53 protein-coding genes (1 of these 53 running past the window's edge) are annotated in these 56,696 nt (G+C 62.3%); 25 read left to right on the top strand and 28 right to left on the bottom strand.

Annotation, left to right across the window (positions count from 1 at the left end):
* The 5 genes from mce to AC0C6X_RS10160 form a co-directional block, all read left to right on the top strand.
* On the top strand, nt 1-193 hold the end of the coding sequence (gene mce / locus AC0C6X_RS10180) for a methylmalonyl-CoA epimerase (protein WP_173516189.1). Its footprint begins 212 nt before the window's first position; 193 of the gene's 405 nt are visible here — the last part of the coding sequence; its start codon lies beyond the left edge, outside the window; the stop codon is at nt 191-193.
* A 127-nt stretch (nt 194-320) separates the two neighbouring features.
* The gene (locus AC0C6X_RS10175; RefSeq protein ID WP_247957756.1) at nt 321-590 is read left to right on the top strand and encodes a DUF1467 family protein; all 270 of its coding nucleotides are present in this window, start codon (nt 321-323) and stop codon (nt 588-590) included.
* A 752-nt stretch (nt 591-1,342) separates the two neighbouring features.
* Nucleotides 1,343-2,671, top strand: coding sequence for a proline--tRNA ligase (proS, locus tag AC0C6X_RS10170; RefSeq protein WP_173516191.1), 1,329 nt, complete (start codon nt 1,343-1,345; stop codon nt 2,669-2,671).
* Nucleotides 2,672-2,690: 19 nt separating this feature from the next.
* Nucleotides 2,691-4,001: a lipoprotein-releasing ABC transporter permease subunit gene (locus AC0C6X_RS10165; protein ID WP_173516192.1), complete on the top strand. Its 1,311-nt coding sequence runs from the start codon at nt 2,691-2,693 to the stop codon at nt 3,999-4,001.
* Between the two features lie 16 nt (nt 4,002-4,017).
* A complete protein-coding gene (locus tag AC0C6X_RS10160) occupies nt 4,018-4,704 on the top strand; it encodes an ABC transporter ATP-binding protein (RefSeq protein ID WP_247957755.1) in 687 nt (228 codons plus the stop codon).
* A gap of 143 nt (nt 4,705-4,847) precedes the next feature.
* Here the strand turns inward: AC0C6X_RS10160 and AC0C6X_RS10155 are convergent, their stop codons facing one another.
* Together AC0C6X_RS10155 and AC0C6X_RS10150 are read right to left on the bottom strand one after the other, a co-directional pair.
* On the bottom strand, nt 4,848-5,315 hold the full coding sequence (locus tag AC0C6X_RS10155; RefSeq protein ID WP_173516194.1) for a DUF5680 domain-containing protein: 468 nt from the start codon (nt 5,313-5,315) through the stop codon (nt 4,848-4,850).
* Between the two features lie 80 nt (nt 5,316-5,395).
* Entirely contained in the window at nt 5,396-5,968 is a 573-nt protein-coding gene (locus AC0C6X_RS10150) for an FG-GAP repeat protein (RefSeq protein ID WP_173516195.1), read from the bottom strand.
* Nucleotides 5,969-6,383: 415 nt separating this feature from the next.
* Here AC0C6X_RS10150 and dnaE point away from each other — a divergent pair, with 415 nt between their 5' ends.
* Nucleotides 6,384-9,881 (top strand): DNA polymerase III subunit alpha, encoded by a 3,498-nt coding sequence (gene dnaE / locus AC0C6X_RS10145; RefSeq protein WP_472952935.1) that lies wholly within the window; start codon nt 6,384-6,386, stop codon nt 9,879-9,881.
* A gap of 98 nt (nt 9,882-9,979) precedes the next feature.
* Here dnaE and AC0C6X_RS10140 read toward each other — a convergent pair whose 3' ends face one another.
* Both AC0C6X_RS10140 and AC0C6X_RS10135 read right to left on the bottom strand, forming a co-directional pair.
* Nucleotides 9,980-11,212 carry a L,D-transpeptidase family protein gene (locus AC0C6X_RS10140; RefSeq protein WP_472952934.1) on the bottom strand — a complete coding sequence of 411 codons (1,233 nt, stop codon included), beginning with the start codon at nt 11,210-11,212 and terminating at the stop codon, nt 9,980-9,982.
* A 113-nt stretch (nt 11,213-11,325) separates the two neighbouring features.
* Nucleotides 11,326-12,618 (bottom strand): DNA polymerase IV, encoded by a 1,293-nt coding sequence (locus AC0C6X_RS10135; RefSeq protein ID WP_173516198.1) that lies wholly within the window; start codon nt 12,616-12,618, stop codon nt 11,326-11,328.
* Nucleotides 12,619-12,684: 66 nt separating this feature from the next.
* On the opposite strand from AC0C6X_RS10135, the gene AC0C6X_RS10130 reads away from it, so the two are divergent.
* Nucleotides 12,685-13,269 (top strand): GNAT family N-acetyltransferase, encoded by a 585-nt coding sequence (locus AC0C6X_RS10130; RefSeq protein WP_173516199.1) that lies wholly within the window; start codon nt 12,685-12,687, stop codon nt 13,267-13,269.
* A gap of 17 nt (nt 13,270-13,286) precedes the next feature.
* On the opposite strand, the gene AC0C6X_RS10125 is transcribed toward AC0C6X_RS10130, so the two are convergent.
* Together AC0C6X_RS10125 and AC0C6X_RS10120 are read right to left on the bottom strand one after the other, a co-directional pair.
* A complete protein-coding gene (locus AC0C6X_RS10125) occupies nt 13,287-13,853 on the bottom strand; it encodes a hypothetical protein (RefSeq protein ID WP_247957752.1) in 567 nt (188 codons plus the stop codon).
* Between the two features lie 77 nt (nt 13,854-13,930).
* Entirely contained in the window at nt 13,931-14,200 is a 270-nt protein-coding gene (locus AC0C6X_RS10120; RefSeq protein WP_173516201.1) for a DUF3572 domain-containing protein, read from the bottom strand.
* A gap of 156 nt (nt 14,201-14,356) precedes the next feature.
* On the opposite strand from AC0C6X_RS10120, the gene AC0C6X_RS10115 reads away from it, so the two are divergent.
* On the top strand, nt 14,357-14,728 hold the full coding sequence (locus AC0C6X_RS10115; RefSeq protein ID WP_003537642.1) for a response regulator: 372 nt from the start codon (nt 14,357-14,359) through the stop codon (nt 14,726-14,728).
* 17 nt (nt 14,729-14,745) lie between these two features.
* Complete coding sequence (locus AC0C6X_RS10110) at nt 14,746-16,113, top strand: PleD family two-component system response regulator (protein ID WP_173516202.1); 1,368 nt, start codon at nt 14,746-14,748, stop codon at nt 16,111-16,113.
* A gap of 582 nt (nt 16,114-16,695) precedes the next feature.
* Here the strand turns inward: AC0C6X_RS10110 and rpmG are convergent.
* The 10 genes from rpmG to AC0C6X_RS10060 all read right to left on the bottom strand — a co-directional run bounded on the left by rpmG (nt 16,696) and on the right by AC0C6X_RS10060 (nt 28,624).
* On the bottom strand, nt 16,696-16,863 hold the full coding sequence (gene rpmG, locus AC0C6X_RS10105; protein ID WP_034795357.1) for a 50S ribosomal protein L33: 168 nt from the start codon (nt 16,861-16,863) through the stop codon (nt 16,696-16,698).
* Nucleotides 16,864-16,956: 93 nt separating this feature from the next.
* The gene (locus tag AC0C6X_RS10100; RefSeq protein ID WP_173516203.1) at nt 16,957-18,141 is read right to left on the bottom strand and encodes an MFS transporter; all 1,185 of its coding nucleotides are present in this window, start codon (nt 18,139-18,141) and stop codon (nt 16,957-16,959) included.
* Between the two features lie 13 nt (nt 18,142-18,154).
* Nucleotides 18,155-18,856, bottom strand: a complete 702-nt coding sequence (locus tag AC0C6X_RS10095; protein WP_472952929.1) for an NUDIX hydrolase — start codon at nt 18,854-18,856, stop codon at nt 18,155-18,157.
* A complete protein-coding gene (locus AC0C6X_RS10090) occupies nt 18,853-19,308 on the bottom strand; it encodes a DUF983 domain-containing protein (RefSeq protein ID WP_472952927.1) in 456 nt (151 codons plus the stop codon). The genes AC0C6X_RS10095 and AC0C6X_RS10090 overlap by 4 nt, the downstream gene beginning before the upstream one ends.
* 25 nt (nt 19,309-19,333) lie before the next feature.
* Nucleotides 19,334-21,706, bottom strand: coding sequence for a ribonuclease R (rnr, locus tag AC0C6X_RS10085; protein ID WP_472952925.1), 2,373 nt, complete (start codon nt 21,704-21,706; stop codon nt 19,334-19,336).
* A gap of 2 nt (nt 21,707-21,708) precedes the next feature.
* Nucleotides 21,709-24,375: a type I DNA topoisomerase gene (topA, locus tag AC0C6X_RS10080; RefSeq protein WP_173516207.1), complete on the bottom strand. Its 2,667-nt coding sequence runs from the start codon at nt 24,373-24,375 to the stop codon at nt 21,709-21,711.
* 229 nt (nt 24,376-24,604) lie between these two features.
* Nucleotides 24,605-25,753, bottom strand: a complete 1,149-nt coding sequence (gene dprA / locus AC0C6X_RS10075; RefSeq protein ID WP_247957749.1) for a DNA-processing protein DprA — start codon at nt 25,751-25,753, stop codon at nt 24,605-24,607.
* Complete coding sequence (plsY, locus tag AC0C6X_RS10070; protein ID WP_247957748.1) at nt 25,753-26,364, bottom strand: glycerol-3-phosphate 1-O-acyltransferase PlsY; 612 nt, start codon at nt 26,362-26,364, stop codon at nt 25,753-25,755. The genes dprA and plsY overlap by 1 nt, the downstream gene beginning before the upstream one ends.
* Nucleotides 26,365-26,393: 29 nt before the next feature.
* Complete coding sequence (locus AC0C6X_RS10065; protein WP_472952922.1) at nt 26,394-27,686, bottom strand: dihydroorotase; 1,293 nt, start codon at nt 27,684-27,686, stop codon at nt 26,394-26,396.
* Nucleotides 27,683-28,624, bottom strand: coding sequence for an aspartate carbamoyltransferase catalytic subunit (locus AC0C6X_RS10060; protein WP_173516210.1), 942 nt, complete (start codon nt 28,622-28,624; stop codon nt 27,683-27,685). Before AC0C6X_RS10060 ends, AC0C6X_RS10065 begins: the two co-directional genes overlap by 4 nt.
* Nucleotides 28,625-28,781: 157 nt before the next feature.
* Between AC0C6X_RS10060 and AC0C6X_RS10055 the strand changes: the two genes are divergently transcribed.
* Nucleotides 28,782-30,434: an acyl-CoA dehydrogenase family protein gene (locus tag AC0C6X_RS10055; RefSeq protein ID WP_472952919.1), complete on the top strand. Its 1,653-nt coding sequence runs from the start codon at nt 28,782-28,784 to the stop codon at nt 30,432-30,434.
* A gap of 73 nt (nt 30,435-30,507) precedes the next feature.
* Here AC0C6X_RS10055 and AC0C6X_RS10050 read toward each other — a convergent pair whose 3' ends face one another.
* Entirely contained in the window at nt 30,508-31,443 is a 936-nt protein-coding gene (locus tag AC0C6X_RS10050) for an AEC family transporter (protein ID WP_173516212.1), read from the bottom strand.
* A gap of 222 nt (nt 31,444-31,665) precedes the next feature.
* Between AC0C6X_RS10050 and AC0C6X_RS10045 the strand changes: the two genes are divergently transcribed.
* Nucleotides 31,666-31,821: a hypothetical protein gene (locus AC0C6X_RS10045; protein WP_173514878.1), complete on the top strand. Its 156-nt coding sequence runs from the start codon at nt 31,666-31,668 to the stop codon at nt 31,819-31,821.
* Nucleotides 31,818-32,159: a DUF6105 family protein gene (locus tag AC0C6X_RS10040; RefSeq protein WP_173516213.1), complete on the top strand. Its 342-nt coding sequence runs from the start codon at nt 31,818-31,820 to the stop codon at nt 32,157-32,159. The genes AC0C6X_RS10045 and AC0C6X_RS10040 overlap by 4 nt, the downstream gene beginning before the upstream one ends.
* Here the strand turns inward: AC0C6X_RS10040 and ruvX are convergent.
* Nucleotides 32,105-32,590 carry a Holliday junction resolvase RuvX gene (ruvX, locus tag AC0C6X_RS10035; protein ID WP_173516214.1) on the bottom strand — a complete coding sequence of 162 codons (486 nt, stop codon included), beginning with the start codon at nt 32,588-32,590 and terminating at the stop codon, nt 32,105-32,107. The two genes, AC0C6X_RS10040 and ruvX, sit on opposite strands and share 55 nt — an antisense overlap.
* Before the next feature lie 81 nt (nt 32,591-32,671).
* Here ruvX and AC0C6X_RS10030 point away from each other — a divergent pair, with 81 nt between their 5' ends.
* The 4 genes from AC0C6X_RS10030 to AC0C6X_RS10015 all read left to right on the top strand — a co-directional run bounded on the left by AC0C6X_RS10030 (nt 32,672) and on the right by AC0C6X_RS10015 (nt 35,869).
* On the top strand, nt 32,672-33,376 hold the full coding sequence (locus AC0C6X_RS10030; protein ID WP_472952916.1) for a metal-dependent hydrolase: 705 nt from the start codon (nt 32,672-32,674) through the stop codon (nt 33,374-33,376).
* A gap of 109 nt (nt 33,377-33,485) precedes the next feature.
* Nucleotides 33,486-33,773 (top strand): Asp-tRNA(Asn)/Glu-tRNA(Gln) amidotransferase subunit GatC, encoded by a 288-nt coding sequence (gatC, locus tag AC0C6X_RS10025; protein ID WP_173516216.1) that lies wholly within the window; start codon nt 33,486-33,488, stop codon nt 33,771-33,773.
* A gap of 48 nt (nt 33,774-33,821) precedes the next feature.
* Nucleotides 33,822-35,303, top strand: a complete 1,482-nt coding sequence (gene gatA / locus AC0C6X_RS10020; RefSeq protein WP_472952914.1) for an Asp-tRNA(Asn)/Glu-tRNA(Gln) amidotransferase subunit GatA — start codon at nt 33,822-33,824, stop codon at nt 35,301-35,303.
* A gap of 122 nt (nt 35,304-35,425) precedes the next feature.
* On the top strand, nt 35,426-35,869 hold the full coding sequence (locus AC0C6X_RS10015; RefSeq protein WP_247957742.1) for a GNAT family N-acetyltransferase: 444 nt from the start codon (nt 35,426-35,428) through the stop codon (nt 35,867-35,869).
* 80 nt (nt 35,870-35,949) lie between these two features.
* Here the strand turns inward: AC0C6X_RS10015 and AC0C6X_RS10010 are convergent, their stop codons facing one another.
* Complete coding sequence (locus AC0C6X_RS10010) at nt 35,950-36,204, bottom strand: YjhX family toxin (RefSeq protein ID WP_173516218.1); 255 nt, start codon at nt 36,202-36,204, stop codon at nt 35,950-35,952.
* A 177-nt stretch (nt 36,205-36,381) separates the two neighbouring features.
* Entirely contained in the window at nt 36,382-36,690 is a 309-nt protein-coding gene (locus AC0C6X_RS10005) for a DUF1294 domain-containing protein (RefSeq protein ID WP_472952913.1), read from the bottom strand.
* Nucleotides 36,691-36,849: 159 nt separating this feature from the next.
* On the opposite strand from AC0C6X_RS10005, the gene gatB reads away from it, so the two are divergent.
* The 5 genes from gatB (at nt 36,850) to AC0C6X_RS09980 (ending at nt 40,635) form a co-directional block, all read left to right on the top strand.
* Nucleotides 36,850-38,352 (top strand): Asp-tRNA(Asn)/Glu-tRNA(Gln) amidotransferase subunit GatB, encoded by a 1,503-nt coding sequence (gene gatB, locus AC0C6X_RS10000; protein ID WP_173516220.1) that lies wholly within the window; start codon nt 36,850-36,852, stop codon nt 38,350-38,352.
* Between the two features lie 3 nt (nt 38,353-38,355).
* Nucleotides 38,356-38,856 (top strand): GNAT family N-acetyltransferase, encoded by a 501-nt coding sequence (locus tag AC0C6X_RS09995; protein WP_173516221.1) that lies wholly within the window; start codon nt 38,356-38,358, stop codon nt 38,854-38,856.
* 226 nt (nt 38,857-39,082) lie between these two features.
* Complete coding sequence (locus tag AC0C6X_RS09990) at nt 39,083-39,553, top strand: GNAT family N-acetyltransferase (protein WP_173516222.1); 471 nt, start codon at nt 39,083-39,085, stop codon at nt 39,551-39,553.
* 108 nt (nt 39,554-39,661) lie between these two features.
* Nucleotides 39,662-40,057 (top strand): NADH:ubiquinone oxidoreductase subunit NDUFA12, encoded by a 396-nt coding sequence (locus AC0C6X_RS09985; protein ID WP_173516223.1) that lies wholly within the window; start codon nt 39,662-39,664, stop codon nt 40,055-40,057.
* Nucleotides 40,058-40,182: 125 nt separating this feature from the next.
* Entirely contained in the window at nt 40,183-40,635 is a 453-nt protein-coding gene (locus AC0C6X_RS09980; protein WP_173516224.1) for a DUF2155 domain-containing protein, read from the top strand.
* 176 nt (nt 40,636-40,811) lie between these two features.
* Here the strand turns inward: AC0C6X_RS09980 and aat are convergent, their stop codons facing one another.
* The 5 genes from aat to AC0C6X_RS09955 form a co-directional block, all read right to left on the bottom strand.
* Nucleotides 40,812-41,426, bottom strand: a complete 615-nt coding sequence (aat, locus tag AC0C6X_RS09975; protein WP_173516225.1) for a leucyl/phenylalanyl-tRNA--protein transferase — start codon at nt 41,424-41,426, stop codon at nt 40,812-40,814.
* 10 nt (nt 41,427-41,436) lie between these two features.
* Entirely contained in the window at nt 41,437-42,780 is a 1,344-nt protein-coding gene (gene accC / locus AC0C6X_RS09970) for an acetyl-CoA carboxylase biotin carboxylase subunit (RefSeq protein ID WP_173516226.1), read from the bottom strand.
* A 12-nt stretch (nt 42,781-42,792) separates the two neighbouring features.
* The gene (gene accB / locus AC0C6X_RS09965; protein ID WP_173516227.1) at nt 42,793-43,275 is read right to left on the bottom strand and encodes an acetyl-CoA carboxylase biotin carboxyl carrier protein; all 483 of its coding nucleotides are present in this window, start codon (nt 43,273-43,275) and stop codon (nt 42,793-42,795) included.
* Between the two features lie 27 nt (nt 43,276-43,302).
* Entirely contained in the window at nt 43,303-43,749 is a 447-nt protein-coding gene (gene aroQ, locus AC0C6X_RS09960; protein ID WP_173516228.1) for a type II 3-dehydroquinate dehydratase, read from the bottom strand.
* A gap of 106 nt (nt 43,750-43,855) precedes the next feature.
* On the bottom strand, nt 43,856-44,623 hold the full coding sequence (locus AC0C6X_RS09955; RefSeq protein ID WP_173516229.1) for a DsbA family protein: 768 nt from the start codon (nt 44,621-44,623) through the stop codon (nt 43,856-43,858).
* A 236-nt stretch (nt 44,624-44,859) separates the two neighbouring features.
* Here AC0C6X_RS09955 and AC0C6X_RS09950 point away from each other — a divergent pair, with 236 nt between their 5' ends.
* Entirely contained in the window at nt 44,860-46,017 is a 1,158-nt protein-coding gene (locus AC0C6X_RS09950; protein ID WP_472952907.1) for a pyridoxal phosphate-dependent aminotransferase, read from the top strand.
* A gap of 170 nt (nt 46,018-46,187) precedes the next feature.
* On the opposite strand, the gene AC0C6X_RS09945 is transcribed toward AC0C6X_RS09950, so the two are convergent.
* The gene (locus AC0C6X_RS09945) at nt 46,188-48,995 is read right to left on the bottom strand and encodes an Rne/Rng family ribonuclease (RefSeq protein WP_472952905.1); all 2,808 of its coding nucleotides are present in this window, start codon (nt 48,993-48,995) and stop codon (nt 46,188-46,190) included.
* Between the two features lie 745 nt (nt 48,996-49,740).
* Here AC0C6X_RS09945 and AC0C6X_RS09940 point away from each other — a divergent pair.
* From AC0C6X_RS09940 to prfB, 3 genes are all read left to right on the top strand, one after another.
* Entirely contained in the window at nt 49,741-50,985 is a 1,245-nt protein-coding gene (locus tag AC0C6X_RS09940) for an N-acetylmuramoyl-L-alanine amidase (protein ID WP_376741627.1), read from the top strand.
* A 336-nt stretch (nt 50,986-51,321) separates the two neighbouring features.
* A complete protein-coding gene (locus tag AC0C6X_RS09935) occupies nt 51,322-53,775 on the top strand; it encodes a penicillin-binding protein 1A (protein ID WP_472952902.1) in 2,454 nt (817 codons plus the stop codon).
* 97 nt (nt 53,776-53,872) lie between these two features.
* A protein-coding gene (gene prfB, locus AC0C6X_RS09930; protein ID WP_173516233.1) for a peptide chain release factor 2 occupies nt 53,873-55,004 on the top strand; the annotation gives its coding sequence in 2 pieces (ribosomal slippage) (nt 53,873-53,941 and nt 53,943-55,004; 1,131 coding nt in all).
* A 165-nt stretch (nt 55,005-55,169) separates the two neighbouring features.
* Here prfB and AC0C6X_RS09925 read toward each other — a convergent pair.
* Nucleotides 55,170-55,658 carry a hypothetical protein gene (locus AC0C6X_RS09925; RefSeq protein WP_472952900.1) on the bottom strand — a complete coding sequence of 163 codons (489 nt, stop codon included), beginning with the start codon at nt 55,656-55,658 and terminating at the stop codon, nt 55,170-55,172.
* Nucleotides 55,659-55,856: 198 nt separating this feature from the next.
* Complete coding sequence (locus AC0C6X_RS09920) at nt 55,857-56,630, bottom strand: NAD kinase (RefSeq protein WP_173516235.1); 774 nt, start codon at nt 56,628-56,630, stop codon at nt 55,857-55,859.
* Nucleotides 56,631-56,696: the final 66 nt, after the last annotated feature.

The following is a 56,696-nucleotide window of genomic DNA, read 5'->3' as shown; positions in this document are numbered from 1 at the left end:
GAACCCTTCGGGTGGAATGCACCACATCTGCTACGAAGTGGAGAACATCCTCGCGGCGCGTGACGCGCTGCGGGCGGCCGGGGCTCGGGTTCTGGGAGACGGGGAGCCGAAAATCGGCGCGCATGGCAAGCCGGTGCTTTTCCTGCACCCCAAGGATTTCCAGGGTACGCTGATCGAACTCGAAGAGGTGTGACAGTTGACCGCGCGATGCACGTTTGTCTGATCGGGCAGGCGGCGCTATAAGGCGGACAGAATGTCGCGGAAGTCGCGGCGAAATGGCCTTTGGCCGTTACGTCGATTGCCTTCACCGGGAGCCGGAAATGCCGCTGTTTTCAACTTTTGCCATCTACTTCATCATCTGGTGGATCACGCTGTTTGCCGTTCTCCCCTTGGGAGTGCGCACGCAGGCGGAAGAAAACAGCGTCGTCCCGGGAAGCGTCGAAAGCGCGCCGGCCAAGTTCAATGCGAAACGGGTCGTGCTTTTGACCACCGCCATCGCCGCCGTCATCCAGATCGCCTGGTATGTCGTCTCGGTCAAACTTGGCTACGGCATCGATTCCATTCCGCGGTTTTACCCGAAATTCTATTGAGAGTTTCCGCGGGAGCGGATGGGCTGAGCGGAGCCGCAGGGCGAGCGAAGATTTTTCAGGATATCGAGGCTGGATTGCGGCGTCGCGATGACGTCCGGCGCGACGCTGTGGCCGGAACCAGAGCAATCACGGGGTTGACTGTCGCCAAATTGACATAGTTCAATTCTTGCTGCTGCTTCGTGATCGCGCTGGATCGCGTAAAGCAAAAAAAAACAAGGCTGAAAGCCTTGTTTTCAAGTTTCGCGTGATCTTTCATCCGTTGCCGGCGGCAGCGACTAAGCGCGCCTAAGATCTTATCCTCCCAAGACTTGACCGCGAAAGTCGGCAAGAATTTAGTCTTCATGCCTGTTTTGTGAGCCGAAATTAGCCCAAACATTAAGCTGTGTCATCCTGTTTTTTTGCATTTTTGCTACAGTTGGGTAAAATATTCCCGTTGACAATTCCTGTCGTAATCTTGTTACTAGCGTGCTCTTTTGACGCAGGCTTTGCGGTCCTTCCCCCTCAAAATCAGCGGCTCCGATCTTTCCGGCGATGGTCTGAGAGCAGGGTTTTCTTCCGCCTGCGAAGCAGCTATGAACGCAAGGCTCCTAAAGGTTCACGCTGGCTTTGCCGGCGATGGATAATGGAGAGCTCGACCCCCGAGAAGCGACGGTCGCCCTTGCCAGTCTATCGGCAAAGAAGGCACCGGAGTTCAACGTCATTTCGCCCGAATCCGCCGATAGTGCGACGTTCATCAAGTTCTGGAACCCGTCATGCGCCTGTCCCGCTTTTTCATGCCCATCCTGAAGGAAAATCCTAAGGAAGCGGAAATCGTTTCCCACCGCCTCATGCTCCGTACGGGCATGATCCGGCAGCAGTCCTCGGGCATCTATACCTGGCTGCCACTGGGCAAGCGCGTCCTCGACAAGGTCAATGCCATCATCCGCGAGGAGCAGAACCGCTCGGGCGCGATCGAACTGTTGATGCCGACGCTGCAGTCCGCAGAGCTCTGGCAGGAAAGCGGCCGCTACGACGCCTACGGCAAGGAGATGCTGCGCATCAAGGATCGCCAGGATCGCCCGATGCTCTACGGTCCGACAAACGAGGAAATGATCACGGACGTCTTCCGCTCCTACGTGAAGTCCTACCGCGATCTGCCGCTCAACCTCTACCACATCCAATTGAAGTTCCGTGACGAGATCCGCCCGCGCTTCGGCACCATGCGCTCGCGCGAGTTCCTGATGAAGGACGCCTATTCCTTCGACCTCGACCGGGAGGGGGCCGAACACGCCTACAACCGCATGTTCGCCGCTTACCTGCGCACCTTCGCGCGCATGGGCCTCCGCGCCATTCCGATGCGTGCCGATACCGGCCCGATCGGCGGCAATCTGAGCCACGAATTCATCATCCTCGCCGACACCGGCGAATCCGAAGTCTTCTGCCACAAGGATTTCCTCGGCTTCGATATCCCCGGCGAAGAAACCAACTTCGATGATGTCGCCGGCCTCAAGGCGATCTTCGACAAGTGGACGTCGCGCTACGCGGCGACATCGGAAATGCACGATGAGGCAGCCTTCGATGCGATTGCCGAGGGCGATCGCATGTCGGCGCGCGGCATCGAAGTCGGCCATATCTTCTATTTCGGCACCAAGTATTCCGAAGCCATGGGCGCCAAGGTTCTCGGCCCCGACGGCAAGGAGCACGCCGTGCACATGGGATCCTACGGCATCGGGCCGACCCGCCTCGTGCCGGCGATCATCGAAGCCTCGCACGACGACAACGGCATCATCTGGCCGAAGTCGATCGCGCCGTTCGACGGCGTCATCATCAACATGAAAGCGGGCGACGCCGCTTGCGACGGAGCCTGCGAGACGCTCTACTCCGAACTCGGCAAGGCAGGATTCGATGCCCTGCTCGACGACACGGACGACCGCGCCGGTGCGAAGTTCGCGACGGCTGACCTGATCGGGGTTCCGGTTCAGATCATCGTCGGTCCGCGTTCGGTCGCCAACGGCGAAGTCGAGGTCAAGGATCGCAAGACCGGTGAGCGCGAGACGATGACCGTGGAAGCTGCGATCAACAAGCTGATCGCAACGAAGTAATGAGGCGAGGGAAGGCAGGATGACCGCCGTGGTGCAAGATCAGGTGCAGGCCGCAGCGCAGCCTGAAAAGTCCTCCAGCCGTCCCTTTTCCGCCTTCGAGCGCATGGTAGCCTGGCGCTATCTGCGCTCCAGGCGCAAGGAAGCCTTCATCTCGGTCATCGCCGGCTTCTCGTTCATCGGCATCATGCTCGGCGTCGCGACGCTGATCATCGTGATGGCGGTGATGAATGGGTTCCGCACCGAGCTCATCTCCCGCATTCTCGGCATCAACGGTCATATGATCGTCCAGCCGATCGACGGACCGCTCAACAATTATGCGGAACTGGCGACCAAGTTCTCGGGCGTCAAGGGCGTCACCATGGCGATCCCGTTGGTCGAGGGCCAGGTCCTGGCCCAGGGCGTCGGCGATAGTTCCACTGGCGCCCTGGTGCGCGGCATCCGCGCCGACGATCTCAGCAAGATGAAGTCGGTTTCCGACCACATCCAGTCGGGTGACATGGTGGGATTTGCCTCCGGCTCCGGCGTGGCGATCGGCTCGCGCATGGCCGAGCAACTCGGCATCCGCGTCGGCGGAACGATCACGCTGACATCGCCCAATGGTGACGTGACGCCGCTCGGCATGAACCCGCGTGTCAAGGCCTATACCGTCTCGGCGATCTACGAGATCGGCATGTCGGAATACGACTCGACGATCATCTTCATGCCGCTCGAAGAGGCGCAGCTCTTCTTCAACGCGGAGGGGCTCGCGCAGTCGATCGAGATCTTCGTCGAGCATCCGGATGTCGTCGACGAACTGCGCCAGCCGATCGAGGATGCCGCGGGACGGCAGATCTTCATCACCGACTGGCGTGATCGCAACAAGACCTTCTTCTCGGCGCTCGAAGTCGAACGCAACGTGATGTTCATGATCCTGACGCTGATCGTGCTGGTCGCGGCGCTGAACATCATCTCGGGCCTGATCATGCTGGTGAAGGACAAGGGCAGCGACATCGCGATTCTCAGAACGATGGGTGCAACTTCGAGCTCGGTGATGCGCATCTTCTTCATGACCGGGGCGGCGATCGGCGTGGCGGGAACGATCGCCGGCGTGGCGCTCGGCGTCGTCGTCTGCCTCAACATCGAATCCATCCGGCAGTTCTTCTCCTGGATCTCGGGAACCACACTCTTCAGTCCGGAACTCTATTTCCTGAGCCAGCTCCCGGCCGATATGAATGCCGATGAGACCGTGCTCGTCGTCGTTATGGCACTCACGCTTTCCTTCCTCGCCACGATCTTCCCGGCCTGGCGTGCCTCGCGCCTCGATCCGGTGCAGGCCCTGCGTTACGAATGACAAGGACATCAACTGAATGAATGCGCGCGTGGCACTGCAGCTTTCCGGCGTCGAGCGACACTACGGGGAAGGCGAAACGTACCTGCCCATCCTCAAGGGTGCGGATTTTACGTTGAGAAGCGGCGAGACGGTTGCGCTGGTCGCGCCTTCGGGAACCGGAAAGTCGACGCTTCTGCACGTCGCCGGCCTCTTGGAGCGCCCCGATGGTGGCGAGGTGCTGGTCAACGGCGTCTCCTGTGGTGGGCTCGACGACGATCGGCGCACGGCGATCCGCCGGAACGAGATCGGTTTCGTCTACCAGTTTCACCACCTGCTTCCCGAATTCTCGGCACTCGAGAACATCATGATGCCGCAGCTGATCGCCGGCCTGCCCAAGGCTGAGGCCGCCGATCGGGCAAGGGCGCTGCTCGACTACATGCGCATCGGTCACCGCGCCGACCATCGCCCGGCGGAACTTTCCGGCGGCGAGCAGCAGCGCGTCGCGATTGCGCGTGCCGTCGCCAATGTGCCGCTCGTGCTTCTTGCGGACGAGCCGACGGGCAATCTCGACCCGGAAACCGCCGGCTATGTCTTCGAAGCGCTGGAGGCGCTGGCGCGCCAGTCGGGCCTTGCTGCCCTGATCGCGACGCACAATCATGAGCTTGCCGGCTTGATGGACCGCCGTGTGACGATCGAGGACGGCAAGGTTGTCGAGATGAACTGACCGCGTGGCGGCCGGCCTGTTGATCGTCAGTTGCCTCGCGCTGTCTTTCACCTGTACAGGACAAGCGGGCTCAGCCCGCGTCTTTAGGTTGCCCGGAGCGTCTGCCCTGAGGCTCGATGGACGCGCGTCTTCTGCCCTTGCTCTTAACGCCTGATCAGACCGCCGCGATAGTCGAGTTCGTAAGCTTCCTCGCCATCGACGAAGATGACTTCGTGGCCGGAAAAATGTGCGGTGTCACCACGGCTACTATCGATATAGTAGCCATGCGCATGCCGAAACTCCATGCCGCCGAGGAAGTGCCGCTTTTCCTGATACATCGCCTGCAGCGCAGCCTTGATGACAAGCCCGGCCTTCTCTCCATCGATGAGATCGGGGCGGATGATGCGGCCGAAGTAGTTCATTGCCCAGCGGGGTTCCTCCCCCTGCCAGACGGTCTCCTGTCCGGCAAAGTCAGTCCCACCGAAATAGCTGTCGAGATAGCGCCAGCGATCACGTTCGTAACCGATGTCGTGGGAGCCCGGACGCGAAGAAGCACGCATCATGCCGCCGCCCACATAGGCATTGGCTTTGGCCTCTACGATGAAGTCCGTGAGTCCCTTGAGTTCGGTCATGATCGTTCCCTATCTGTTCCGAACTCAAGATGCCGCAATGCACGAGAGCTGTAAAGAACATAAAGGGAACGAATGGCTGGTTATTGAATGCCGCAAGCCTTCTGCCCGCGATCGTCGTGCCAGTCCTTGAGGAGGACGAGTTCGCCTTTCACGGCAATGGGCTTGTCGTTGGCCTTGCCCTTGCCCGTCAGCACGTTGAGGTCGCATTGGGCGGTGTTGTCGGGGGCGAGCGTATCGTAGGACGAGTAGGTGTAACCTGCGACCACGAAGTCGAAGTTGCGGTATGCCACCGTCAATTTCTGTTCCCAGCGGTCACGGCCTATGGCGTCGTTGTGGCTGGTGATGATCAACGAACCGTTCGGCAACGCCTCGACCGAAGGCGCTTGCCCGGCAAGATCGAACTGACCCCAAATCTTGTTCGGGATGACCGACTTCAAACCGAGCGCGCCGTTGTCGCCTGTGAGGTAAACATAGACGCCGTTGTCGTCGTCGCTGCCCTCGGCGGGCCGCACGATCAGGGCGAGATCCGTATCTCCGTCCTTATCCCAGTCGCCGGTTGCGGCGGAGACAATCCGGGCAGGGTCGATCGTTTCCGTCGCGGAGGCGACCGCCGGAAACAGGAACAGCAAGAGTAGAATCAGGCGTGCATGCATGTCGAAACGCTCCGCTTGGTTGTTCCTCTTGATAGGCGGGCGGGGCGCGTTCCTCAAGCGGCTTCCTTACCGGTTAACCGGCATTCGCCTGCCGTGTTAACCATCGTGAATAGAACGCCTGTGCATCGCTTGACGAGTGAACAAAAATGGAACAAAGTAAAAACATAACGGAAAAGGAGCCATGTTATGACTGATTTTGTTCGTGACCTCGCCGCCTTCGCTTCGATGAGCCTTTTCATCGCAAGCATCTCTTTCATCGCGCTCGGCCTCTGAGGAGCGCTGACATTTCGTCCCACCCACCTCCCAATTTCCGCCCCCGGGATTGAATAAGGGGGATGACGTGTCAGGTGAAACTGGACATGTCGGGTGATAAGCGGGATATCCTGCCGACCGGACAGGAATCAGGGTGCGAACAATGGCAGACGACGGCAAAGCAGCATCGAGCGAGGCGCTTGGTACGGACCCGCAGTTTGTACATCTGCGTGTTCATTCGGCCTTCTCCCTGCTCGAAGGCGCTCTGCCGCTGAAGAAGGTCATCGGCAAGGCGGTTGCCGATAATCAGCCGGCGATCGGGATCGCCGACACCAACAATCTCTTTGCCGCGCTCGAGTTTTCGCAGAAAGCAGCCGGCGATGGACTGCAACCGATTACCGGCTGCCAGCTTTCCATCGACATGGAAGACGAGGCGGATGGCGAACGGCGCGGCCACACGCAACAACTCGCGAAGCTGCCATCAATCGTCCTGATCGCTGCGACGGATGACGGCTACACGCGGCTCGTCGACTTGGTGAGTCGAGCCTATCTCAGCGGCGAGGGCAATCAGGCGACCCGGATCACGCGTTCTTGGCTTGCCGAAAACGGTACGGACGGATTGATCGCGTTGACCGGCGCGTCCGGCGGTCCGGTGGACTTGGCCCTGAAGACTGGCTCGACGGCGCTGGCCGAGGCGCGCCTTGAAACCTTGCATGATCTCTTTGGCGATCGTCTCTATATCGAATTGCAGCGGCACGGAGGCTACGACCGGCGCCACGAGAGCCGGATGATCGACCTTGCCTACAAGTTCGACATTCCCCTTGTTGCCACCAACGAGGCCTTCTTCCCGTCGCCGTCCGACTACGATGCCCATGACGCCCTGATGGCGGTGGCACACAACGCCATGGTTTCGGACGACAGCCGCTTCCGCCTGACGCCGGACCACTATCTCAAGAGCCGCAAGGAAATGGCGGCGCTTTTTGCCGATCTGCCCGAGGCGCTGGAAAACACCGTCGAGATCGCACGGCGCTGCTCCTTCATGCTGAAGACCCGCGGACCGATCCTGCCGCGCTTTACCGGCGCCACCGCGGATCCGGAAGAGGCCGAGCGCGCGGAGGCGGCCGAGTTGCGCCGACAGGCGGAGGAGGGGCTCGAACAGCGTCTCGCCAAGCTTGGCATGGCGCCCGGCTATAGCGAGCAGGAATATCGCGAGCGCCTGGCCTTCGAGCTCAGTGTTATCGAGCGCATGAAGTTTCCCGGTTACTTCCTGATCGTTGCCGACTTCATCAAATGGGCGAAGCAGCACGATATTCCCGTCGGGCCGGGCCGCGGCTCGGGTGCAGGATCACTGGTTGCCTATGCGCTGACGATCACCGACGTCGATCCGATGCGCTTCTCGCTGCTGTTCGAACGCTTCCTCAATCCTGAACGCGTCTCGATGCCCGACTTCGACATCGACTTCTGCCAGGATCGGCGCGAAGAGGTGATCCGTTACGTGCAGCGCAAATATGGCCGCGAGCAGGTGGCGCAGATCATCACCTTCGGTTCGCTGCAGGCGCGCGCCGCACTGCGCGACGTCGGCCGCGTGCTTGAAATGCCCTATGGCCAGGTCGACAAGATCTGCAAGCTGGTGCCGAACAATCCGGCCAATCCGACGCCGCTCTCCAAGGCGATCGAGGAGGAGCCGCGCCTGCAGGAGGAAGCCGAGAAGGAGCCGGTGGTCGCCCGCCTTCTCGATATCGCCCAGAAGATCGAAGGCCTCTACCGTCACGCCTCGACCCACGCCGCCGGCATCGTGATCGGCGACCGGCCGCTGTCGCAGCTCGTACCGATGTATCGCGATCCGCGCTCCGACATGCCGGTCACCCAGTTCAACATGAAGTGGGTGGAACAGGCGGGCCTCGTCAAGTTCGACTTCCTCGGCCTGAAGACGCTCACCGTTCTGAAGGTTGCGGTCGATTTCGTGAAGCAGCGCGGTATCGAAGTCGATCTCGCGAGCATTCCGCTCGACGATCCGAAGACCTACGAAATGCTGTCGCGCGGCGAGACCGTCGGCGTGTTCCAGGTGGAAAGCGCCGGCATGCGCAAGGCGCTGATCGGCATGCGGCCCGACTGCATCGAGGACATCATCGCGCTCGTGGCGCTCTACCGCCCGGGCCCGATGGAGAACATCCCGGTCTACAATGCCCGCAAGCATGGCGAGGAAGAGGTCGAATCGATCCATCCGAAGATCGACCATCTGCTCAAGGAAACGCAGGGCGTTATCGTCTACCAGGAGCAGGTGATGCAGATCGCCCAGGTGCTCTCAGGCTATTCGCTCGGCGAGGCCGATCTTCTGCGCCGCGCCATGGGTAAGAAGATCAAGGAGGAAATGGACAAGCAGCGTGCCCGCTTCGTCGACGGCGCTGTCAAGAATGACGTGTCGAAGCCGCAGGCGGACCTGATTTTCGACCTGCTCGCCAAGTTCGCCAATTACGGCTTCAACAAGTCGCATGCCGCGGCTTATGCGATTGTCTCCTACCAGACCGCCTATATGAAGGCGCACTATCCGGTGGAGTTTCTGGCGGCGTCGATGACGCTCGACATGTCCAACACGGAAAAGGTCAACGACTTCCGCCAGGATGCGAAGCGGCTGGGCATTGAAGTAATCGCGCCATCGGTGCAGACCTCGTTCCGGCATTTCCAGACGGGCGAAAGCCGCATCTATTATTCGCTCGCCGCGATCAAGGGCGTGGGCGAATCCGCGGTCGAGCATATCGTCGAGGTGCGCGGCGACCGCCCCTTCGCGAGTCTCGAGGACTTCTGCCTCAGGATCGACCCCAAGCTTCTCAACCGTCGCGTCTTCGAAAGCCTGATCGCCGCCGGCGCCTTCGATTGCTTCGGCTATGACCGGGCAGAATTGGTCGGCGGGCTCGATCGCATCCTCGGCTTCGCCCAGCGCGCGCAGGAGAACAAGACGAGCGGCCAGAGCGACATGTTCGGGGCAGGGGCAGCAACCGGGCCGGAGCGAATCGCGCTGCCCGCCTACACGCCCTGGCTCGCTTCGGAAAAGCTGCATCGCGAATTCCAGGTGCTGGGCTTCTATCTCTCCGCCCATCCGCTCGACACCTACAATGCGCTGCTCGCCAAGATGCGCGTGCAGACCTTCGGTGATTTCGCCGGCGCGGTGAAAAAGGGGGCAACCGCCGGCCGCTTAGCTGGCACGGTGACCTCGAAGCAGGAGCGCAAGACGCGCACCGGCAACAAGATGGGCATCATCGCCTTTTCGGACTCTTCCGGCCAATTCGAGGCCGTGCTTTTCTCCGAGATGCTGCATCAGTATCGTGACCTCTTGGAGCCGGGCAAATCGCTCGTCATGACCGTTGCCGCCGAAGAACGGCCAGAAGGCATCGGCCTGCGCATCCAGACACTGCGCTCGCTGGAGGAGGAATCGCTGCAGCTGCAGAAGGCGCTGCGCGTCTATGTGCGCGATTCCGGCCCGCTGAAATCGATCGCCTCGCACCTCAACACCAGGGGCGACGGCCTCGTCTCCTTCGTCGTCATCAAGGACAACGGCCAGCGCGAGATCGAGGTGGAACTGAGCGAGAAGTTCCGGATCTCGCCGGAGATCGCTGCAGCGCTGCGCTCGGCGCCGGGTGTCGTCGACGTCGAGTTGGTTTGATCTTTCCCCTTTGTTGAAGCGCAGAACGGACGCGCAGGTTCTTCAAGGCGAGCGGCGACGGCCCGTGGTTGTTTCGCGTTTCCCGTATAGGCCTACGATCAGTCGCCGGGCCGCGCTCGGGTGATGGTGATGAAATCGGTGCCTTGGCCGGTCTCCAGGCCGCTTTCCGTGTCGGCGATCGAGAGCGACGAGCCTTCCGCCAAGAGGCCTTCGACCCGCTTGCGAACATCGTCTGATATCGTCATCCGCGCCAGCGTCCGCTGTATTGCGTTATAGGCGAAGGGATCGGCGTCGATGGAAATGCCGAGCCGCTTCTTCGTCGAGGCAGGCAGGTGGTTCTCGAGCGAAACGCCGAACCATTTGCCTTCAGCGCCTTCTTCTTCATTGTGGCGGAATTGAAGGAAATGCGTTCCCAGCGCTTCCTCCGGCTTGTCGATCGTGAGCCCCGCCTCGAACAGTGGCTTGAAGCCTTGCCGGACGAGGATCTTGCCGTTCTGCGGCGGCATGCGGCCGGCCTTGCGCAACAGCCTGTCGGTCAACTCCGGCGTCAGCTTGCTGTCGCTCTCGATCCCTTCGCTCGTCTGGAAGGCGCGAAGCGCCGCAATCGTCGCCGGTCCTGCGTGGCCGTCGATCGTACCGGGTGCGTATCCGAGGAACTCCAGCGACGCCTGGACTTCACGCATGGCGTCCCGCGCATCGCTGCGGGTGATCAGGATACGGATCGGTTCTGCCGTCGATTTGACTGCGCCCGCCGCTCCACCTGCCGGTTCTGTCATCGCGACTTCGACCGGCGTATCTCCAGCCTGACTGATTGCGGGTCTCAGCGGCACATCGGAAAGCGGCGGCAGGACTTCCGAGGGAGCCGGGCGAAACAGCAGGGCGCTCTTGACCTCTGCAGGCGTTATCTGCCGGTCGGAAATCAGCACGTGCACGCCGCGCTCGGTCATCTTGTAAAGCGAGGCGGCGAAGGCGCTCGGCAGGCGCACGCAGCCATGCGAGGCGGGGTAGTCGGGCACATGGTTGGACCCGTGTAGCGCAATACCCGACCATGTAAGCCGCTGCATGAAGGGCATCGGCGCGTTCGAGTAGATGTTCGACTTGTGATGGCGCCGCTTTTCCAGGATCGAGAAGATGCCGGTCGGCGTCGCATGGCCGGCCTTGCCGGTCGATACGGGCGACGTCGCAATCACGGCGTCGCCGTCATAGACGACGAGCGATTGCTGGTCTTTCGAGACGATGATCTGTAGCGGCCCGCGACTGCCTGCAAACCCGGTGGCCGGTGACAAGAGCAGAGCAACGAAGCTGGCGGTGAGAGCGAAACGCGATACCATACACTCAACCCAACACGTGACTTGGCGAGCGAGCCTAGCCTGCAATCTTTAAAGAATTCATCCAGCCCGTGTGCGTACCACATCAAGGTTGCGTGATCGCGCTGTGTCCGCGTTCAGGGATCGCGTTTCCGGGTGCCGAAGGTATAGCCGGTCTCGACGCTGGCCTTGCCGAACTTGTCGCGCAGCCTGTTCATGGCGTCTTCGGCCGCGGCCCGGCGGGTTGCCGCGGGGTCGACCAGATCGGGCGGATCGGCAAGATCCGGGGCTGAGAGATCGCTGACGCCGATCCCGATCAGGCGGTACTTCGTGCCGTCCGCCTCTTTTTCCAGGAGTTGCAGCCCGGTGCGGAAGATGCGGTCGGCGAGCCGTGTCGGGCTGTCGAGTCGCCGGTTGCGGGTACGGATCTTGAAGTCGGCCGTCTTCAGTTTCAGAACGACGGTCTGGCCGGCGAGTTCGGACTTTCGCAGCCGATGCGCTACCTGCTCGCTAAGGCGCCGGAGATGCACCACGAGATCGTCGTAACGCGCGATATCGTCATTGAACGTCGTCTCGGAGGACACGCTCTTGGCTTCGCCGTCGATCTCGACCGCTCTCTCGTCGAGCCCGCGCGACAGGCGAAAGAGCCGCTGTCCCATGGTGCCGTAGCGGCGCATGAGATCGGCTTCCTCCATTGTCTGCAATTGCCCGATCGTGCGCACGCCGTCGCGTTCCAGGGTATTGGCGAAAGCCTTGCCGACGCCCCAGATCAGCGTGACCGGTTTTTCCCTCAGGAACTCCAGCGCCTCGGCCTGGCCGATGACGGAAAAGCCGCGCGGTTTCTGCAGGTCGGAAGCCACTTTGGCGAGAAACTTGCAGTAGGAGAGGCCGACGGAGACGGTGATGCCGATCTCCTGCTCGACACGTCGGGCGAAGCGCGCGAGCGTACGCGCCGGCGGATCGTGATGCAGTCGCTCGGTACCCTTGAGTTCCAGAAAGGCCTCGTCGATCGACAGCGGCTGCACCAGCGGCGTCAACTCCTGCATCAGCGTGCGGACTTCGCGGCCGACACGCGCGTATTTTTCCATGTTGGGCTTGATGACCACGGCCTGTGGGCAGGCCTCCAGCGCCTTGAACATCGGCATGGCCGAACGTACGCCGTGAATGCGGGCAATGTAGCAGGCAGTGGACACCACACCGCGCTTGCCGCCGCCGATGATCACCGGCTTGTCGGCAAGTTCCGGATCATCGCGTTTTTCGATCGACGCGTAGAAGGCGTCACAATCGATATGCGCCAATGTCAGATCATAGAGCTCGCTGTGGCGTAGCAGGCGTGGACTGCCGCAGGCCGTGCAGCGCCGCGCGCCACCGGCCTGTTCCTTGAGGCAGTCGCGGCAGAAGCCTGGAGATTGAGCAGCGCTGTCGGGCATATCGGGAACAAATATTGAACATCGCGACCTTACGCTCTAGGCTGGTGAGTCTCAAGGGAGGCTCTGTTGGAAATCACACTCCAGTTCTCACCCGTGACGGCGGATAGTTGGGCGGATTTCGAACAGCTTTTTGAGCCGAACGGTGCCTATGGCGGTTGCTGGTGCACCGCGTTGCGCCTGCCGCATTCCATCCGAACGGCGATGCCGGCGAGGCAGCGCAAGGCGTTTATCAAGGCACGCATCGAAGCGGCGCCGCCGCCCGGAATCCTCGGCTATTTCGAGGGAAGGCCGGTGGCCTGGGTTCAGGTTGGTCCTCGCCAGGATGTTCCGCAGTTCAATTCGCCGCGCACGGTCGCGCGACCGCTGCAGGACCGCGAGGCGACCGATCCGACGATCTGGGCGCTGAGTTGCCTATTCATGCAGTCGAAACTACGGGGCAAGGGCTTGAGCCATCAACTCGTGCGCGCCGCGATCGACCACGCCAGGGCAGGTGGCGCGCGCTATCTCGACGCTTGTCCGATCGATCACGCCAAACAGTCAAGGTCGGTCGCCCTTTGGGTCGGCGCGACGACGGTCTTCGAGGCTGCGGGATTCGACGTCGTGGCGCGGCGCAAGGATGGCAGGCCGCTGATGCGATTGGATTTGCACTGATGGGAACCGGCGCTGAACTAGCCCGCGAAATACGAACGAATGGCCGCCGCGGCCTCCGGCCAGTCAGCGGCCGTGCGGACGCCGGCGTCCGGCTTTGGGGCGAGCGCGCGGAACTCCGCGTTAACCATCAGGTTGATCAGCAGGCAGGACGGCGCATGGCGCTGGACCGACTGCAGGTTGCGAAGAATGTCGTCGACGAAGACCAGCGGAACCGACCGTCCGGCGTGCAGCTTTTGCACGATCGGCCCCTTCGGCTTCTCGGAGGCCAGCAGCGGGTAGGGAAGGCCCAGCCGGTCGAGCAAGGCGCGCCGGATCGCGACGTGATGGGGTGGCATGGCGGTGAGGAAAACGATGTCCGCTTCCTTCGACAGCGCGGCCAAGGTCTCGACGACCTGTGCGGCCGGCGTCTGCCAGCGATCCTGCGTCCCGTAGAAGGAATCAAGCAGGGCTTTGACCTCCGCATCCGCCAGCGGTCGTTCGTTCGTACGATCGACGACGTTGCCGGTCAAACGGAAGGATCGGGGCAACAGAGCGTGGCCGCAGCTTTCAAGGAAGGCCTTGAACGGATTGATGAATTCGAGCACGACCTCGTCGATGTCGCTGACGATCAGCGGGCGCTTTCGAAGCTGGACGCGGTCGCCCGTGGACGCGCCTGGCACGCTCAATCCTCAAAACCTGAATGGCCCGAAAGCGCCGCATGGGCGCGCACCACATCTTCCGGCGCCGTACCGGTCGCCTGGCAGAATGCCATCAGCGTCGGCTCGTGGTCCATGAGAAAGGCGACGAGACCACCCATGAAGCCGGGATCGGCGATGGCGCTGCGCAAAGCCGTGGGATCGGTGCCCGTCAGCGCCAGGAAGCGGGACAGAAGCTCAGGTTCATTGGCGAGCCAGGCGAGGATGTCGATGGCGATTTCGTCAGCGCTCTTCAATGCTTCGTCCCCGTATGGTTTTTACGTGCGGAGTTACCTATTTTTCAACCAAATAGGCCTATCTCTGAAGTTGAGGAAATGGGTCGAGTCGTCGGCTCTGCAAGTTAAATGTCTTGAGGAGACTTGCAAGGTGACGATGGACAGCAAGGGATCGACATGCCCAAACAGGTAATGATTGTTGAGGACAACGAGCTGAACATGAAGCTGTTCCGCGACCTGATTGAGGCTTCCGGCTATGCGACGATCCAGACGCGCAACGGCATGGAGGCGCTCGAGCTCGCGCGCAAGCACCGGCCCGATCTCATTCTCATGGATATCCAGTTGCCGGAAGTGTCCGGTCTGGAAGTGACCAAATGGCTGAAGGAAGACGATGAATTGCACGTCATTCCTGTCATCGCCGTTACCGCATTTGCAATGAAGGGAGACGAGGAGCGCATCCGCCAGGGTGGATGCGAAGCCTATGTTTCCAAGCCGATTTCCGTACCGAAGTTCATAGAAACGATCAAAACCTACCTGGGCGATGCCTGAGCGGCGGGAAAATTGATATGACTGCGCGTATTCTTGTCGTTGATGATGTTCCGGCCAATGTGAAGTTGCTCGAGGCCAGGCTGCTCGCCGAATATTTCGATGTGTTGACGGCCAATGACGGCTATTCGGCGCTGGCGCTCTGCGAGAAGACGCCCATCGATCTCGTGCTGCTCGACATCATGATGCCCGGGCTCGACGGCTTCGAGGTCTGCGAACGACTGAAGGCGAATTCGCGCACGGCACATATTCCGGTGGTCATGGTGACGGCGCTCGATCAGCCGTCGGATCGCGTGCGCGGCCTGAAGGCTGGCGCCGACGACTTCCTGACGAAGCCCGTCAACGATCTCCAACTGATGTCGCGCGTGAAGAGCCTGGTGCGGCTGAAGAATGTCAGCGACGAACTGCGCCTGCGCGCCCAGACGGCGCAGACCATCGGCCTCGAGGACGTCGGCCGCGCGGACCGCCCGGACGAGCCGGGCAATGTTCTGCTGGTCGATGGCCGTGGCTCGTCACAGGAGAGGTTGCAGCGCGCGCTTGCGCCGATCGCGGATGTCTCGGTGATTTCCGATCCGCAGGCGGCACTCTTCGAAGCGGCCGAGAACAATTTCGACCTGGTCATCGTCAACGCGAACTTCGACGACTACGATCCTCTGCGGCTGTGTTCGCAGTTGCGCTCGCTGGAACGGACGCGCTTCATCCCCATCCTGCTGATCGCGGAGCAGGGCAGCGATGAGATGGTGGTGCGCGCGCTCGATCTCGGCGTGACCGATTACCTGATGCGGCCGGTCGATCCGAATGAACTGATCGCTCGCTCCATGACCCAGATCCGGCGCAAGCATTGCAATGACAGGCTGCGCGCGAGTGTGCAGCAGACCATCGAACTTGCCGTCACCGATGGCCTGACGGGCCTGCACAACCGCCGCTATTTCGACACTCACCTGAAACTGCTGATGGATCGGGCTGCGGCGCGCGGCCGGCCGCTGTCCATCTGCATGACGGACATCGACCGTTTCAAACAGGTCAACGATACCTACGGCCATGATGCCGGCGACGAAGTGCTGCGGGAGTTCGCCAATCGCATTCGCACGACAGTGCGTGGGGCCGATCTTGCCTGTCGTTTCGGCGGGGAGGAATTCGTCGTCGTGATGCCGGATACGTCGGCCGAAATGGCGGCCGGCGTCGCCGAGCGCTTACGCCTGATTATCGAAAGCCTGCCGTTCCCGGTACCGCAGGCGGACGGCGTTTTGAAGGTAACGGCGTCGATGGGAATCGCGACGCTCAGGCCGGATGCCGATACGGCCGAGGCTCTGCTCAAGCGCGCGGATACGGCACTCTACCAAGCCAAGAACGAGGGCCGCAATCGTGTGGTGGCGGCGGCCGCCTGAGCATTTGGCCGTCCAATCCGGACGCTCCGTGCCGCGGTGAATTTCTTGGGGCCGCCTCTTGCGGGCTGCATCTAAAGTTGTATTCTCGCCGCAGTCGCTGCTACCGGGGAGTTTGGGTAGCCGCGGCGCCCAGGCCGCGTGCCTGTCTCAGTCTGATACAGAATTAACCATGCGCTTAGCGGCACCGCTTCGCGCATTAAGAATTCGTTGATTTTTTTCCATTTTCAGGTGATGCTGATGAACAAGGAGGCATCGCCTCCTAACATTTTGCTTACCCCATGATGCTCAGGTCCGCCGCATCTCCTGGGTCGTGGGGTCGGTCGGTTGGCTTTTGACGCCTGCGGAATCCTCGTGCCGCAGTCAGAGGCCAGCCGACCCCCTTTTCCGAAACGCCGTCCCATCCCTGGGGCGGCGTTTCTGCTTTGGAGACGAGGCGGGAGGCGCGGGACGGCATGCCTTTCGGCCGTCAACTGGCCGGTTGCCGCGGTCGTGGAAAGCCTAAGCTCCATGCTCAAGCGTGCAAAAGGAAAGGGCGCCTGACCTCGCGGTCGGCGCCCTTTGATCCCCGGGAAACGGCCGATCTTACTTGATCTTGGTTTCCTTGAACTCGACATGCTTCTTGACGACCGGGTCGTACTTGGTCTTCGTCATCTTCTCCGTCATCGTACGGCTGTTCTTGGTCGTGACGTAGAAGAAACCCGTGTCGGCTGTCGAAAGCAGCTTGATCTTGATGGTGGTGGCTTTTGCCATGGTCGTCCTGCCTTTGTAACAATGAAAGCCGTGGACAACCGGTTGCGGGCCACGGGCAAGGTTGGGGCGAAACTACAAATCGCGGCCGAAAAGTCAAGGCCGTTTTGGATTCAAAACGATCCTGACCACCGAAAGCGCGACATAGAGAGCGAAAAAGCCGGCGATCGCCCAAGCGAAGCCGTTGTCGCCGGTGACGTCCATCGCGGCGCCGATGACTTGCGGGCCAGCGACCGTGCCGACCGCGTAGGAGAACACGAAGGCGGCATTGGCGGCCGCAAGATCCGCGCCCTGCAGGCGAGACCCCAGGTGGCTGAGGCCAACGGTGTAGAGTCCGGACACGCAACCGCCCCAGAAAAGCAGCACGACCGCCATGAGGAACCAGCTTTCGGCCAGCATCGGCAGGCAGAGCGCGCCGATGAGGCCGATGACCGTCATCGCGGACAACAGCGTGCGCCGGTCCTTCACCCGATCGGACAGCATGCCGAGGGGGATCTGGAAGATGAAGTTGCCGATGCCCATCACCGTCAGCAGCAGTGCGGCCTGTGATTCGGTGAAGCCGGACCGGGTGCCGAACACCGGGAACAGCGAAAGCCCGCCCGATTCGACCGCGCCGAAGATGAAGACGGCGGCCGTGGCCGTCGGAACGAGGTAGACGTAGCGCAGGAAATGCCGCTCGGGTTTCTCGTCGATGACGGGGCTCTCGTCACGCGCCAGGAAGATCGGCACGGCGGCAAGCAGAATCACGCCGGCGCCGACGACGAAGGGGAGGATCCCCTCGCTGCCGAGGATGGAGAAGAGCAGGGGACCGGTGGCGAAACCGAGCGAAAGAATCGTGCCGTAGATGCCGAGCACGAAGCCGCGCTTGCTTGGCGGTGCAGTCGCGTTGATCCAGAACTCCGAGAGGATGAAAAGCACGGTAATGGCACCGTGGAAGACCACACGCAGCGGAAACCAGAGCCAGAAGTTGGTGATGTAATAGAAGCCGAAGGCGCTCGTGGCGGCGACCAGCACGGCCCACAACATGGTCTGCGCGACGCCGTGGCGATGGGCGACCTTTGTGGTGAACGGTGCGGCCGCCATCGAGGCAAGGCCGGCCATCGCCGAATTGAGCCCGATGAGCGTCGAGGAAATCCCACGCTTTTCCATGATGATGGAGAGCAGCGGCAGGCCGAGGCCGATGGCGATGCCAACGGCGCTGATGGCGGCAACGGCGGCGATCAGCGACCGCCAGTGAATATCCTCAACCGGTGCAGCTGTACCGGGCGACGGTTGTGACATCAGACGAAGGTCCTTAGAGCAACGTGCGGACGAGGCGCCCACGGCGCGGGGCATAGAGTGGCACCGCTCGTTCACAGGGGAGCGACGGATCGGAGTCGAGACTGCTTCTGAGATCCGCAAGTATGATGGCGGTGATGTCGGGTATCCGTAGAGACGGAGAATCGTTCACATCGATCCACTGCAAATCCTGAAGCTCCCGGCTGTCCAGGAAGCGTGTCGGATCGATCCCGGCCTCATCCGCAAACAAGGCGAAGAAGCGGGTATCGAACCGCCTCGCGTGGCCCGGAGGGGTGATGGCCCGAGCCATATAGCGCAACTTTGCAAGATCGGGAAGAAAGGGAACCGGCGCAGTGGCCGAAGGAGCCGGTTGGCCGACGGCGATGCCGGCCTCTTCGTAGAGCTCGCGCAGTCCGGCAAGGGCGAGCGCGCGGGCGCGTGCGTCGGTCAGCTGGCGTGTGCCGGCCGTCTTCAGCGCATGCAGGACCGATGGGTGCAGGTCGGAACCGAAACTGATGCGGTGGTCTCCGGCATCGCGCCGTCCACCGGGGAAGACATAGAGATCCGGCATGAAGACGTGGGCGCTGTGCCGCTTGCCCATCAAAACCCGCACGCGCTCCCCTTCGCGGTCGAGCAGCATGACGGAGGCCGCGTCCCGCGGTCTGACAGTCGCGGGACGCTGGCGTTCCCGGCCACCCGGGCTCCGCGCAGACGTCATGCCCTGTCGTCTCGCGGGGGCAGGACATCTTCCGGCGCGTCGTCGTGACCGCCGAAACCGTGCATCCTGAGCGCCCATTGCAGGCCGATGACGGCACCTTTGACCGGCTGCAGCAGCAGCAGCGAACTGATCAGGGTGATCGGCGCCCAGATCGCCAGATGCTGCCACGTCGTCAACGGCAGGATGAGGTCGGTCATCATATAGCCGGCAAGCACGAGGTGTCCGACGATCGTCACGACGATATAGGGCGGGAAGTCATCGGCACGATGATGGTCTATGCGCTCGCCGCAGGCGGCGCAGGCATCGACGGACTTGACGTAGCCGCGAAACAGCTTGCCGCTGCCACAGGCCGGACAGCGGCCGAGAAAGCCGCGCTTCATCGAAAGGCCAACCGAGCGCTCGTCGCTTTCGCCGCTGCCCAGTTGAAGTGTTTCGCCTGCCGCTGCTTTCATGCCTAATCCTCTGCCTTGCGGGAACCTATCGCCGGCCTCTCGGCGGCCGTGTTCCCGGCTGCTTGCGTGCTCCGTTGCGGTCGCGCCGGCCGGACTTGTGGAAGGAGCGCGTCGCCGTCGGCATCTTGCGCCCCTCGCTCAGCATCTCGAATCTCAGCGCACCTGCAAGCGGTACGGCCTCCACGAGCTTGACGCGCACTGGATCGCCGAGGCGATAGCCGAGCCCGGTCTTTTCGCCGGAGAGCGCCTGATGCGCCTCATCGTAGATGAAGTAGTCGCGTCCGAGCGTAGATATCGGAACGAAGCCGTCGGCGCCATAGGCGGGCAGGGTGACAAAGAGTCCCGCCTTGGTGACGCCGGAGACGCGGCCCTCGAATTCCTCGCCGATGCGGCCATTCAGATGATGCGCGATCAGCCGGTCGACGGTGTCCCGTTCCGCTGCCATGGCGCGGCGCTCGAATGTCGAGATCTCGGCGGCGATGTCGTCGAGCACGCCCTCTTCCTGCGGCGTCAGTCCACCTTCACCGAGGCCGAGCGAGGCAACCAGCGCCCGGTGGACGATGAGGTCGGCATAACGCCGGATCGGCGAGGTGAAATGCGCGTATTTCAAGAGGTTCAGGCCAAAGTGCCCGATATTCTCGGGGCTGTAGATGGCCTGGCTCTGCGAGCGGAGCACCATCTCGTTGACCATCGTCTCGAAGGGTTTTCCTTCGGCCTTGGCAAGAACGCCGTTGAAATGGTTCGAGCGCATGTTGCCGCCCTTGACGAGCGAGATGTCGAGCGTTGCCAGGAATTCGCGCAGGCTCTCCTGCTTGGCGAGCGACGGCTGGTCGTGCACGCGGTAGATCAGCACCTGGCGCTTCTGCTCCAGCGTCTCGGCCGCAGCGACGTTTGCCTGGATCATCATCTCCTCGATCAGCTTGTGGGCATCGAGGCGTTCGGGAACGAAGACACGATCGACCGTGCCGTCGGGCTTCAGGATGATCTTGCGCTCGGGCATGTTGAGTTCGAGCGGCTGGCGCCGGTCGCGACCGCGCGTGAGGATGCGATAAGCCTCCCAGAGTGGCTTCAGGATCGTGTCAAGGATCGGCCCGGTCTTGTCATCCGGGTTGCCGTCGATGGCCGCCTGCGCCTGCTGGTAGGATAGCTTCGCCGCGCTTCTCATCATGATGCGGTGGAAGGTGTGCCCGGCCTTGCGGCCTTCCCTGGAAAAGCGCATGCGCACGGCCAGTGCCGGACGATCGACGCCTTCTTTCAGGGAGCAGAGATCGTTGGATATCCGTTCGGGCAGCATCGGCACCACCCGGTCGGGGAAGTAGACCGAGTTGCCGCGCTTCAGCGCCTCGAGGTCCAGCGCCGATTTCGGCCGGACATAATAGGAGACGTCGGCGATCGCGACCGTGACGATGACGCCGCCCGGATTGTCTTCGGACGGATCCGGCTCGGCATGAACGGCGTCGTCGTGATCCTTCGCATCGGCCGGGTCGATGGTAATGAGCGGCAGCGTCCGCCAGTCTTCGCGATGCGCCATGGTGGCAGGACCGGCGGCGTTCGCCTCCTCGATCACCCGCTCCGGGAAGACGTGGGGTATGCCGTGCGCATGGATCGCGATCATCGAGATCGCCTTCTCCGAGGCCACCGAGCCGATGACGTTTTGCACTTGGGCACGTGGCAAACCGTAACGGCCGAGCCGTGCGAGTTGTACTTCGACCAGATCGCCGTCCTTGGCGTTGCCGGTGAACTCCGGATCGACGAGCACTTCCTCGCCGCGCTTGTCGATCGGCATCAGTCGGCCGCCACCGCCCGGTGTCGCGCGGAAGACGCCGAGCACGGCATCCTTGCGCTTGTCCAAGATCTTGATAATGCGTCCCGTATAGGCGGGACCGCCGCGATCCTTCGCGGGGAAGATCTTGGCGAGCACGCGGTCGCCGAGGCCGCCGACCGGAACCTTGCCCTTGGCCTTGCCGACGGCCGACTGCTTGATCAACACAGCCGGGGCGACGCCGTCGTCGTCAAGCCACTCGGCCGGCCGGCCGATCAGTTCGCCGTCGACGTCGCGAATGGTGATGTCGAGCACGGCAACGGGGGGCAGGGCGCCAGGACGCACCAGCGACTTGCGCTTCTTCGCGACCAGGCCGTCCTCTTCCAGCGATCTGAGCAGCGTCTTGAGCTCGACACGAGTTTCGCCCTTGAGCCCGAAGGCCTTGGCGATCTCGCGCTTGGAGGCGCGATCCGGGTTTTCGGCGATGAAGCGCATCAGCACGTCGCGCGGCGGAACCGCGCCGTGAATGATGGGTTCGCTTGGCTGGGCCGATCCGGCCTTTGCCGCGCGAGCATGCTTCTTGCCCATGCTTCTCTTGCCGGACTGTTCGGTCGGGTCGCGCGGTATTCTGGTCAAAATCAGCCCTTCTTGGCCTTGGCGGCCGTCTTCGTCTTGCTCTTGGCGGGTGCCTTGGCTTTGGTCGTCTTCGCGGCGCCATCCTCGGACTTTGCCGCTGCCTTGGTCGTCTTGGCCTTGCCTGCCTTGGCCTTCGTCGTTCCGCCCTTGGCGGCGCGCTCCGAAATCAGCGCAAGCGCCTCCTCGACCGTTACCGATTGTGGATCCTTGCCCTTGGGCAGGGTGGCGTTGACCTTGCCCCAGTTGACATAGGGACCGTAGCGCCCGTCACGCACCGTGATCGCGCCGCCTTCCGGGTGATCTCCGAGTTCCTTGAGCGCGGCAGCTGCCGTGCGGCCACGCCCGGCGCCGGCCTTCGATTGCTTGTCGGCAAGAACGGACACGGCGCGGTTGAGGCCGATCGAGAACACGTCTTCGATCGATTCGAGATTGGCATAGGTGCCGTCATGCAGCACGAACGGTCCGTAGCGGCCGAGGCCGGTCGAGATCATCTTGCCGGTTTCCGGATGCGCGCCGATGTCGCGCGGCAGCGACAGGAGGGCGACGGCCTTCTCGTGGTCGATTGTCGACGGCGTCCAGCCCTTCGGCAGGCTCGAGCGCTTGGCTTCCTTGCCGTCGCCACGCTGGACATAGGGGCCGAAGCGGCCGCTGCGCAGCGTGATCTCCTCGCCGGTATGCGGATCCTTGCCGAGCGCCTGCGGCTCGTTGGAGACTGCTGCTTCCTGGTCGCCGTTGCTCTCGGAGGAAAGCTGGCGGGTGAAGTTGCACTCCGGATAGTTCGAGCAGCCGACGAAGGCGCCATACTTGCCGAGCTTCAGCGACAGCTTGCCGGTGCCGCAAACCTGGCAGGTGCGCGGATCACCGCCGTCCTCGCGCTTCGGGAAGACCAGCGGCGCCAATTCCTCGTTCAGTGCGTCGAGCACGTTGGTGACACGCAGTTCCTTGGTTTCTTCGATCTGTGCGAAGAAATCCTTCCAGAAGTCGCGTAGGACATCTTTCCAGTTGACCTCTCCGGCCGAGACCTGGTCGAGCTTCTCTTCGAGCGACGCCGTGAAGTCGTAGCCGACATAGCGCGTGAAGAAGCTCTCCAGGAACGCCGTCACCAGCCGGCCCTTGGCCTGGGGCACGAGCTTGCGCTTGTCGTTGGTGATGTAGTCGCGGTCGAGCAGCGTCGTGACCGTGGCGGCATAGGTCGAAGGCCGGCCGATGCCGAGCTCTTCCATCTTCTTGATCAGGCTCGCTTCCGAGTAGCGCGGCGGCGGCTCGGTGAAGTGCTGCGAGGCGTTGATCTTCTGCTTCGCGAGGTTCTCGCGCGCATTGATCTCCGGCAGGCGACCATCCTCGTCGCCGTCGTCACTCTGCTCGCCGTCTTCCTTGGCATCCGTATAGGCGGCGATGAAACCGTCGAAGCGGATGACGGAGCCGGTGGCACGCAGGCCGGCGGTCTTGCCGCCATTGTTGGCGGTGATTTCTGCCGTCGTGCGCTCGATCTCGGCGGATGCCATCTGGCTCGCGATGCCGCGCTTCCAGACAAGGTCGTAGAGCCGCAGCATGTCGCCGTCGAGGAAGCGGCGAACCTGGTCCGGCGTACGATTGAAATCGGTCGGGCGGATGGCTTCGTGCGCTTCCTGGGCGTTCTTCGCCTTGGTCGAATAGAAGCGCGGCTTCTCGGGCAGGTAACGATCGCCGAACTGGCTGGAGATCGCCTTGCGCGAGGCCTCGATCGCTTCCGGCGCCATCTGCACGCCATCGGTACGCATATAGGTGATCAGACCGACCGTCTCGCCGCCTATGTCGACGCCTTCGTAGAGCTTCTGCGCGACCTGCATGGTGCGCGAGGCCGAGAAGCCGAGCTTGGAGGATGCCGCCTGCTGCAGCGTCGAGGTGGTGAAGGGCGGCGATGGGTTACGCTTGACGGGCTTCGCCTCGATGCTGTCGACGACATAGGCGGCGCCGTCGAGCAGGGTCTTCAGCCGGTTCGCTTCTTCGCCGTTGCCGATCGCCTTGGGCGCGAGGCGCTTGCCGTCGGCCGAGACGAGGCGAGCCTCGAACTCGTCGCCGCGCGGGGTCTTCAGCAGTGCCGAAATGTTCCAGTATTCTTCCGAGACGAAGCGCTCGATCTCGGCTTCGCGGTCGCAGACGAGCCGCAGCGTAACGGACTGCACGCGGCCGGCCGAGCGGGCGCCCGGAAGCTTGCGCCAGAGCACCGGGGAGAGATTGAAGCCGACGAGATAGTCAAGCGCGCGGCGCGCCAGGTAGGCGTCGACCAGCGAGATGTCGATGTCGCGCGGATGGGCGATCGCTTCGAGAACGGCCTTCTTGGTAATGGCGTTGAAGGCGACGCGCTTGACCGGCTTGTCGCCGAGCACCTTCTTCTTCTTCAAGAGGTCGAGCACGTGCCAGGAAATGGCTTCGCCTTCGCGATCCGGGTCGGTTGCGAGAATGAGGCCGTCGGAGGATTTGACGGCGTCGGCAATATCCTTCATGCGCTTCGCCGAGGCGCCGTCGACCTCCCAGGACATTTCGAAGTCTTCGTCCGGACGGACCGAACCGTCCTTCGCCGGCAGGTCGCGCACATGGCCGAACGAAGCCAGCACCTTGTAGCCAGGCCCGAGGTACTTGTTGATCGTCTTTGCCTTGGAAGGCGACTCCACCACTACAACATTCATCGTCATTTTTTGAGACAACCGGTTCTGGTTCGGGCGTCAGCGCTGTCAGCGCCGTGTGTCGCCTTGTATCGATGCCCCGAAATGGACAGGGATTCGTGCGGGGTCAAGAGGGTTCACCCAAAATAACGATGAGAGGAGGCGATGCAACTCACACAAGATTGCATGACGTCTGCAATCTGCAATAGGTGTCCCTCGCTTCCCCGCGGCCGCGGATCACCGTCGCTGGCACTCATTCGTTTGTCGTGAGAGACACGAGCCCGCCGGCGTGCCGGTCGAGCCGCCCGGCGAGATCGAGTTCCAGAAGAAGCAGGTAGACCTGCGCCGGAGAGAGCCCGGTGTGCCTTACGATGTCGTCCGTCTCGACCGGCGTCGGGCCGAGCGCATTGATGATGGCCGCACGGTCGTTGTCGCTGGTCGTGGTGGGGGCGCTCGGCTGCGCATGCCTCTCCGGTTCCCTGGCGCTTGGCAGGGCCAACTCGAACTGGCTGAGCGGCGCCAGCGCTTCGAGGACATCGCCCGGCGACGTGGTGACGATCGCGCCCTGTTTCAGAAGATCGTTCGTGCCATGGCACCGGGGATCGAGTGGGGATCCGGGAACGGCGAAAACGAGCCGGCCGAAATCGGCGGCATAACGGGCGGTGATCAGCGAACCGGAGCGATTGGCGGCCTCGACCACCGCGACGCCGAGGCTGACGCCGGCAATCAGCCGGTTGCGGCGGGGAAAATCGCGCGCACGCGGCTCCCACCCGAAAGGCATTTCGCTGATCGCGAGGCCCCGGCCCGATGTGATCTCCTCGAGGAGGCCGAGGTTTTCGGGCGGGTAGGGCCGATCCAGCCCGCCGGCAAGTGCAGCGATCGTGCCGGTTTCGAGACTTGCGCGATGGGCGGCCGTATCGATGCCGCGGGCAAGACCCGAGGTGATGACATAGCCGGCGCGTCCGGCATCGCGTGCGATCATTGCCGCGAACTTGGCGCCGCTCGCCGATGCATTGCGCGAGCCGACAATGCCGAGCGACGGGCGGGTTGCCGCTTTGAGGTCGCCCTTCATGGCGAGAAGAGGGGGAGCACCGTCGATCTGTCGAAGCGCCGAGGGATAACCCGGTTCGCCGATGCCGACGAAGACCGCGCCGCAGCGTCGCGCCGCTTCCAGTTCCCGTTCGGCCTCACTCACGGTCGCCACACGGTAGGCCTGCTTGGTTCCTCCGCGCCGGGACAGTTCAGGAAGTGCGTCGAGCGCATTTTCCGCGGTGCCGAAATGGTTGATCAGGTCCCTGAAGGCGATGGGACCGACGTTGTCGCTGCGGATCAGCCGCAGCCAGGAGAGTTTCTGTCGTTCGGTCAGCGCCACTCCGGTTCGTCCTGCGCTGTCCTCAGACATTATCCCTTATCTCCAATCTTGCTTTCCGTGCCGGCGAGCAGCCGCTGGATATTGGCGCGATGCTTCACCCAACTGATGACGGTCATTGCGGCGAAGAGGAGAGCGACCTTCTCGTTCCCTGCCGCGTAAAGTAGAACCGGGATGATAGCCGTTGCAACCAGGGCGGACAATGAGGAGTAACGGGTGATTTTCGCCATGGCGAGCCAGATCGCCGCAAAGGCAAGCACCATGACGGGAACGAGGCCGAGGAGCACGCCGATATAGGTGGCAATGCCCTTGCCGCCCTTGAAGCCGAGCCAGACCGGATAGAGGTGACCGAGAAACGCCGCAAAGCCGGCGGCAATGCCGGCCTCGACGCCCCAATAGGAGGCCAACGCTGCCGCCGCCGTACCCTTCAGGGCGTCGAGCAGCAGGGTGGCGGCTGCGAGTTTCTTGTTGCCGGTTCTCAGCACGTTGGTCGCGCCGATATTGCCGGAGCCGATCTTTCGCACGTCGCCGAGCCCCGCCATGCGGGTCAGGATCAGCCCGAATGGGATCGAGCCGAGCAGATAGCCGAAGGCGAGGCTCACCAACGTCAAGGGCAGCCCGAGCTGCCAGGAAAATAGATCCACCGGTTCCCTCCCGCGCGACCGCTTTGGGCTTATGCGGAATGCACAAGCTTGCCCGCAACATAGGTTTGCACAACCCGGCCGGTAAAGCGTGCATTTTCAAACGGCGTGTTCTTGGAGCGTGAAACGATCGCTTCCTTGTAGAGCACCCACGGCTCGTCAAGGTCGAGGACCGCAATGTCCGCCTTCGCGCCGGGTTTCAGCGTACCGGCGTCGAGACCGAAGATCGCCGCCGGACGCGTCGACATGGCATCGATCAGGCGCATCAGCGGAACCTGGCCGCCGTGGTGCAGGCGAAGGGCTGCAGCCGCGAGCGTTTCGAGGCCGATGGCGCCATCGGCGGCGTCGGCGAAGGGCAGGCGTTTGGTATCGACGTCCTGCGGGTCATGCGAGGAGACGATGATGTCGATGGTGCCGTCGGCCAGTGCCTCGACCATGGCGACCCGGTCGTCCTCGCTGCGAAGCGGCGGCGAAAGCTTGAAGAAGGTGCGGTACTCGCCGATGTCGTTCTCGTTGAGTGCCAGATTGTTGATGGAGATGCCGCAGGTGACGTTGGCGCCGCGTTCGCGCGCTGTGCGGATGGCCTCTGCCGATTCGGGAACCGAAATCTGCGCGGCGTGATAGGCGGCCTTCGTCAGGCCGGCGATGCGCAGGTCGCGCTCGAGAGGGATGATCTCCGACTCGCGCGGGATTCCGGCAAGACCGAGCCAGCTTGCGAGCAGGCCTTCGTGCATGACGCCGTTGGCGCCGAGATACTTGTCGCGGGTCTCGAGCGAGATGACGGCGCCGAATTCGCGCGCATAGGTCATTGCCCGGCGCAGAACCAGCGTATCGTGGATCGACCGCCGACCATTGGTGAAGCAGACGGCGCCAGCTTCGCGCAGCAGGCCGAATTCGGTCATCTCTTCCCCGGCGAGCCCCTTGGTCAGGGCCGCGGCCGGATGCACGTTGACGACGGCCTTGTCGCGCGCCGTCTTCTTTACGAACTCGACCAGCGCGATATCGTCGATCACAGGATCCGTGTCCGGCATCGCGATGAAGGTGGTGACCCCACCGACGGCAGCGGCGCGCGACGCGGATTCGAAAGTTTCGCGGTGTTCGCTGCCCGGTTCGCCGACGAAGACGCGGGCATCGACGAGGCCCGGGACTGCGGTGAGCCCGGTGCAGTCCTTGACGAAGGCGCCGTCCGGCGCGCCCTGGTTCTGCGCATCTGCGCCAGCAGCCAGGATGCGGCCATCGTGTCCAACGATAATCGTGCCGACTTCATCAAGGTTGCGCGAGGGATCGACGATGCGGAGGTTCTTCAGAACGAGTGGTCTGGTCATAGGCGCGGCCCCTGATTCTGCGAGAGAAGCAGCGTTTCCATCACCGCCATGCGTACGGCAACGCCCATCTCGACCTGCTGTTCGATCACGCTCTGCGGGCCATCGGCGATTTCCGAGGCGATCTCGACGCCGCGGTTCATCGGCCCAGGATGCATGACGAGCGCATCCTCCTTGGCAGCCTTCAGCTTCTCCGCATCGAGCCCGTAATAGTGGAAGTATTCGCGCACCGAAGGAACGAAGGCGCCGGCCATGCGCTCGCGCTGGAGGCGCAGCATCATGACGACGTCGGCATCCTTCAGGCCCTCGGCCATGGAGTGGTAGACCTCGACACCCATGTCGGCGATTCCGGAGGGCAGCAGCGTCGCCGGCGCGACCACGCGGACGCGCGCGCCCATCTGGTTCAGGAGGAGAATATTGGAGCGCGCCACGCGCGAGTGCAGCACGTCGCCGCAGATCGCCACGATGATGCGGGAGAGCTTGCCCTTGGCACGGCGGATCGTCAGCGCGTCGAGCAGCGCCTGGGTCGGGTGCTCGTGCTGGCCGTCGCCGGCATTGACGACGGAGCAGGAAACCTTCTGCGCCAGCAGCGCCGCGGCACCGGCCGAGGAATGGCGCACGACCAGCACATCCGGGTGCATGGCGTTCAGCGTCATCGCCGTGTCGATCAGCGTCTCGCCTTTTTTCACCGAGGAATTGCCGACCGACATGTTCATGACGTCGGCGCCGAGGCGCTTGCCGGCGAGCTCGAAGGAAGACTGCGTGCGGGTCGAGGCTTCGAAGAAGAGGTTGATCTGCGTCAGCCCCCGAAGCGTGGAAGTCTTCTTCTCTCTTTGACGGGAGATTTGGACGGCTTCATCGGCCCGGTCGAGCAGATAGGTGATATCCTGCTCCGTGAGCCCCTTGATGCCGAGCAGGTGGCGATGCGGGAAAGTGATCATGGGCCGCCCTTGCGCTCTGGAAATGTGGTCGCTCTATAAGACTTGGCCCCCGGCACGGCAAGGCTTGGGCGCCGCCGTCCGCAGAAAACTTGCAACGGCGATCCTATCTTTTTCGCGCCCCGTTCCGTGGTCGTGAAACTTGCGCTAGAACCGGCCCATGAATCAGATGAACCGGACTGAACAGAAACTCGCCGAGCTGAACCAGCCCAAGCCCTGGTCCGGTGTCAACGCCTATCGCTCCGACCCGCTGGTGGTGGACATCACGTCCGGCATGAGCAAGACGCTGCGCGACGAATTCGACCTGCTCGGCCGTTACGTCACCTCGCCGGAGGCACAGGAACTGGCGCGCATGGCGAACGAAGGTCCGCCGAAGCTGAAGACGCATGGTCCGCGCGGCGAGCGTCTCGACGTCGTCGAGTTCCACCCGGCCTGGCATGCGCTGATGCGCCGCTCGATGTCTTCGGGCCTGCACGCGTCCGCCTGGGAAAATCTGCCGGATGAACGCAACCAGTCGCACAAGACCCGCGCCGTCCGCTTCTATCTGACGGCGCAGCTCGAATGCGGCCATCTCTGCCCGCTGACGATGACCAGCGCTTCGCTTGCCGCGATCACTGCGTCGCCGGCGGTGCAGAAGGAATGGGCGCCGAAGATCCTGTCGCGCAAATACGATTCCACCAATCGCCCCTGGATGCAGAAATCGGCGGTCACCGTCGGCATGGGCATGACCGAGAAGCAGGGCGGCACGGACGTGCGCGCCAACACTTCTACGGCGGAACGCGTGGGCGAGGGCATTTACCGGCTCAACGGCCACAAGTGGTTCATGTCTGCGCCGATGAGCGACGCCTTCGTCATGCTGGCGCAGACCCGCGACGGCCTCGCCTGCTTCCTGGTGCCGCGTCTCTTGGAGGACGGCAGCGCCAACGGCCTGCGTTTCCAGCGGTTGAAGGACAAGCTCGGCAACCGCTCCAATGCTTCGTCAGAGGTCGAGTTCTCCGACACGTTCGGCTTCATCCTCGGCGCGCCGGATGCCGGCATCCGGACGATCCTCGACATGGTGACGCTGACGCGCCTTGACTGTGCGTTGGCATCCGCCGGCATGATGCGGGCCTCACTCGCCGAAGCCGTGCATCACACACGCGGCCGCAAGGTCTTCGGCAAGCCGCTCGTGAGCCAGCCGATGATGACGCGCGTGCTTGCCGACATGGCGCTCGATGTGGCGGCGGCAAGCGCACTTTCCTTCCGTCTGGCCGAGGCCTTCGACAAGGCCCGCAGCAGTTCGGAAGACGCGGCCTATGCGCGGATCATGACGCCGGTCGCAAAATACTGGGCCTGCAAGATCGCGCCGGCGCTGATCTATGAAGCGATGGAATGCCTGGGCGGCAACGGCTATGTGGAGGAGCGCGCGCTGGCGCGCCATTACCGCGAGGCGCCGGTCAACGCCATCTGGGAAGGCTCCGGCAACGTCATGGCGCTGGACGTGCTGCGCGTGCTCGCCAAGGGCAAGGACCTCTTCGAGCAGCTCTTCGTCGTTCTGGCGCGCGATCTTGGGCCGTCCGGCCGCAAGACGATCGACGTGCTGCGTGCGGCCATGTCGCTCTGCGAACGCGACGAGGGTGCGGCGCGCATGCTGGTCGAGCAGCTGGCGCTCGCAGGGGCAGCCGCCGAGCTTTACCGCCTCGGTGCCGGCCGTATCGCGGACGCGTTCCTCGAATCGCGCCTGGCCGCCGGATGGCGCTCGACCTACGGCATGCTCGATTCGCGCTTCGATTCCGCCTACATCCTCGATCTTCTCTATCCCCCTGCGGCGTAAGCCGTCAGGCCCCTGCGGCGTAAGCCGTCAGGCCCCTGCGGCGTAAGCCGTCAGGCCCCTGCGGCGTAAGCCGTCAGGCCCCTGCGGCGTAAGCCGTCAGGTAGAGGACGAGCGGTATCGTGAAGAACGAGACGACCGTCTGGATCGTCGCGACTGCCGCATAGAGTTCGGCGTCGCCATCCATCTGTTTGGCCAGCAGGTAGCCGTTCATTGCCGTCGGCACGGCCGCGCCAAGCGCGATGACGAGCAGGGCGTCGCCACGAATGCCGAGCAGGTAGCTCGCGCTCACCATGAAGACCGGCATGACGATCAGCTTGAGGAAGACCGCGAGCAGCGCCGTCGCGCTTGGTCTCAGCGCATCGGAAGCGCGCAAGCCGGCGCCGACCATCACCAGCCCGAGGCTGAGAGAGGCGCTTGCCAGCATCTCGATCGTGGTCATCACTGGGCCGTAGATCTTCAGGCCGATCGAGTTGACGAGAATGCCGAGCACCGAGGCGACGATCAGCGGATTGGTGGCGATCTTGGCAAAGAAGCGCCTGAAGTCACGATGGCCCCCACCGAACCAGACCAGCACGCCGATGTTGTAGAGATTGATGGGGATGATCACGAGGGTCATCACCAGGGCGGTCAGCGTCAAGCCGATTGGGCCGTAAAGCTTCTGTGCAATTGCCAGCGCCATGAAGCCGTTCCAGCGCGTCGCCGTCTGGAAGACCGATGTGAAGGAGGCACCGGATACCTGCCGGTCTCGCAGCATTGGCCATAGCAGCAGGACGAAGGCCGACATCAGGCTGACGCTGCCGACCGTCGCAATGGCCGTCGCGTCGGCTTTCAGGCCGGCAAAGTCTGCCTGGGCGAGCGTCGAGAACAGAAGGGCAGGGAACAGGATGAAGTAGCCAAACTGCTCGAGCCCGAGCCAAAGGCTCTGGTCGACGAGTGTCGAGCGCTTGAGCCAGGCGCCGAGCAGAACGAGAAGGAAGATCGGGAGGATGCTTTCAAAGACGACGGTCATGGTGGAGGGCCTGCGAGGGGGAGGGATATCGCTACCCGAATTCTGCAGAGACCGGAATGGGCTTGCGGCATGGTGGAGAAAGATCGGAACGCGGCCGCATCCAACGGCACGAAAAGACCAACCCTGTGCAAATTAACCTTAACAGATGGTTTACGTTGCACGTCTTCCCTACAGGGAGGAAATTGACCAGGCATTTCAACAGAATCCGGATGGAGCGGTTCGGTGAGAACTGGCCTTTTGATCATCATGATGATGTTTTTCACCGGACTGGCGCTGGATATTGCAATCCCAACGACGGTCCTACTCGCCTTGTTGCTGGCAGATCGCGCCATATATCCACTGGTCTACCGCCGCATTTCGGAAAGGGGAGCCGCATGAAGTGGTTTCTAATCCTCTGGGCCTGCCCGGTCATGTTCCTCACGTCGTGGTATGGTCTCTCCTATTACGACATGAGCTTCGGGTTCTTCATGCTGACGCGGCAGACCCACGATCTCGTGTTCCAGGTCTACGGCAATGTCCTCGGCATTCCGCCAGAGACGATCCCGCCGCTCGTCGCCCGCGCAATCGTCTTCGATAGTTTCGTGGTCTTTGCCATAATCGGCTTTCGCAAGCGCCGTGAGATCGCAGCGTGGTATCGCCGTCGTTTCGGCGCCGGCAGAGCTCAGTCCGAGAGGGTGTCCCTTCCAAGCGACGTCAGCCTGTCGAGCGCGCCCTGAAGAATGAAGGAGGCGGCGGCCGAATCGATGCGTTCGGCCCGCTTCCGTCGCGACACATCCATCTCGATCAGCACGCGCTCGGCCGCAACGGTCGAAAGCCGTTCGTCCCAGAAGATGAAGGGCAGCGGCGTTTTCTGCTCCATGTTGCGCACGAAGGCGCGGGTCGCCTGACAGCGCGGTCCCTCGCTGCCGTCCATGTTGACGGGTAGGCCGATGACGAAGGCCGCGACCTTTTCTTTTTCCGCCACTGACAACAGCGCTTCCGCGTCTACCCCGAACTTGACCCGGCGGATCACCTCGCGGGGTGTCGCGAAACGGCGGCCGAGATCGGAGACCGAGAGACCGATCGTCTTGGTGCCAAGGTCGAGGCCGGCGATCGCCTGATTCTGATGAAGCTGGGATGCCAGCTCTTCGATGGTGAGAATTGCCATGTCCGTGTCGATTCGATCTTTGCGCGGAGGGTTGTCTGTTCCATATGCTGTTCCGATACGCAAATCATCAGGGAGAAAGTCATGAAGATCAAATGGCTCGGTCATTCCGCCTTTCACGTCGAGACGGCAAAGGCCAAAATCCTCATCGACCCCTTTTTCACCGGCAACCCCGCCTTCCGGGACGAGGAGCGCAGGGATGCGACCGCCGGCCTCACCCACATCCTCCTGACCCATGGCCACGGCGACCATGTCGGCGATACGGTTGCGATCGCCAAGGAGACAGGGGCGACCGTCGTCGGCAACTTCGATCTTTGCATGTGGCTCGGCAGGCAGGGCATCACGAAAATGGAGCCGGGCAACACCGGCGGAACGATCCACCTCGGCGGCTTTTCCGCAACCTTCGTCAACGCGCTGCATTCGTCGGCGCAGATTACCGAGGACGGTGTCTCCCACTCGCTCGGCAACGCCAATGGCCTGGTGCTGCACTTCGACGACGAGCCGACGCTCTACCACATGGGCGACACGGACATCTTTTCCGACATGGCGTTGATTGGCGAACTGCACCAGCCGGAGATCGGCATCGTTCCGATCGGCGACCGTTTCACCATGGGTGGAGCCGTGGCGGCACTCGCGTGCCAGCGCTTTTTCAAGTTCTCGACGGCGATCCCCTGCCATTACGGCTCGTTCCCGATCATCGACCAGACGCCTGCAACCTTCGTTGCCGGTATGGAAAGTGCATCCACCAAGGTGCAGACGCCGCAGGTCGGCGGCGTCGTCGATGTCTGATGTTGCGCAGGGCCTTTTGATGTGAGGTCCGGTACTCCGGCAATTCCCCCGTTGCGTGGCTCGCCGCGCGCCATTATAGCGGGGGAAGTTCCAGTTACCGGAGACGATCATGTCCGTAGACCTTGCCACCGTGAAGCGCGTTGCGCGCCTTGCCCGTATCGCCGTCAGCGAAGAGGAAGCCGAGCGGATGATGGGCGAGCTCAATGGCATTCTCGGTTTTGTCGAACAGCTCTCCGAAGTGAATGTCGATGGCGTCGAGCCGATGACCTCGGTGACGCCGATGGAGATGAAGAAGCGGACGGATGCCGTCACGGACGGCAGCAAGGCGGACGACATCGTTGCCAATGCGCCGAATTCCGATCGCAATTTCTTCCTCGTTCCGAAGGTGGTCGAGTAACCTCCGCCTACCGCCCCGACGTTCCCGATTGCGAAAGCCCATTTCATCATGACCGACCTTACCAGCCTCACGATTGCCGAAGCCCGCGCAAAACTCGCCGCCAAGGAAATCACCGCCGTCGAACTGACGGATGCCTATATCGGCGCGATCGACGCCGCCAATGAGGCGATCAACGCCTATGTCGCCGTAACGCCGGACAGGGCACGCGAAATGGCGAAAGCCTCGGATGCGCGCATTGCCGCCGGCAAGGCGGGTGCGCTCGAAGGCATTCCGCTCGGCATCAAGGACCTCTTCGGTACCGAAGGCGTGCACACGCAGGCCTGCAGCCACATCCTCGACGGTTTCGCGCCGCGCTACGAATCGACTGTTACCCAGAACCTCTGGAACGACGGTGCCGTCATGCTCGGCAAGCTGAACATGGACGAGTTCGCCATGGGCTCGTCGAACGAGACGTCCTACTATGGTGCCGTGAAGAATCCCTGGCGCGCCAAGGGTTCCAACATGGATCTCGTTCCGGGCGGCTCCTCCGGTGGTTCCGCCGCGGCCGTCGCCGCGCATCTTTGCGCCGGCGCCACGGCGACCGATACCGGCGGTTCCATCCGCCAGCCGGCCGCCTTCACCGGCACTGTCGGCATCAAGCCGACCTATGGCCGCTGCTCGCGCTGGGGCGTCGTCGCCTTCGCCTCGTCGCTCGACCAGGCCGGCCCGATCGCCCGTGACGTGCGCGATGCCGCCATCCTCCTGAAGTCGATGGCAAGCGTCGATACCAAGGACACGACTTCGGTCGATCTGCCGGTGCCGGATTACGAAGCCTCGATCGGCAAGTCGATCAAGGGCATGAAGATCGGCATTCCCCGGGAATACCGCGTCGACGGCATGCCGGAGGAGATCGAGGCGCTCTGGCAGCAGGGCATTGCCTGGCTGAAGGAAGCCGGCGCCGAGATCGTCGACATCACCCTGCCGCACACGAAGTATGCGCTGCCGGCCTATTACATCGTCGCTCCGGCCGAGGCGTCCTCGAACCTCGCCCGCTATGACGGCGTGCGCTACGGTCTGCGCGTCGACGGCAAGGACATCGTCGAAATGTACGAGAAGACGCGCGCCGCCGGTTTCGGCCAGGAGGTCAAGCGCCGCATCATGATCGGCACCTACGTACTTTCGGCCGGCTACTACGATGCCTACTATCTGCGGGCGCAGAAGGTTCGCACGTTGATCAAGCGGGACTTCGAGCTGGCCTTCCACGCCGGCGTCGACGCGATCCTTACGCCCGCCACGCCTTCTTCCGCCTTCGGTATCGCCGACGAGGATCTGGCGTCCGATCCGGTCAAGATGTACCTGAACGACATCTTCACGGTGACGGTCAACATGGCTGGTCTGCCCGGCATCGCTGTTCCCGGCGGGCTTGACCACAAGGGGTTGCCCCTCGGTCTCCAACTGATCGGCAAGCCGTTCGACGAAGAGACGCTGTTCAAGACGGCGCACGTCATCGAGCAGGCGGCCGGCCGCTTCACGCCCACCAAGTGGTGGTAAAGCTTTGAGGGCGGCGCCGGTCCGGCGCCGCCCTGTTTCCGAAGGCGCCCCCGCCACCGTGTCGCGGAAGGAGACCGCGTCTGCCAGCCATCCGCCATGCCCGCGCCGGCGATATCGAGCGGTTGACGGCGATCGGTGTCGCCGCCTGGCAATCCGCGATTGCGGGTCTCGCCGACGGCGAGAAAATGCGGCATGTGGCCGAAGCTTCGTTCTCCCGTTTTCTTTCCGATCACTGGTTGTCCGTTCTGCTGATCGAAGCCGAAGGCGGCATTCGCGGTTGGGCAGCGCGTGAGGATTTCGACAACGCGATTTCCGACCTGTGGATCGAGCCGGCAGCTCAGGGCAGGGGCTTCGGTGCGTTGTTGCTCGGTGAGATCGAGCATCGCATTCTTGCGGACGGCTTCGATGCAATCATCACCAAGACGCATGCGCGCAACAGCCGTGCGGTGACCTTCTTCCGCAATCGCGGCTACAGCGTGAGCTGGCTTTCCACCGCCTATGCGCCGCAACTCGACCGCAATGTCGAGTTCATCGGTCTCCGCAAAGTCCTCACCGAGCGAGACTAAAGACCGGTCACCCCTGTGCCGATGCGTGCAGAGCTGGCACCGGGCAGCATGTGACGCCCGGTGTCATCGGTTTCCGCCGCTCAGCGGTTGTTGAGTTCGGCGCGCACCAGCTGCAAGCCGCGCTCCGTGATGCGATAGGGCTTGCCGCCAGAAGACGAGATCGCCTTCTTGCGCTTCAGCTTGCGGAAGAGCTCCAGGTCGAAACCAGGATAGACCCAGCCGTCACGGGTGAAGCATCGAATTTCGATGATGGCCTTGCTTTCGCGGGTGACTTCGATGCGGCCGCCCTGGGCCAAATGATGAAGAATGCGCTGTTCGGCGCGTGAGATGTCCATTTCTGAATGTTCCGGAAAAGCGTTCGTATGAACGCAGGAAACCGTTCCGCAATTCACTGGAAGTGCGGGGCGACGTTTCCGGCCCGTGCGCGCAATCAAAGGCGATTGCGGGGACGGGCCCTTACCGGGACTCAGACGAAGAAGTGAACATCAAGACTCCAGAAATACGATGCTTTCCTAGAAGACGCTCGCAATCGCGTCAAGGTGTCCCTGCAACGCCAGGGTGCCGACAGCCGCGGTAGCCACCTGCAAAACGATGATGAGCGCCAAACGGGTTCGAAACGGTTCCTTGCGAGTCTTGTGGCGAAATATGTGCCGGGCGGCCATCGCTCCAGGACTTCCGCCGAGAAGAGAGATTGCCAGCAATGTCTGCTCGCTGATGCGCCAACGGCCCGCGCGCGCAGCCCGCTTGTCAAACCAGAACAGCCCGAAGCTCAGGATGTTGATGTAGGCTGCGTACAATGCGAGTGCGGTGAGGGTCGACATCGGGAAATCTTGGCGCAAGGGTGCTAAACGGTGGTTAAGCGGCGTTTCGCATTCGCCGTTGCACCGAGATGGGCGCCAGATGACGCCGAACAACTTGCACCGGTGAACCAATTGTTCTACCGAGAAACCAAGAATTCAGGCTTCAAAGAAGAGCATGATATGAGCATTGTCGACGTCCGCACCCCCGATCCGAAACGCTTCATTCCCGGCGCCACCGGCGACTGGGAAGTCATCATCGGCATGGAAGTCCATGCCCAGGTGCTTTCCAATTCGAAGCTGTTCTCGGGTGCCTCGACGGAGTTCGGCAATGCGCCGAACGCGAACGTTTCGCTCGTCGACGCCGCCATGCCCGGCATGCTGCCCGTCATCAACGAGGAATGCGTGAAGCAGGCCGTGCGCACCGGCCTCGGTCTCAAGGCTACGATCAACAAGCGCTCGATCTTCGACCGCAAGAACTATTTCTATCCGGACCTGCCGCAGGGCTATCAGATCTCCCAGTTCAAGGATCCGATCGTCGGCGAAGGCAAGATCATCATCTCGATCGGTCCGGATCGCCAGGGTCAGTTCGAGGATGTCGAAATCGGCATCGAGCGCCTGCATCTCGAGCAGGACGCGGGCAAGTCGATGCACGACCAGCATCCGTCGATGTCCTATGTCGACCTCAACCGATCTGGCGTCGCCCTGATGGAGATTGTCTCCAAGCCGGACATGCGTTCGTCGGACGAGGCGAAAGCTTACATGACCAAGCTGCGCTCGATCGTGCGCTACCTCGGCACCTGCGACGGCAACATGGATGAAGGCTCGATGCGCGCCGACGTCAACGTTTCCGTCCGTCGTCCGGGCGAAGCCTTCGGCACGCGCTGCGAGATCAAGAACGTCAACTCGATCCGCTTCATCGGCCAGGCGATCGAGTATGAGGCACGCCGCCAGATCGGCATCCTCGAAGACGGCGGCGTGATCGACCAGGAGACCCGCCTGTTCGACCCGAACAAGGGCGAGACCCGCTCGATGCGCTCGAAGGAAGACGCGCACGACTACCGCTACTTCCCGGATCCGGACCTTCTGCCGCTGGAATTCGACGATGCCTTCGTCGAGGCGCTGAAGGCCGACCTGCCGGAGCTGCCGGACGACAAGAAGGAGCGGTTCGTGCGCGACCTCGGCCTTTCGGTTTACGATGCGTCGGTTCTCGTTTCCGAGAAGTCGATCGCGGACTATTTCGAGGCGGTAGCCGAAGGACGCGACGGCAAGATTGCTGCGAACTGGGTCATCAACGACTTGCTCGGCGCCTTGAACAAGGCCGGCAAAGCCATTGAAGAGACTCCGGTTTCGCCGGCCCAGCTCGGCGGCATCATCGACCTCATCAAGGCTGAGACGATTTCCGGCAAGATCGCCAAGGATCTCTTCGAGATCATCTGGAACGAGGGTGGCGACCCGGCCGAGATCGTCGAATCCCGCGGCATGAAGCAGGTGACCGACACCGGCGCCATCGAAAAGGCCGTTGACGAGATCATTGCCGCCAACCCCGATCAGGTTGCCAAGGTCCAGGCCAAGCCCTCACTCGCCGGCTGGTTCGTCGGCCAGGTGATGAAGGCGACCGGTGGCAAGGCCAACCCGCAAGCCGTACAGGCGCTGGTGAAGGCCAAGCTCGGCATCGAGGAATAAGCGATGTTCTTCGTGCGCACGGCCAGCGAGCGTGACCTGGACAAGGTTCGCGCCCTGCTGATCGAAACGTGGCACGCGACCTACGATACCTTCTATGGCGTCGAGAAGGTCAATGAGCTGACGGAGCGCTGGCACTCGCTGTCGGCGCTGAAGGCCCGCCTCGCACGCAAGAACTCCGAATTCCTGGTGGCCGACGACGGCCGCCAGATCGGCGGCATGGGCTTTGCGGCGATGTCGGACACTCAGCCCAAGACGGCGATGCTCCATCAGCTCTATGTGCTGCCGAAGCTCCAGCGGCAGGGCATTGGCCGCGACATCTTCGCCGAACTCGAGACCTGTTTTCCCGATGCCGAGCGGATGCGCGTCGAGGTCGAGCCGCAGAACCTGCATGCGTTGGCGTTTTACCGGACGCATGGCTTCTCAGAGATGGGCAAGACGGCGAATTGCGGCGACGACCAATCCGGCCTGCCGGCTATTATCCTGGAGAAGCGGCTTCTCGGCTGAAGCAGGTCGCGCGAAAGTGCGCTGCGGTTTTGCGAAAGCGGCGTGCGAAATAACAAGATCGTAGAGCGCAAGGAGCGATCCGAGAGATCGCGCCCCGCTTTGGAGATCTCTCGGTTGTAGCCTTGTCCGTCCGCCTGTGGAAAACCCCGGGAGTATCGCACCGTCATCAAGTCGTTACCTTCTGGTGGTTGGTCCGCTGCCGATGAACGATGTGAGTTGAGGAACGATGGACGCGACAACCGAACTCTTGATCCGCAAGGCCGAGCGCGAAGACCTGCCGGCGATCGTCGCTCTCTTCGCCGCCGACCAGATCGGTGGTCATGGTGACACGACCGATCCCACCGCTTTCGGCGACTACGTCGCCGCCTTCGAGAAAATCGAGGCTTCGTCACTGCAGACACTTTTCGTCGCAGTCCTTGCCGGCGAGATCGTCGGTACCTTTCAGACGGCGCTGCATACCACCTTGTCCGGGCGGGGCAGTTCCAGCCTGATCGTCGAGGCGGTTCAGACGCGTGAAGATATGCGCGGCCGCGGCATCGGTGAACGCATGATGCGCCATGCCATCGCCGAGGCGCGCGACCGGGGAGCGAAGAAGGTGCGGCTGACCTCCAATGCCGTGCGCGCGGATGCGCACCGCTTCTATGAGCGGCTTGGCTTCGTGCGTAGCCATTTCGGCTTCCTCATGCCGTTGAAATGACGGCCTTTGCCTCGGAATCACTGGACAAGCCATGAGCGGCGGGGCATAAGCGGGAACATAGTTTTGGTATCTGGCCGCCTTCCCAACGGCCGGTCAAGGACGGCATCCATGAAGCTCCTGCTGCAGATTTTCACCTGGTGGAACGAACAGACGATCGGAACGCGCTTTCACACCTGGCGCCACGGCCAACGGGTCGGTCAAGACGAGTTCGGCAATGTCTACTACCAGGGTGGCAAGGATTCCGAAGGCCGCACTCGCCGTTGGGTGATCTATAACGGCTATGCCGAAGCCTCCGCCATTCCGGCCGGCTGGCACGGCTGGATGCATCACCGCACTGACGTTTCGCCGGCCGATGAGAAGTACACGCCGCGCGAATGGCAGAAGCCGCATCGCGCGAACCCGACCGGCACGGCCAATGCCTACCGTCCGCAGGGCTCGATCGCAGCCACCGGCAAGCGTCCGCGCGTGACCGGCGACTATGACGCCTGGACACCGGGTTCCTAAGAAATCTCTCTTCAGCGACGAGGACGGACCGCGGAATAGGTTCCTCGATCACGGCGCGGCCACAATTGATGGTTAGCGCCTGACATCCATCGACGATGAACAGGGCACGCGGGAGACAGGCGACAATGGCAGGTTCTGATCTGCGCAAAGCAATCGGCCAAGGAGCGCGGCGGTTGGGCTTGTCCCTGCTTGCCGGTTTGTCGCTGATCGCCTCGGCGGAAGCTGTTGACGCGGCGCGCCTCTCCAATGCCGTTGCTGTCTTCTCCGGCATCGACAAGATCACCGGCCGTATCACGACCTTCGACGTCTATATCGGCGAGACGGTGCAGTTCGGCGCCCTCCAGGTCACGCCGCGCGTCTGCTACAGCCGCGACGATACCGAAGCGCAGAAGATCACGACTTTTGTCGAGGTCGAGGAGATCACGCTCGACCGCAAGATCCGCCGCATCTTTACCGGCTGGATGTTCGCCGATAGCCCGGGCCTGAACGCCGTCGAGCATCCGGTCTATGACGTGTGGCTGCAGTCCTGCAAGGCGACGTCCGATCTGCCGCCACCGGATACGGCGGCGAAGCAGTAATTCGCCGAGGCTGCCGAACGTAAGAGCGGCAGCCTAATGCAGCATCCATCCTCGCGCTATGTGCTTGGCGGTTCCTCGGGGCCGAACATGCCCTTGATGCCCTCGAAAACGGTCGAAGTCTGGATAAACACTTCGACGAAGTACATCTCCAGATGGAGATATCAGACGAAGAGTATCTAGAACGAGAGGTCTGGCGAGTTCATCGCGTTGCCGAGCATGATCTCGTATTCGGCCTTCGGCACGTCGATCGCGCCGAAGGACTTGAGGTGCTCGGTGGTGAACTGGGTGTCCAGCAACTCAAAGCCCCTGGCGCGCAGCCGCTCCACCAGATGCACGAGGCAGATCTTCGAGGCGTCGGTGCGCCTGGAAAACATGCTCTCGCCGAAGAATGCCGATCCGAGCGAGACGCCGTAGAGGCCGCCGACCAGCATGTCATTCTCCCAGGCTTCGACGCTATGGGCGTAGCCCATCGTGTGCAGCGTGGCGTAGAGGTTACGGATCTTGCTGTTGATCCAGGTCGTCGGTCGGTCCGGGGCGGGGGCGGCGCAGCCTTCCATCACCGCTTCGAAGGCGGTGTTGAAGCGGATGTCGAAGGGTTTCCGGCGGATCGTCTTGGCGAGGCTGCGGGAGACATGAAAGTTCGTCAGCGGGATAACGCCGCGAATTTCCGGCTCGACCCAGAAGAGCTCTGGGTCGTCGGCCGAGTCGGCCATCGGGAACAGGCCGATCGAATAGGCGCGCAGCAGCATGTCCGGGGTAATGTCGGGCTGCTTGCTGCGCGTCCCTTTCAACGTATGGCCCTTACTCGGACGTAGCGGCCAGATGCTTTTCCAGCCAGTGGATATCGTAGTCGCCGTTGGCGATATCCTGATTATTGATCAGGTCTTGGAACAACGGAAGCGTGGTCTTGATGCCGTCGATGACAAATTCATCGAGGACGCGGCGCAGACGCATCATGCACTCGACGCGAGTGCGCCCGTGCACGATCAGCTTGCCGATCAGGCTGTCGTAATACGGAGGGATGCGGTAGCCCTGATAGGCGCCGGAATCGACGCGGACACCAAGACCGCCGGGCGCGTGGAAATGCGTGATCGTGCCCGGGGAGGGGACGAAGGTGCGCGGGTCCTCGGCGTTGATGCGGCACTCGATGGCGTGCCCGGAGAACACGATGTCTTCCTGCTTGACCGAAAGACCGCCGCCGGACGCGACGCGGATCTGCTCGTGCACGAGGTCGATGCCGGTGATCGCTTCGGTGATCGGATGCTCGACCTGAAGACGGGTGTTCATTTCGATGAAATAGAACTCGCCGTTCTCGTAGAGGAATTCGATCGTGCCGGCGCCGCGGTACTTGAGCTTCTTCATCGCATCGGCGCAGATCTGGCCGATCTTCATGCGCTGGTCGACGTTGAGAGCCGGGGAGTTTGCCTCTTCCCAGACCTTCTGGTGACGACGCTGCAGCGAGCAGTCGCGTTCGCCGAGGTGTACGGCGTTGCCTGCACCGTCGCCGACGATTTGGATTTCGATGTGGCGCGGCTGGCCGAGAAACTTCTCCATGTAGACCGCGTCGTTACCGAAGGCCGCCAGGGCCTCGGCGCGCGCCGTGGCCACGGCATGTTCGAGATCGGCTTCCGTTCGTGCAATCTTCATCCCGCGGCCGCCGCCGCCGGCGGTGGCCTTGATCAGCACCGGGAAGCCGATCTGGCGGGCGACTTCAAGCGCATTCTCCGGCTTCACTTCGCCATCGGAACCCGGAACGACCGGGATGCCAAGCTCTTCCGCCGTCTTCTTGGCGGTGATCTTGTCGCCCATGAGGCGGATGTGCTCGGCCGTCGGACCGATGAAGGTGATGTCGTGCGCTTCGAGGATTTCGGCGAACTTGGCGTTTTCCGACAGGAAGCCGTAGCCCGGGTGCACGGCGTCGGCACCGGTAATTTCGCAGGCGGCGACGATCTGGTGAATGTTCAGATAGCTATCGCGCGAGGGCGGCGGACCGATGCAGACGCTCTCGTCGGCGAGGCGCACATGCATGGCGTCGCTGTCGGCCGTGGAGTGGACGGCAACCGTAGCGATGCCGAGCTCCTTGCAGGCGCGCAGCACGCGAAGGGCGATTTCGCCGCGATTGGCAATGAGAATTTTCGAGATCATCGCCGCGCCGCCTTATTCGATTACGATCAGCGGTTCGCCATATTCGACGGGGGCTGCGTCCTGAACGAAGATTTCGGTGACCTTGCCCGAGCGCGGAGCCGGGATCTGGTTCATCGTCTTCATCGCCTCGATGATGAGGATGGTCTGGCCTTCCTTGACGGTGGCGCCGACTTCGATGAACGGGCGCGCACCGGGAGCCGGAGCGAGGTAGGCGGTGCCGACCATCGGTGCCGTCACCGCGTTCTTCGACGCGCGGCCGTTCTCGGCAGCCGGAGCGGCGACGGCGTTGGCCGGGGCGGCGACAGCAGCAGCGGCAGGAGCCTGATAGGCCGGCATCTGCGGCATCATCGGCATTGCCACCGGCGTGCCGTTGCGCGAGACGCGAATGCGCAGGTCGTCCTGCTCGACTTCGATCTCGGTCAGATCGGTGTCCTTGAGAATATTGGCGAGATCGCGGATCAGCGCCTGGTCGATACCTGGTTTCTTGTCAGCCATGGAATATGAGCCTCTTTAATGTTCTTTTTATTTCGACGGATTTGTCAGGTTCTTTAGCGCATGCAGCGCAAGAATGTAACTCTGCGCGCCGAAGCCGCAGATGACGCCTTTGACGGCAGGCGCGATCATCGATTTGTGACGGAATTCTTCGCGCGCATGGATGTTCGAGAGATGGAGTTCGACCACAGGAATGCCGATGGCGCGGATGGCGTCGTGAAGCGCGATCGACGTATGGCCGTATGCCGCCGGATTGATCGCCACGCCGGCGGCGACGCTGCCGGCTTCATGCAGCCAGTCGACCAGCGTGCCCTCGTGGTTGGATTGGCGGAAATCGACCGCGAAGCCGAGCTTGTTGCCCTCGGCCTTGCACATCGCCTCGATATCGGCGAGCGTCTGGCCGCCATAAATACCCGGTTCGCGCTTGCCCAGCGCATTCAGGTTAGGGCCGTTCAGCACGAAAATGGTCGATGGCATAAGGGATTCCGGTCCGATGATGGAGGGTTACCTATAGACTGATGGTCCCGCGAGGAAAAGCCCTTTGGCCCCCCGCGGGAATTGTCCACAGTCATGGGAAGGTTTGTCAGCAGGCCGTCTTGCCGCACTCGCGCATATTGGCGACCTTGCCTTCGATTTCTTCGGCGCCGACGGCGCCGAAGACCGCCTCGTTGCCGATGACATAGGACGGTGTGCCGGTGATACCGAGGTCGTTGGCAAGCCCATAGGCCTCGCGCACGGCCGCGTCATGCGGCTCCTTTTCCATCTTGGCGCGCAACTGATCCTCGGGAACACCGAGCTTGGCCGCGACAGCAAGGGCAGTCTCTTCCGTAGCGCGGTCTTCGCCGCCGAGCAGGGCGCGATGGAAGTCGCCGTACTTCTCTGGAGCGATGAGACGGAACGCAGCGCTCACCTTGTGCGCCGCCAGCGAGTCCGGGCCGAGGATCGGCAATTCCTTCAGCACGAAGCGGACGTTCTTGTCCTTGCTGAGGATTGCGTCCATGTCCGAAAGGGCGCGTTTGCAATAGCCGCAGTTGTAGTCATAGAACTCGACGATGGTGACGTCGCCCTTGGGATTGCCCAGCACCATGTCATAGTCGGAGTTGAAGATCGCCTTCTTGTTCTCGGTGATCGCGCTTTCGGCGGCCTCCTGCTGCTTGGCGCGCTGCTTCGTCGTCAGCGCCTCCTGGACCTCCAGCATGATCTCCGGATTGGCGATCAGGTACTCCTTGATGAAGGCGCCGATTTCTTCCTTCTGCTTCGCGTCGAGCGCAAACGCGTTCTGCGGCAGGCTGACCCCGGCCAAGAGCGCGGCGAGCGTTCCGGCGGCAATCATCTTGGTGCTGAAATTCATTTCTACCTCGTTGTCCTTGCGTATCCACTGTGTCGTTCATCGCCCATCGTCACGTCAACCGGGGCAGCTCCAAAAGACAACAGGATTCCTCGTATTCGCTATATGCTCGCAGCATAGGGTGGGCGCCGCGGAAACGAAACGGCAAAATCGGCGGAAATACGGCACTCGCGGACTTGTGAAGGTCAATATCATCGGGCAAAGGGGCTGGAGCACAGCCGCATATCGAGGATTTTCCGTTGATAGACTTGTCAAAACGCAGCGCCGTCGAACCTTTTCACGCGATGGATGTGCTGGCGGAGGCGACTCGTCGCCGCCATGCCGGCCACCCGGTGATCTCGATGGCGGTCGGACAGCCGGCGCATCCGGCGCCAGCGGCTGCATTGGAAGCCGCGCGCAACGCCCTGCAGCACGGCCGCATTGGTTATACCGATGCACTCGGCACTCTGTCGCTGCGCAAGGCCATCGCCCGCCACTACGAGAAGCGCCACGGGATCGCGCTCGATCCGCAGCGGGTTGCCGTGACAACTGGGTCGTCAGCCGGCTTCAATCTCGCCTTCCTCGCGCTCTTTGATCCCGGCGATTGCGTCGCCATTGCGCGGCCCGGCTATCCGGCCTATCGCAACATCCTCGCCGCGCTTGGCCTGACGGTGGTCGAGGTCGAGGCCAATGCCGATTCCGGCTTCACGCTGACGCCGGATAGCCTGGCGCGGGCCGCCGCAAAGATCGGCCGACCGCTGAAGGGCGTGTTGCTGGCAAGCCCGGCGAACCCGACCGGCACCGTCACGGGCAGGGCCGGCCTCAAGGCGCTGGCCGACTATTGCCAGGCGGAATCGATCGCCTTCATTTCGGACGAGATCTATCACGGCCTGACCTTCGCCGGCGAAGAGGCGAGCGCGCTGGAGGTTACCGACGAGGTGATCGTCATCAATTCCTTCTCGAAATACTATTGCATGACCGGATGGCGCATCGGCTGGATGGTCTTGCCGGCCGAAAAGGTGCGCGGCTTCGAGCGCATCGCCCAGAGCCTCTATATTTCGCCGCCGGAATTGTCGCAGATCGCGGCTGAGGCTGTACTCGACGCGCATGAGGAACTCGACGGCTATAAAGCCGCCTATGCGGCTAATCGCGAGATGCTGCTGAAGCGCCTGCCGGAAATCGGCTTCTCCATTGCCTCGCCGATGGATGGCGCCTTCTACGCCTATGCCGACGTCAGCCGTTTCACCAATGACAGCATGGCCTTTGCCCGCCGGATGCTTGCTGAGATCAATGTCGCGGCGACGCCGGGCTTCGACTTCGATCCGCTCGAGGGACACCGCACGATGCGCTTTTCCTATGCCGGCGCTGAGGCCGACATGGTCGAGGCAATGGACCGGATCGCTCGCTGGCTTGCCTGATCGTCCGGCAGAACGGGCAGGGGAGCGAAGACGCCCCGTCCGCTTCGGCTACCACCCGTAAAAGAAAAGGCCCGGAGCGATCCGGGCCTTTCCATTCATGATCTTTCGCGTTCAACGCTTCGAGGTGTCAGGATCCCGGTTTGGCATCGAGCCGGGACCAGAGCGACTTCTTAGAAGAAGCCGCGGCGCTGCCACCAGCCGCCCTTTTTCGGCTTGGCGGGCTCTTCCTCTTCGCCTTCGGCCTTCGGAGAACTCGACGTCACGACCGGTTCCGAGGCGATCTTCGAAAGATCGCGGTTTGCGCGCGCCGGTTTGGTTTCGGCGAGGTCGGCCGCAGCCTCTTCTACTGCCTCGGCGGCGACGTCGACGTCTGCCGGTTGATCTTCGACGGCGGCCTGAGCGACGTCATCGACGGCCGCGACCGGTTCTTCGGCCTTCACAGCCTTCTTGCGGGTCCGCTTCGGCTTGGCCGGCTTGGCCTCGACGACCTCGGCTTCCGCGACGGCTGCAGCGGTTTCCTCGACGGCCACGGCCACTTCGATCTCGGCGGCAACGGACGGCGTTTCTACGGCTTCCGGTTCGTCGGCGTCATCGCCTTCCGCATCGGCCTCGATCTGGCCTTCGCCTTCACCTTCGCCCTCCGGCCGGTTGCGGCGGCCACCGCGCTTGCCGCGACGGCGACGCTTGCGCTTCTGTTCGACGTCTGCGGTCGTGTCTTCGGTCTCTACACCCTCGTCGTCTGCCTCACCGTCATCGGAATCGTCTTCCGCATCCGATGCCGACTCGGAGACCTGGGTCACACCGCCTTCGGCCTGCTGGCCACCCTTGCCGCGACGGCGACGGCGGCGCTTGCGCTTGCGGCCACCCTGCTCGTCGGAGGATTGAGCGGCCTTGGGCTGCTCCTGGCGCTGCTCGCTGGCGACTTCCTCGGCCTCTTCCTCGTCGAGATCCTCTTCGATCACGACGTCATCTTCTTCCGGCTCCGGTTCGAAGTGGAGGAGCTGCTCGATCTTGACCGGGTTTTCGACCGGTTCGCCACGATCGATCGCGAAGTGCTGCGCACCGACGTGGGCGTCCGCCTCGATGATGATCGAGACGCCGAAGCGGGCCTCGTAGTCCGTGATCGTGCCGCGCTTCTGGTTGAGCAGGTAGAGCGCGATGTCCGGGATGGTGCGCACGGTGATGTCGTGCGTGGTGTTCTTGAGCAGATATTCCTCGATGCCGCGCAGTACATGCAGGGCGACGGAGGACTGCGAGCGAACGTGACCCGTGCCGTTGCAGTGCGGGCAGGTCTGCATCGTCGATTCGAGCACCGAGGCGCGAATGCGCTGGCGCGACATTTCGAGCAGGCCAAAATGCGAGATCCGGCCGACCTGGATGCGGGCGCGATCGTTCTTCAGGCAGTCCTTCAGCTTCTTCTCGACGGCGCGGTTGTTGCGCTTTTCCTCCATGTCGATGAAGTCGATGACGACAAGGCCGGCAAGGTCGCGCAGGCGCAACTGGCGCGCCACTTCCTCGGCCGCCTCGAGATTCGTCTGCAGCGCCGTGTCTTCGATCGAGTGCTCGCGCGTCGAACGACCGGAGTTGACGTCGATCGAAACCAGCGCTTCGGTCTGATTGATGATGATGTAGCCACCGGACTTCAGCGTCACTTGCGGCTGCAGCATGCGGTCGAGCTGCGCTTCGATTCCGGAGCGCGAGAAGATCGGATGCACGTCGCGATAGGGCTGAACCACCTTGGCGTGGCTCGGCATCAGCATCTTCATGAAGCCCTTGGCTTCCCTGTAGCCCTCCTCGCCGGAGACGATGATCTCGCTGATATCCTTGTTGTAGAGGTCGCGGATCGAGCGCTTGATCAGGCTGCCTTCCTCATAGACGAGGCAGGGGGCCGTGGAGTTCAGCGTCAGCGTGCGGACGTTTTCCCACAGGCGCATCAGGTATTCGAAGTCACGCTTGATCTCGACCTTGGTGCGATTCGCACCGGCGGTGCGCAGGATGACGCCCATGCCCTGCGGCACTTCGAGGCCGCGCGCGATTTCCTTCAGGCGCTTGCGGTCCTGCAGATTGGTGATCTTGCGGGAGATGCCGCCGCCGCGTGCCGTGTTCGGCATCAGCACCGAGTAGCGGCCGGCAAGCGACAGGTAAGTCGTCAGCGCCGCGCCCTTGTTGCCGCGCTCTTCCTTGGCGACCTGGACGAGCAGGATCTGGCGGCGCTTGATGACTTCCTGGATGCGATACTGCTTCCGGGGCTTACGGACCTGACGATCCGGAACCTCTTCCATGGCGTCTTCCGCGCCGACGGACTCGATGATTTCCTTTTCGCCATCGTGGCTGTCGTCGTCATCGTCGTCGTCGTCGTCGTCGTGGCGACGGCGGCTGTCGACATCCTCGGAGATGGTATCGGTATCGACCATTGCGGCCATTTCGCCGTCGTTGCTTTCGTCGCCGTCGGCGGCCGCCACTGCTGTTTCTTCCGCAGCCTTGGCCTTGGTCTTGCGGGTGCGCTTCGGCTTTGCCTTGGGCTTTTCGGCCGGCGCTTCCTCTTCGGCCGTCGGTTCGGCGGCAACGGCTTCCGCCGGTTCTGCCTCGACTTCGATCTCCGTTACGGCCTCGAGAGCGACGGGAACGGAAAGTTCGCTCGCCGGCGCCGGTGCTGTTTCGACATGTTCGATGTCGTCGTCGCGTCGTGCTTCTTCGGCTTCGGCCTTCAGCAGGGCCTGACGGTCGGCAAGCGGGATCTGGTAGTAATCGGGGTGAATTTCGGCGAAGGCCAGAAATCCGTGGCGGTTGCCGCCATAATCGACGAAGGCGGCTTGCAGCGAAGGCTCCACCCGGGTGACCTTCGCCAGATAGATATTGCCGCGGATTTGCTTCTTATGTTCCGACTCGAAGTCGAATTCTTCTATGCGGTTGCCGCGTACGACAACGACGCGCGTCTCCTCGGAGTGAGACGCATCGATAAGCATTTTCTCTGCCATCTAAGCTGTGCTCCTCGGCGCACCAGCGGAACGGGAGACAGACCTGCTTCCTTGGGAAGACTGCCAAACACGTCGGAAGGTGCGCCGGATATGAAAGTTCCTGTTTGGTGCAGGCGATGGTGCAGCAGCCAGACGACAGCCGGAACATGTCTGTTCCGGGGCCGCTCTACTTCTGACCGATACTGCTGAGTCAACATCAATGACCAAACAAGAATGCCAATGTCCAAGGTCTCATGAAGACCCGATGAATGCGCCCGCTTGCGGGCGTTGGTGAAGAATCACCATCAAGAACTCCGGCCACCGCCGGAAATTTGCGATCCAGTATACAAGGAGGAAATGCAGAGACGGCGGATGAACGCTTGCGACCGCGGAAGTGCGATGCGTTTAACCGGTTAATCCGGTTCGACCACTCCCTGGCGCCAAGCTTTGGAGAAGCTCCGGCTGCCCGGTCGACTGTTCTATCCCGTCAACACTTTCTCCTTGTGACGCTTTTATGTTTTCTATGTCACATTGGCAAGGGAAAAGCCCGTGCCGCCACAATAATGATCGATTCGATCGTCCACGTGGAGTAGGCCGGCAAATGATGAATCGATGGCTTCGGCGCAGGACGGAGGATGACCTTTGTCAAGCTTTGGTTAACCATAGAGGTTCATTGATCAAGGTGTGCGTTTGGTGGCCGCGTCGGCTGCCGTCTGGTTTTTGAGAAAGTGGTGGGGAGCCCAAGGTGAAGCCTTTGGCGGTTTGTATGCTCGGTTCGCTGTTGTCGTTGATGTCGCGTACGGGTTGGCGTTTGCTCGGTGCATCGTTGCTCGTCGGAGGTTTCCTCTTGAACGCGCAGACCGCCAATGCTGTCGAGTCGGGCCCCTTGCTCGCTTTCGGCGCACGGATCGCCGGTGACGACGCGCGCACCCGGGTCGTCGTCGAGTTCGACCGCAAGCCGGACTTTTCCCTTCATTACGTGGCCGACCCGGTTCGCGTGGTCGTCGATCTTCCGGAAACGGCCTTTGGTCTGAAGGCGGAGAGCCTCGAGCCGCGCGGCCTGTTCGATGCGATCCGCTATGGCGGCATGGGGGCGGGCAATTCCCGCATCGTTCTCTCCGCGAAGGGACCGGTCGCCGTGACCCATGCGGAAGTAATTGCGGAAGAGGGGGGCAAGGGCTACCGCCTGGTCCTCGACGTCGTACGGGTCGACCAGGCGCGTTTCGACGCGCTTCTCGGCGAACAGCAGTGGACCGGTTCGGTTGCAGCGACGAAAACCGGCAGACCCGTTGCGGTTGCGCCTACGAAGGACGGCGGACCGTTCATCGTCGCGATCGATGCCGGTCACGGCGGTATCGACACCGGCGCGCTCGCCGGCGAGACGAAGACGGAAGAGAAACACGTCACGCTGGCCTTTGCCAAAGACCTCGTCGAGGCCCTGAACAAGGGCGCGGGGATTGAGGCTTTCCTCACCCGCGAAGAGGATGTCTTTCTCTCGCTGCCGCAGCGCGTGCAGATAGCCCGCAACAAGGGCGCCAATCTTTTCATCTCGCTCCATGCCGATGCGCTCCGGCAGAAGGACATCCGTGGCGCTACGGTCTATACGATCTCCGACAAGGCATCGGACCATCTGGCCGCAAGCCTTGCTGCCCGCGAGAACCTTTCGGACGAAATCGCCGGCGTGCCGCTTCAAAGCGAGCCCGCGGAGGTCGCCGATATCCTGATCGACCTGACCCGCCGCGAGACGCAGGCCTTCTCCGTCAACTTGGCGCGCTCGGTGGTCTCCTCCTTCGAGGGCCAGATCAATCTCATCAACAACCCGCACCGGTTCGCCGGGTTCCGCGTGCTGCAGGCTCCCGATGTGCCGTCGATCCTGCTGGAACTGGGATTCCTGTCGAACAAGGAAGATGAGAAGTTGCTGCTGGATGCGGAATGGCGCAAAAAAGTTTCGGAGCGCCTTGCCGTCGCGGTTCAGCGTTACCGCGAGCAGGCGGTCGCCAGCGGCGGCTGACGTTTGAAGGCATGACCGGGAACGAAGTGATTTGTGTCGCCCCGGTAACAGCGTTATGCTTTTCAACTGGATGCGCACGCGATAATCAGAAACAGCCCTATTTTACGCACAATCCGAGACCTAACCGGAATTGCGCCCGGATTTGTTGAGAAACGAGTTGATGCCCGGGGTTCCTCGCCATATGAGGAGCCGGGCTGGCGGGGCGCTGCGATGCCAGACGATTACTGATGGAAGAGTTTGGCCGGACCGACGCAATGTAAACCGGCGGGACAGAGCATGGACTGTCGCGCGGCGGTCCGGCAATTGGACGATAATTAAGGTACCGGTATCTGACTGATGATCAGGCTGATTGGATATTTCTTCGGGATTGGTGCGTTTCTGCTGCTTGGCGTGGCCGGAGCCGTGGCGCTTTATCTGGGCGTCGTCACCAAGGATCTACCTGACTACGAGGTGCTGGCGAAATATTCGCCGCCTGTGACGACGCGCTTTCATGCCGGCAACGGCGCCCTGATGGCAGAATATGCGCGCGAGCGGCGTCTCTATCTGCCGATCCAGGCGATCCCGGATCGCGTCAAGGCAGCCTTCATTTCGGCCGAGGACAAGAATTTCTACCAGCATCCGGGCGTTGACCTTACGGGTCTCGCCCGCGCCATCGCCGTCAACCTGCAGAACTTCGGATCCGGCCGTCGACCCGTGGGCGCGTCGACGATCACGCAGCAGGTGGCAAAGAACTTCCTGCTGTCGTCCGACCAGACGATCGACCGCAAGGTCAAGGAAGCAATCCTTTCCTTCCGCATCGAGCAGGCCTACAGCAAGGACCGGATCCTCGAGCTCTATCTCAACGAGATCTTCTTCGGCCTCAATTCGTACGGCATTGCCGGTGCGGCGCTGACCTATTTCGACAAGTCGGTCACCGAGCTTACCATTGCCGAGACCGCCTATCTCGCCGCCTTGCCGAAGGGCCCGGCCAACTACCATCCGTTCCGCAAGACTGAAGCCGCTATCGAACGCCGCAACTGGGTGATCGACCGCATGGTGGAGAACGGCTACGTCACCAAGGCCGATGGCGAAGAGGCCAAGAAGCAGCCGCTCGGCGTCAATCCACGCCGCGGTGGCGCACATCTCTTCGCGTCCGACTTCTTCGCCGAGGAAGTCCGCCGGCAGATCATCCAGAAATATGGCGACAACGCGCTCTATGAAGGCGGCCTGTCGGTTCGCACCTCGCTCGATCCGCGTCTGCAGATCGCGGCGCGCAAGGCGCTGCAGGCGGGTCTGCTGAGCTATGACGAGCGCCGCGGCTTCCATGGTCCAGTCAAGACGATCGAGATCGGTGGCGATTGGGGTGAGCCGCTGGGCGCGGTTCCTGCCTTCAGCGACGTGCCGGAGTGGAAGCTCGCCGTCGTTCTGTCGGTCGATGCGCAGGGTGCCGAGATCGGCATCCAGCCGGATAAGGAAGCCTCGGGCAAGATCGCGGCCGAACGCGTCACTGGACACATCTCCGCCAAGAACATGCAGTGGGCTTACCGGTCCGCCAACGGCGACCGCAAGTCGGCGAAATCCCCTGAAGGCGTCTTCGGCGCCGGCGATGTCGTCTATGTCGAACCCTTGCCCGAAAAGGGCGAATATCGCCTCCGCCAACCGCCGAAGGTCCAGGGCGGTCTCGTGGCGATGGACCCGCAGACCGGCCGCGTACTCGCGATGGTCGGCGGCTTCTCCTATGGCCAGTCGGAGTTCAACCGCGCGACCCAGGCGATGCGCCAGCCGGGTTCCTCCTTCAAGCCCTTCGTCTACGCCGCAGCGCTCGACAACGGCTATACGCCGGCGTCGGTCATTCTCGACGCCCCGATCGAAATCGTCGCCGGCGGTCAGGTCTGGCGCCCGGAAAACTATGGTGGCGGCTCGGCCGGTCCGTCGACGCTGCGTCTCGGCATCGAGAAGTCGCGCAACCTGATGACCGTTCGCCTCGCCAATGACATGGGTATGAACCTCGTCGCCGAATATGCCGAGCGTTTCGGCATCTATGACAAGATGCCGCCGCTGCTCGCGATGTCGCTGGGCTCCGGCGAAACGACGGTTCTGCGCATGGTCTCGGCCTATTCGGTGCTCGCCAACGGCGGCAAGCAGATCAAGCCGTCGCTGATCGACCGCATTCAGGACCGCTATGGCAAGACGATTTTCCGGCATGAGGATCGCACCTGCGACAATTGCAATGCAGGCGACTGGCAGAGCCAGGATGAGCCTGTTCTGACCGACAATCGCGAGCAGGTGCTCGACCCCATGACCTCCTACCAGATCACTTCGATGATGGAGGGCGTGGTGCTGCGCGGCACGGCGGCTGGCAAGATCAAGCTCGATCGCCCGGTTGCCGGCAAGACTGGCACGACCAACGACGAAAAGGACGCCTGGTTCGTCGGTTACACGCCGGACATCGTTGCCGGCCTCTACCTCGGCTTTGACAATCCCGCCCCGCTCGGCCGCGGCGCCACGGGCGGCAGCCTTGCGGTGCCGATCTTCAACGACTTCATGCAGGAAGCCGTCAAGGGCATACGCCCGAGCAAGTTCGTCGTACCGGAAGGCATGAGCATGATCGCCGTCAACCGCAAGACCGGCATGGCCGCCTATGAGGGCGAGCCGGACACGATCATCGAAGCCTTCAAGCCCGGCACTGGCCCGGCCGATACCTTCTCGGTCATCGGCGGTCTCGATCAATATGTTCCGCCGGAAGAGATCCTGAAGAACTCGCCGCAGGCAAATCAGGCGGTGACCTCCGGTTCCAACGGCCTGTTCTAAAGCCTTTCTTCATTCGCGATGCCCGCCGCCTTTACATCAGCGGCGGGCATCGCTATTTGACGCTCACCTTCATTTCGGGTTCACAAGAAGCAGGATCATGCGCAGCGAAATCGAGAATATTGTCGACGAAATCAAGCAGGCCATAAGCCTGCTGAGGAGGCATCTTTGACTGGGATCAGGCGGTAAGACGACTGGACTGGTTGAACAACAAGGCCGAAGACCCGACCCTCTGGAACGATGCTTCGGAAGCTCAGAAGCTGATGCGCGAGCGCCAGCAGCTTGACGACGGCATCAATGGCCTGCGTCGTTTCGAGCAGCAGCTCAACGACAACATCGAACTCATCGAACTCGGTGAGGAAGAGGGCGATGCAGCGATCGTCGCGGATGCCGAGCAGGCGCTGCGCGAGCTTCGGTCGGAAGCGGCCAAGAAGCAGGTCGAGGCCATGCTGTCTGGTGAGGCCGATCAGAACGACACCTATCTCGAAGTGCATTCGGGTGCCGGCGGCACGGAGAGCCAGGATTGGGCCAACATGCTTTTACGCATGTACACCCGCTGGTCCGAGCGCCAGGGATACAAAGTCGAATTGATGGAAATCCAGGACGGCGAAGAAGCCGGCATCAAGTCTGCGACGCTGCTCATCAAGGGCCACAATGCCTATGGCTGGCTGAAGACCGAATCGGGCGTGCATCGCCTGGTACGCATTTCGCCCTATGACAGCAACGCGCGCCGTCACACCTCGTTCTCCTCGATCTGGGTTTACCCGGTGGTGGACGATTCGATTCAGATCGACGTCAATGAGAGCGATTGCCGCATCGACACCTACCGCTCCTCGGGCGCCGGTGGTCAGCACGTCAACACGACCGACTCGGCGGTGCGCATCACGCACATGCCGTCGGGCATCGTCGTGCAGTGCCAGCAGGAGCGCTCGCAACACAAGAACCGGGCAAAGGCCTGGGACATGCTGCGCGCCCGCCTCTATGAGGCCGAGCTGAAGAAGCGGGAAGAGGCGGCCAACGCCGAAGCCGCGTCGAAGACCGACATCGGCTGGGGTCACCAGATCCGCTCCTACGTTCTGCAGCCCTACCAGTTGGTCAAGGATCTGCGCACCGGCGTCGAAAGCACGGCACCGGGCGATGTTCTCGACGGCGAGCTCAACGAGTTCATGGAAGCGGCGCTCGCGCACCGCGTCAGCGGCGGTGCGGATGCCGTCGTCGACGATCTGAACTAAGGCATGTCGCGCAAAAGTGCGCAGTGGTTTTGCGATAAGACATGCGATATCAAGAACTTAAAGCGCAAGGAGCGAATCTGAGAGATCGCGACCCGCTCTAAGCATCGCGGCGAGAGTTCTGGAATTGAAGAGGGCCGGGTGTTCGCATCCGGCCCTTTCGTTTGTTCAGTTCGAGGCGCGCTCGATCTTGATGTCGCCGAGATCGTCGATGAGCACGGTCCAGCTCTCCGGTTCGCGCGCGGTCGGATCGGTCTTCAGATAGACCGTCGCGAACATGCCCGGCTGCGCGGTGACGCCGGTCGAGCTCTCCGGGCGAATGTCGGTGACATAGGCCTTGAGCGCCGAGAACTCTTCGAGTTCCGCCGAGGAAACCACCACGGGTCCGGCTGGTGTCGCTTCGATCTGCTGCAGATGGACCTGTGCCGTGCCATCCGCCTGCCGAAGCGCGATCAGCTTGTAGTAGCCGCGCCGGGCGTCGCCTCGCTTCTCGGCGGCCGCATTGGGGTCGGGCGAAGAAAGCGGCTCTCCGCTTTCCTCCCAGTAGCCCGTGCTCGTCACAAAGGTTACCCGCGGCGGCACGACGTTGGCGTCCTCGGCCTTGGCGCCGGCGCTCGTCACGAGCAGGAGAAGCACGAGAAGGGCGGATCTTTGCATTTGGGATTGTCGTCCTTTCAAACCATTCCGCGGCCGCCTCGCTCCTACAGCGCTGCGCGTCTTATCAGACGCGCAGCGCTGTAGCATTTTGAATTACTGCATGTTTTCTTTAATCGGGTACCGATTAAAGAAAACATGCAGTAGCGGTCGCAAGCCGGTCCGTGGAGGATCATACCATATCGCGCGGAGAACGTGCGCTCAGTTCGAGAATTGCTCGGCCAGGATGCGGTCCGACCAGGAATGGTCGGGATCCGAGAGGATGCGCGCCGTCATGTTTTCCGATTCGGCGATTCGCACTTTGACCACTGATTTTACTTCCTGGTGGTCCGCCACCGCGTTGACCGGTCGCTTGTCGGCTTCGAGGATTTCGATCTCGACGGTCACATGGTTCGGCAGCAGCGCGCCGCGCCAGCGCCGCGGACGGAAGGCGCTGACCGGCGTCATCGCGAGAAGCGGCGCTTCGAGCGGCAGGATCGGACCGTGGGCCGAGAGGTTGTAAGCCGTCGATCCGGCGGGCGTTGCCACCAGCAACCCGTCGCAGGTCAGTTCCTCTAGCCGCGTCTTGCCGTCGATGACGACGCGCAGCTTCGCGGCCTGGTAGGATTGGCGGAAGAGATAAACCTCGTTGATCGCAAGCGCCGTGAAGCTCTCGCCATAGACATCGGTCGTCTGCATCTCCAGGGGATGGAACGCGTTTTCGACCGCCTGACAGATACGGTCCGGCAGGTTTTCGGTGCTGTAGCGGTTCATCAGGAAGCCGACGGAGCCGCGGTTCATGCCGTAAACCAGCTTGCCGCTGTTCATGGTCTGGTGCAGCGTCTGCAGCATGAAGCCATCACCACCGAGCGCCACGATCACGTCGGCCTTTGCCGGATCGTGATCACCATAGATCGCCTTGAGATCGGCCGCAGCCTTTTGCGCCTCCTCCGCAGAGGAGGCGAGGAAGGCGAAGGAATTGAACGTTCGGGCCATGAAACTCTAGTCCGTTCGATGCGTTGCATGCCGCTTACGGCGATCTCTCGACCCCGTTTCTGGCAT

Source organism: Ensifer sp. VA4, from assembly GCF_055710065.1.
The sequence above is the reverse complement of the archived record's forward strand: the minus strand, read 5'-3'. Positions and strand labels throughout refer to the sequence as shown.

Bases quoted from the DNA above. Each gene is read 5' to 3' on its own strand.
- AC0C6X_RS10175 (WP_247957756.1), top strand. From the start codon at position 321: ATGCCGCTGTTTTCAACTTTTGCCATCTACTTCATCATCTGGTGGATC.
- proS (WP_173516191.1), top strand. From the start codon at position 1,343: ATGCGCCTGTCCCGCTTTTTCATGCCCATCCTGAAGGAAAATCCTAAG.
- AC0C6X_RS10165 (WP_173516192.1), top strand. From the start codon at position 2,691: ATGACCGCCGTGGTGCAAGATCAGGTGCAGGCCGCAGCGCAGCCTGAA.
- AC0C6X_RS10160 (WP_247957755.1), top strand. From the start codon at position 4,018: ATGAATGCGCGCGTGGCACTGCAGCTTTCCGGCGTCGAGCGACACTAC.
- AC0C6X_RS10155 (WP_173516194.1), bottom strand. From the start codon at position 5,315: ATGACCGAACTCAAGGGACTCACGGACTTCATCGTAGAGGCCAAAGCC.
- AC0C6X_RS10150 (WP_173516195.1), bottom strand. From the start codon at position 5,968: ATGCATGCACGCCTGATTCTACTCTTGCTGTTCCTGTTTCCGGCGGTC.
- dnaE (WP_472952935.1), top strand. From the start codon at position 6,384: ATGGCAGACGACGGCAAAGCAGCATCGAGCGAGGCGCTTGGTACGGAC.
- AC0C6X_RS10140 (WP_472952934.1), bottom strand. From the start codon at position 11,212: ATGGTATCGCGTTTCGCTCTCACCGCCAGCTTCGTTGCTCTGCTCTTG.
- AC0C6X_RS10135 (WP_173516198.1), bottom strand. From the start codon at position 12,618: ATGCCCGACAGCGCTGCTCAATCTCCAGGCTTCTGCCGCGACTGCCTC.
- AC0C6X_RS10115 (WP_003537642.1), top strand. From the start codon at position 14,357: ATGCCCAAACAGGTAATGATTGTTGAGGACAACGAGCTGAACATGAAG.
- AC0C6X_RS10110 (WP_173516202.1), top strand. From the start codon at position 14,746: ATGACTGCGCGTATTCTTGTCGTTGATGATGTTCCGGCCAATGTGAAG.
- rpmG (WP_034795357.1), bottom strand. From the start codon at position 16,863: ATGGCAAAAGCCACCACCATCAAGATCAAGCTGCTTTCGACAGCCGAC.
- AC0C6X_RS10100 (WP_173516203.1), bottom strand. From the start codon at position 18,141: ATGTCACAACCGTCGCCCGGTACAGCTGCACCGGTTGAGGATATTCAC.
- AC0C6X_RS10095 (WP_472952929.1), bottom strand. From the start codon at position 18,856: ATGACGTCTGCGCGGAGCCCGGGTGGCCGGGAACGCCAGCGTCCCGCG.
- AC0C6X_RS10090 (WP_472952927.1), bottom strand. From the start codon at position 19,308: ATGAAAGCAGCGGCAGGCGAAACACTTCAACTGGGCAGCGGCGAAAGC.
- topA (WP_173516207.1), bottom strand. From the start codon at position 24,375: ATGAATGTTGTAGTGGTGGAGTCGCCTTCCAAGGCAAAGACGATCAAC.
- dprA (WP_247957749.1), bottom strand. From the start codon at position 25,753: ATGTCTGAGGACAGCGCAGGACGAACCGGAGTGGCGCTGACCGAACGA.
- AC0C6X_RS10065 (WP_472952922.1), bottom strand. From the start codon at position 27,686: ATGACCAGACCACTCGTTCTGAAGAACCTCCGCATCGTCGATCCCTCG.
- AC0C6X_RS10060 (WP_173516210.1), bottom strand. From the start codon at position 28,624: ATGATCACTTTCCCGCATCGCCACCTGCTCGGCATCAAGGGGCTCACG.
- AC0C6X_RS10055 (WP_472952919.1), top strand. From the start codon at position 28,782: ATGAATCAGATGAACCGGACTGAACAGAAACTCGCCGAGCTGAACCAG.
- AC0C6X_RS10050 (WP_173516212.1), bottom strand. From the start codon at position 31,443: ATGACCGTCGTCTTTGAAAGCATCCTCCCGATCTTCCTTCTCGTTCTG.
- AC0C6X_RS10040 (WP_173516213.1), top strand. From the start codon at position 31,818: ATGAAGTGGTTTCTAATCCTCTGGGCCTGCCCGGTCATGTTCCTCACG.
- ruvX (WP_173516214.1), bottom strand. From the start codon at position 32,590: ATGGCAATTCTCACCATCGAAGAGCTGGCATCCCAGCTTCATCAGAAT.
- AC0C6X_RS10030 (WP_472952916.1), top strand. From the start codon at position 32,672: ATGAAGATCAAATGGCTCGGTCATTCCGCCTTTCACGTCGAGACGGCA.
- gatC (WP_173516216.1), top strand. From the start codon at position 33,486: ATGTCCGTAGACCTTGCCACCGTGAAGCGCGTTGCGCGCCTTGCCCGT.
- gatA (WP_472952914.1), top strand. From the start codon at position 33,822: ATGACCGACCTTACCAGCCTCACGATTGCCGAAGCCCGCGCAAAACTC.
- AC0C6X_RS10010 (WP_173516218.1), bottom strand. From the start codon at position 36,204: ATGGACATCTCACGCGCCGAACAGCGCATTCTTCATCATTTGGCCCAG.
- AC0C6X_RS10005 (WP_472952913.1), bottom strand. From the start codon at position 36,690: ATGTCGACCCTCACCGCACTCGCATTGTACGCAGCCTACATCAACATC.
- gatB (WP_173516220.1), top strand. From the start codon at position 36,850: ATGAGCATTGTCGACGTCCGCACCCCCGATCCGAAACGCTTCATTCCC.
- AC0C6X_RS09995 (WP_173516221.1), top strand. From the start codon at position 38,356: ATGTTCTTCGTGCGCACGGCCAGCGAGCGTGACCTGGACAAGGTTCGC.
- AC0C6X_RS09990 (WP_173516222.1), top strand. From the start codon at position 39,083: ATGGACGCGACAACCGAACTCTTGATCCGCAAGGCCGAGCGCGAAGAC.
- AC0C6X_RS09985 (WP_173516223.1), top strand. From the start codon at position 39,662: ATGAAGCTCCTGCTGCAGATTTTCACCTGGTGGAACGAACAGACGATC.
- AC0C6X_RS09980 (WP_173516224.1), top strand. From the start codon at position 40,183: ATGGCAGGTTCTGATCTGCGCAAAGCAATCGGCCAAGGAGCGCGGCGG.
- accC (WP_173516226.1), bottom strand. From the start codon at position 42,780: ATGATCTCGAAAATTCTCATTGCCAATCGCGGCGAAATCGCCCTTCGC.
- accB (WP_173516227.1), bottom strand. From the start codon at position 43,275: ATGGCTGACAAGAAACCAGGTATCGACCAGGCGCTGATCCGCGATCTC.
- aroQ (WP_173516228.1), bottom strand. From the start codon at position 43,749: ATGCCATCGACCATTTTCGTGCTGAACGGCCCTAACCTGAATGCGCTG.
- AC0C6X_RS09955 (WP_173516229.1), bottom strand. From the start codon at position 44,623: ATGAATTTCAGCACCAAGATGATTGCCGCCGGAACGCTCGCCGCGCTC.
- AC0C6X_RS09945 (WP_472952905.1), bottom strand. From the start codon at position 48,995: ATGGCAGAGAAAATGCTTATCGATGCGTCTCACTCCGAGGAGACGCGC.
- AC0C6X_RS09940 (WP_376741627.1), top strand. From the start codon at position 49,741: ATGCTCGGTTCGCTGTTGTCGTTGATGTCGCGTACGGGTTGGCGTTTG.
- AC0C6X_RS09935 (WP_472952902.1), top strand. From the start codon at position 51,322: ATGATCAGGCTGATTGGATATTTCTTCGGGATTGGTGCGTTTCTGCTG.
- AC0C6X_RS09925 (WP_472952900.1), bottom strand. From the start codon at position 55,658: ATGCAAAGATCCGCCCTTCTCGTGCTTCTCCTGCTCGTGACGAGCGCC.
- AC0C6X_RS09920 (WP_173516235.1), bottom strand. From the start codon at position 56,630: ATGGCCCGAACGTTCAATTCCTTCGCCTTCCTCGCCTCCTCTGCGGAG.